Raw genomic sequence first — 55,011 nt, 5'->3', positions numbered from 1 at the left:
ACCGTCTTGCGCCACGGCAGTCGGACGTTCGCCTCGACGGCGGGCCGTCCGCCGCGACCGCCCTCGTTCCGCGCGAGGTAGGAGATGTCGGCGCTGCCCCTCCCGGTGATCTCGTAGGTGACGGCGGCGACCGGCGGCCGGTCCCGCGCGATGTCCTCCGGGCGGGGCCCGTCGCCGGTGCTCGCACCGCTTCCGTCCCCGACCATTCCCCGTACGACGAAGGCCGCGCAGATCAGGAGCAGCACGGCGCCGATGGTCACGACGCGGCGGTCGGGGACCTCTCCCACAAGACCCGCCTTCTCCTCCTCGGTCAGTTCGACGACGGGCTCCGACAACTCGCGCTCCGGCAGCGCGTACTCCGACAGCTCGTGATTCCCCACCCGCGAGCCCCTCCCCTGTCCACCACATGTCCACGACCGGCACGAAGTCCGGCGAGCGCGGCGGTTATACAGCAGGCCGGAGGGCCGTCACCACGCCCGGCGGAAACCGGGCATATCGGGGGCGGACACGGCCGCGAACGGACGGTTCGCGGACGGACGATCAGGATGAAAGGTTGTACTGGCAGGGCCTGTTGAGCGTGTGAGAAGGGACACCGGCGGCACCCGTGACGCCTGGGATCCTGGTTGCGCTTGTTAAGCGGAGAGTGCGTTCGGTGCTCTCGCACACACGGGGGCGGAGCCAAAGGGGTGGGGAAGAGTGGCCGGTGAGGGGAAGAGACAGCCGCGAGCGGACGAGATGCGCGGTTACACGCGCAGATTCGTCGCGCATGTGACGGAGCGCAATCGATTGCCCTTGGACTTCTCCGTGCGGAGCCTGCGCGTCGTGGACTTCGTCCTGGACGGACTGCGCAAGGACGGGCGCGAGCGCGCGGAGGTCGCGGGGACGCTGTTCGGCTTCGGGGCGTACGTCGGTGAGGTCCTCGTACGCCGGGCGGGGGCCGTCTGGATCGACTTCGACGCCAGCCAGCGGGAGTTCTTCGCGCAGACCGTCGGCGTACGGATGCCGGACGGGCGGGTGTGGAGCCCGCTGGGGAAGGTCGTCAACCGCTACGAGGCGGGGGCCGCGGAGTCCCTCCAGACCTTCTATCTGACGCTGCCGGGCCGGCGCACCGCCCCGGCGCCCGATGCGGAGCCGGAACCCGCGCGACGGTAGCGGACCGAGGACGCGAGGGCCGCAGGGCCATGGGGGCACGGGCACGGTGCGCAGTGTCAGCGGGGGTTAAGAGGAACGCGTGGCCGCGGGTGGGGACCAACAGCGTGAGGACCGACAGCCTGAGGACAGGGGGGCCGAGGGCGAGGGCCACAAGGACCGTACGTCGGCGGATTCCGACGGGCGTACGAGGATCGGTGACGCGGCGCTGACGCGCGCCCTCGCCGCCGCCAAGGAGGGGGACGAGGCCGCGTTCGCGACGGTGTACCAGTGGGTGCACCCGGGCCTGCTCGGGTATGTGCGCGGGATCGTCGGGGACGAGTCGGAGGACGTGGCGTCCGAGGCATGGCTGCAGATCGCCCGTGACCTCGGCCGGTTCACCGGCGACGGCGGCGACTTCCGGCGCTGGGCGGCCGTCATCGCCCGCAACCGCGCCCGCGACCACGTCCGCCGCCGCCTCAGCCGCCCCCGCCTCAGCCTCACCGACGGCGACGCGCTCGACGTGCCCGCCGCCCGCGACACCGCGGACGAGGTCCTGGAGGCACTGTCGACCGACGACGCCCTCGATCTGGTCGCCGGGCTGCCACCGGACCAGGGCCGGGCCGTCTACCTCGGCGTGGTGATCGGCATGGACGGCCCGAGCGCGGCCCAGGTACTCGGCAAGCGGCCCGGCGCCGTCCGGATGGCGCTGCACCGCGGACTGCGGCGGCTGCGGGCGCAGTTGACGGGTGAGGTGCGGCGGGGGCGGCGGGGTGGCTCCGGGCGGGGTACGTCGGGCGGCGGGCCGGATCCCGGAAGGGGGCACTGTCCTCGCGGGCCGCACGGAGTGAGCAGCGGTGGCCGCCCCCACGGGTGGGCGGCCACCGCTGTGCCGGTCCTCCCGCTCGCCGCCCCGTGGGCTCGGGTCGTCGGCGGGCGGGTGTCCCGGCGGTGAGGCCGGTGGGCGGGTGCAGCTCCGCCCACCGGCCGAGTCCAGGTCGGATCCGGTCCTGGTCGGCCCGGGTCAGGTCACGGCGTTCACGCCGCCGCCCACCGCCTCCACCAGCTCCAGGTCGTACGTCAACGGCCCGTCGCCGAGCATGATGTGGCGGGCCTTCGAGGCGTATCCGGGGGCCGTCGCCGCGAGCAGGTACACGCCCGGGGCGGGGGCCGCGAGGATGTAGGAGCCGTCGGCCAGGGACGAGACCCGGTCCAGTTGGCTGCCGCCCTTGGACAGCAGCGTGAGGGTCACGCTGTGGATGGGGTCGCCGTCCGGCGTGATGATGAACCCGTGCACGACGGGGCCGTACGGGCCGGGTGCGGCACCTTCCATGGGCGTGTCGCCTGCCATGGGTGCGTCGTCCTCCCTGGGTGCGCCTGGTCCTCGGGCCGCGCGGCGGGCCCCGGGGTTTCCGGGTGTGCGCGGGCCGGGGACGCCGGGTGTCCGGGCGCCGGGGGCAGTCCGGCGCCCGGGGCGGTAGGGGCCGTACGGGGTCGCGGACCCCTGGCCGTCGTACGGGGGCAGCGACTTGGCCGCCTCCCCGGAGTGGTCGCGGGTGGCGTCCTTCGCCTCGTAGGCGTGCGCCGCCCCGTACGGGTTCACGCCGTGTGATCCACCCGCGCCCGCCGGGCCCCGCGGGCCGGGGGTGGCCGGGGAGACCGGCGGGCGCGGGGTGCCGAGGGCCGCCGCCACCAGGACCTCCAGGTCCTCCGGGGCGGGCGGCTCCGCCTCCTTCGGCTCGACGGCCAGGTGCGGCAGGCGGCGGTCGAGGCGGGCCGGGAGCCACCAGTTGGCGCGGCCGATGAGGTGCATCGCGGCGGGCACGAGGGCCGTCCGCAGGATGAAGGCGTCGAGGGCGACGGCCGCGGCCAGACCGATGCCGGCCATCGCGCCCTCCGTGTCGCCGCTGAGCACGAACACCGGGAACACAGTGAACACGCAGATCACAATGAGCGCCGCGCAGTTGATGACACGGCCGGTCTCGGCGAGGCCGACGCGGACCGCGCGGGCGTTGTCGTGGGTGTGCGCCCACTCCTCGTGCATGCGGCTCACCAGGAACACCTGGTAGTCCATCGACAGGCCGAAGAGCAGCGCCAGCATGATGACGGGCAGGAAGGCCGTGATGGGCCCCTCCGCGCCGAGGCCGAGCAGCTCGCCGCCCCAGCCCCACTGGAACACCGCGACGAGCACCCCGAACGAGGCGGCCGCCGCGATCAGGTTCATCAGGGCCGCCGTCAGGGGCACCGCGAGGGAGCGGAAGGCGAGCAGGAGCAGCAGGAAGCCGAGGGCGACGACGGCCCCCACGAAGTACGGGAGCCGGTCGGCCGTCACCGCCGCGAAGTCCTTGAACACGGCGGTCACCCCGCCCACATGGGCGTCCGCCCCGGCCTCGGGCAGGACGTCGCCGCGCAGCCGGTCGATGAGCCTGCCGGTCTCCTCGGACTGGGGCGAGCCGGTCGGCACGACCTCGATGACGGTGGTGTCGGCCGCCGTAGAGAGGGGGGAGAGGGGGGACGGCGGGTCCTGCTGCACCCGGGCGACGCCCTCGGTGGCGCGGATGCGCTCGACGAGCCCGGCGGTGGCGCCGGGGTCCCGCTGGTCCACGACGACCTGGAGGGGCCCGTTGAAGCCGGGGCCGAAGCCCTCCGCGAGCAGGTCGTACGCCTGCCGGGTCGTCGTCGACTCCTGGTGGTTGCCCTGGTCGGTGGCGCCGAGGCGCAGCGAGAGGAGCGGGACGGCGAGCGCGGCCATGACGGCGAGGGCGAGGACGCCGACGGTGCGCGGGCGGCGCTGCACGAAGGCGGACCAGCGCGCGGTGAGGCCGCCGGGCTCCTCGGGCTCGGGCCCGGACGCGGCGAGGGCGCGGCGCCGGCGGCGGCTGAGCACGCGGGCGCCGAGGACGCCGAGCAGCGCGGGGAGCAGCGTGATCGCGGCGAGGACGCCGAGCAGCACCGTCAGGGACGCGGCGATGACCACGCCGTCCAGGAAGCGCAGGTTCATCACGAGCATCCCGGCGAGCGCGACGCACACCGTTCCGCCCGCGAAGAGCACCGCGCGGCCGGAGGTGTTGACGGCCTGCACCGCCGACTCCTGCGGCTCCAGGCCGCGCAGGATGCCCCTGCGGTGCCGGGTGACGATGAACAGGGCGTAGTCGATGCCGACGCCGAGGCCGATCAGCGAGCCGAGCAGCGGCGCCACTTCGGGTACGTCGGTGACGTGGCTGAGCAGCATCGTGGCGAGCACGCCGGTGCCGACGGCGAACACGGCGGTGACGATCGGCAGGAGCATCGCGAAGAGCGAGCCGAAGGCGAGGAAGAGCACGACGGCGGCGGCCGCGACGCCGACGGCCTCGGAGGTGCCCGCGGGCGGCTCCAGGGTGCGGGCGACGGCCTGGCCGCCCGCCTCGACCCGGAGGCCGTCGCGGGCCGCGGCGCGGGCGGTGTCGACGACCCGCTCGATCTGTTCCTTGGGGATCTCGTTGGCCTGGCGGACGAACGTGACCTGCGCGTAGGCGATCCGCCCGTCCGCGCTGACCTGGGCCGCGGCGCGCGGCCCGGTGGCGTAGGGGCTGGCGACCCCGCCCACGCCGTCGAGGGCGGCGATGCGCCGGAGCGCGGGCTCGATCCGGTCGCGGACGGCGGCGTCGCGGACCGAGGAGCCCGCGTCGGTCTTCCACACCACCGTGTCGGTGTCGCCGCTGCGCTCCGGGAACGCCTTCGTCATCAGGTCGTGGGCGCGCTTGGAGTCCGTGTCGGGCAGCGAGAAGACGTTGGTGTAGGAGGTGCCCGCGACGGCGCCCGCGACGCCGAGCCCGAGCAGCGCGCCGAGCCACAGCACGACGACCACAAGGCGGTGCCGGTAGCACCACCGCGCCCATGCCGCCACGACCCGCCCTCCTTCGCTCCGTCCGGCTCTCCGCCGCTGTCCCGGCCCTGGCGCCCAGCATCAGGGGTCCGGTCGGCCAACGGCGCGTCACGGCCGTGATTCTCAAGGAACTCCAAAGGGCGGACCTCGCCCTTCGCGCAACGACCGTGCGGATACTGGGGACATGAGCCACGCCGAAGGTCACCGGGGAACAGATGTCCCAGCCGTGTCGGCCGCCGGGCCCGCCGACGCGCGGGGCCGCGCCACGGTCCTCGTCGTCGAGGACGAGCCGTCCATCGCCGACGTCCTCGCCATCGCCCTGCGCTACCACCACTTCGACGTGATGACCGCGGGCACGGTCCGCGAGGCCCTGGCCGCCGCCGACCGCACGCGCCCCGACTGCGCGCTGCTCGACGTGATGCTGCCGGACGGCGACGGGCGGGCGCTCGGCCGGGAACTGCGGGCGCGGAGGCCCGAGTTGGCGCTGGTGTTCCTCACCGCGCGGGACGCGCCCGCGGAGGTCGTGGGCGCGCTCGGCTTCGGCGACGACTACATCACCAAGCCGTTCAACATCGACGAGGTCGTGGCCCGCATCGGCGCGGTGCTTCGCCGGGTGCGCCCGCACGACGTGCTGCCGCAGCGGCCGCCGCTGCGCTACGGCGACCTGGAGCTGGACGAGACGACGTACGTGGTGCGGCGCGAGGGCGGCTCGGTGCAGCTGACCCCGACGGAGTACGCGCTCCTTCGCTTCCTGGTCCGCAACGGCGGCCGGGTGGTGCCCAAGGAACAGCTGCTGCGCCATGTGTGGAACATCGAGCACGCGGCGGAGTCGACCGTCGTCGAGACCTACATCAGCTATCTGCGGCGCAAGCTCGACCAGGTGGGTCCGCCCCTCATCACGACGCGGCGCGGCGTCGGGTACGGACTGGCATGAGGCCCCGCGCCCCGCGCTCCGGCCGGGTCCCGAGCCGGAGGTTCGGCATGGGCTCGCTGCGCGCCAAGCTCACGCTCGTGAACGTGGCGCTGCTCGCCCTCGGCATCGTGGCGGCGACCGCCGTGAGCCTGATGGGCATGCGGCACTACCTGCTCGACAACATCGACACCGAACTGACCGCGTCCCGCTCGGCGTTGCGTCACAGCAACCTCACCCTCGCGCAGATCCAGGAAGCCACCGCGTTCAGCGCCCTTGAGCATCTGTCGAGGGGTTCCAGCAAGTCCAACGGCCTGCCGCTCGCGGAGTCGGCGTTCCTGGCGGTGGACGCCTCGGGCAAGCCGGTCGACGTCGGCCCGCTGCCGCCGACCGCCCGCCAGTACGAGCTGGCGCGGGCCGTCGACGACCCGCACGTGTTCGCGCGGCACGCCTCGCCGCAGAACGTGACGCTCGGCGGCGACTCCTACCGCGCGATCGGCGTGCGCCTGAAGGACAACTCGGTCCTGCTCATGGCGTCGTCGACGGAGAACGTGCAGTCGGGCGTCGGCAAGGCGCTCAAGCTCGACCTCGCCTTCGGCGCCGTGCTTCTCGGGCTGCTCGCGGTCCTCACGATGGTCTCCGCGCACCAACGGCTGCGCCCTCTTGAGGACATGGTGGAGACGGCGTCCGCGATCGCCGACGGCGACCTGAAGCGGCGGGTGCCCTCAAGCCGCGCCGCCGTGATGGAGACCGAACAGCTGCGGCTCGCGCTGAACTCCATGCTGCAGCAGGTCGAGTCGGCGTTCGCGACCCGCGAGCGCAGCGAGGCCCAGCTGCGCCAGTTCGTCGCGGACGCCTCGCACGAGCTGCGCACCCCGCTGTCCGCGATCCGCGGCTACCTCCAGCTGTACGACAAGGGGATGCTGAGCACCCCCGAGGACCGCGCCCGCGCCTGGGACCGCGTCAACGCCGAGACCGACCGCATGAACCACCTCGTGGAGGAGCTGCTCACCCTGGCCCGCCTGGACCAGCAGCCCGAACTGCGCTTCCGCTCGGTCGACCTGAGCCGCCTGGTCCGGGACGCGGCGGACGACCTGCGGGCCCAGGAGCCTGACCGGCCGCTCACGGTGTCCGCCGACGGCGCGATCCTCGTCCAGGCCGACGAGCAGGGCCTGCGCAAGGTCCTCGCGAACCTGCTGGCCAACGTCCGTACGCACACGCCCCCCGACGCGCCGGTGCGGCTCACCCTGGACCGGTGCGAGGGCGTGGTCCGGCTGACGGTGGCCGACGAGGGGCCGGGGCTCACGGCGGTGGACGCGGCCCGGGTCTTCGACCGCTTCTTCCGGGCGGGCCGGGGCGCGGGCAGCGGGCTCGGCATGGCCATCGTGCGGGGGGTGGTGGGCGCCCACGGCGGCGAGGTGTCGGTGCGCACGGCGCCCGGCGAAGGCCTGACCGTCCTGGTCACGCTCCCCCGCACGCCCGCACCGCCCCGTCCGGCGACGCCGCCCCGGCCGACCAGGCCCCCGCACCGGACACCGCCGCTGCCGGAGCTGCCACCGGCGGCGGCCACGGGCGCCTGGTCGCCCGCCGAGACCTTCGGGCCGGGACCGTTCACGCCCTCGGCGACGCCAGCTCCACGACCGTGATGTCGGACGGGGCGCCCACCCGCACGGGCGGGCCCCACGCTCCGGCGCCGCGCGTCACGTACAGCTGGGTGTCGCCGTAGCGCTCCAGGCCCGCGAGCGTCGGGTTGGCGAGGTCGGCGATGAAGTTGTTGGGCCACAGCTGGCCGCCGTGGGTGTGGCCGGACAGCTGGAGGTCCACGCCGTGCTCGACGGCGTCGTGGATGACGACGGGCTGGTGGGCCATGAGGACGGAGGTGCGGGTGCGGTCGCGGTCGCCGAGCGCCTTGCCGAAGTCGGGGCCTTCGCCCTCGCCCTCGCCCTGGACGTCGTTGACCCCGGCGAGGTCGAAGTACGGCAGCTCGGTGCGGGCGTTCTCCAGGGGGCGCAGGCCCAGCTCACGGACGTGGTCGACCCACTGCTCGGCGCCCGAGAAGTACTCGTGGTTGCCGGTGACGAAGAACGCGCCGTGGCGCGCCCGCAGGTCCGCGAGCGGGCGGGCCGCGCCTGCCAGGTCCGCCACGTCGCCGTCCACCAGGTCGCCGACCACGGCGATCAGGTCCGGCTGGGTGGAGTTGACCGTGTCGACGACCTTGCGTGCGAAGCCCTCGCCCAGGACGGGGCCCAGGTGGATGTCGCTCACCACCGCGATGCGGTAGCCGTGGGCGGCGCGGGGGAGTTTGGCCAGGGGGACCGTCACGCGCTTGATCCGCGGGCCTCTGAGTACGTTGTACGTGCCGTAGCCGACCGTTGCCGCCGCGATGGTCGCTGCGCCGGCTGCGAGTGTGCGGGACACGAAGAGGCGCCGGGTGAGGTCCCCGGGGGTGCCCTCTCGGGGAGTCTGCCGGGGCTTCTCGGTTGCCCCTTCCGGGGCGTTCTCGTCGGGCCCTTCGGGCTGATGGGGCTGCGCCCCTGTCCCCGCTTCATCGGCCCTTCGGGCCTCGTCCTCAAGCGCCGGACGGGCTGGATTCGCCTCCGGCACCGGACGGGCCCGGTGCTCCAGCCGGCGGTTCAGAAGCGGACGTACCGCCTCCGCCACCACCAGGGCCAGCAGCAGATACAGCGCCCACGCCATCCACAGGAAGCCCGGCCAGGCCAGGAGCTGCTGGAGGAGGAAGGGGGCGCCGCCTCGCTCGGCCGCCAGGGCCGTGAACATCAGGAGCGGGCCCGTGAAGAACAGGACCGTGCCCGCTCGGCGCCAGGCCGTGCCGGGGCGGGTCGTGTCGCGCACGACGCGGCGCCACACGTACCAGAGCAGACCGCCGAAAGCGGCGATCACGGCTGCCCCGATGAACACCCCCAGGAGGACACCCATGGCTATGACGTTCGGCGCAGTGCGCGCACGCCACGGAACCCGATGGTCCCTACCACCGTCCCCAAGGCAAAGGAGACAACGGCGAGCGTCAGGTGCACCCAGAAGTACCCCGTCGGCTTGTCCGCGTCGTCGAAGGCGAGCCCGCTGCCGTCCTTCCACAGGTTCTTGACGAAAGTGATCCAGATGAACCAGCTCCACACGCCGAAGGCGAGCAGGAACCAGGAGACGGGGCGGCTGAGCTTCATACGCTCAGTATCACGATCCGGCCTGACGCGTGGCCTTCGGGGTGGGGCGTCCGGAGCGGGCGGCGCGGCGGCGGAGGCCGAGCCGACCTCGGCGGCGAAGGCCCCGGAGCGGCCCCGTACGCTTCCGTCCGTGCCTGTCTCGAAAAAGACCGCCGTGCTGCTCGCCACGGCGACGCTGCTGTCCCTGTCGACCGCCACCACCGCGTTCGCCGACGACAAACCGGGCGGTGGGGCCGATGAGACGGGCAAGCCGAAGCCGCCCGCCTCGATGTCGACGGTCGGCGGCGCCCGCCTCGGCGAGCCGGGTACGCAGGTGGACCTGAAGGGCGGCGCCCCGGTGCTGCCGAAGAAGCTGTCGGCCCGGTCCTGGATGGTGTCGGACGCCGAGTCCGGCGAGGTCCTCGCCGCGCACAACGCGCACTGGCGGCTCGCCCCGGCCAGCACCCTGAAGATGCTGTTCGCGGACACGGTCCTTCCGAAGTTCCCGAAGAACCAGAAGCACAAGGTCGAGCTGACGGACCTCCAGGGCGTCGGCGCGGGCAGCAGCATGGTCGGCGTCAAGGAGAACGAGACGTACTCCGTCCACGACCTGTGGCTCGGCGTCTTCCTGCGCTCCGGCAACGACGCCGTGCACGTCCTCTCGGCGATGAACGGCGGCGTCCCGCAGACCGTCAAGGACATGCAGGCGCACGCCGAGGAGCTGCAGGCCCTGGACACGAACGTCGTCACGCCCGACGGCTACGACGAGAAGGGCCAGGTGTCGTCCGCGTACGACCTGACCCTGTTCGCCCGCTCCGGTCTGCAGAAGAAGGACTTCCGCGAGTACTGCTCGACGGCCACCGCGAAGTTCCCCGGCGCGACGGAGAAGATCAAGAAGGGCAAGAACAAGGGCAAGACGAAGCGTGAGCCCTTCGAGATCCAGAACACCAACCGGCTCCTGACCGGCGCCATGGGCCTCGACCCGTACAAGGGCATCGCGGGCGTCAAGAACGGCTCGACGACCAACGCGGGCAACACCTTCACGGGCGTCGCCGAGCGCGACGGCAAGGTGCTGCTCGTCACCGTCATGAACCCCGACTCGGGCGAGGAGCACGCCGTCTACAAGGAGACGGAGCGGCTCCTCGACTGGGGCTTCGCGGCCAGCGGCAAGGTCAAGCCGGTCGGCGAGCTGGTCGCCCCCAAGGGCGCGAGCACCGGCTCCGGCAAGGGCGCGCCGGGCGAGGCGGGCGGCGCCGACAGCGCCAAGAACGCCGCCGCGGAGTCCGAAGGGAAGTCCGGCGGCATGGGCGTGGCGCTCGGCGTCACCGCCGGTGTGCTCGTGCTGATCGCGGGCGGTCTGTTCCTGCTCAACCGCCGCTGGCCGCTGCCCGACCTGGTGCGTCGCCGCCGCTCGTGACGGGCTCTGTGGGCTCTGTGGGCTCCGCGGGCTCCGCCGTCTTGGCGGAGCTCGTCGCCGTCCACGCCGCGCAGAAGAGCAGCAGCTTCGCGGTGAAGTTGATCCACAGGAGCAGGGCGACGGGCACGCCGAACGCGCCGTACATGCTCTTGGCGGCGACGCCCTTCATATAGCTGCCGAGCAGCACCTTCAGGAGCTCGAACCCGGCCGCGCCGATCAGCGCGGCGACGATCAGCGCGCGCCGGGGCGGCTGCACGCCGGGCAGCAGCGTCAGGACGTACAGCAGGAGCAGGAAGTCCGCGAGGACGGCGATGGCGAACGCGAGGACCTGAAGCAGCACGCCACCGGCGCCGTCCCGGTCGACGCCGAGCTGGTCGGCCGTCCAGCCGACCGCCGTCGAGGCGATGGCGGAGGCGAGCAGCGAGGCGAGGCCCGCGCCGCCGAGCCCGGCGAGCACGCCGAGGTCCTTGAGCTTGCGCAGCACCGGGTTCTCGTCGGTGTCGTCGAGCAACCAGACCGCGCGCAGGCACTCCCTTATCGAGCCGACCCAGCCCACGCCGGTGAAGAGCAGCAGCGCGCCCGCGACGAGGCCGACGGTGCCCGCGTTGGCGATCAGGGCGTCCAGGTCGAGCTGGTCGGAGATCCCGGGGACCTGCTCGGAGATCTTGTCCTCGATGCGCTTCACCTGGCTCTCGCTGAGCGCGGCGGCGGAGATCGCGGCGACCACCGTGATCAGCGGGAAGAGCGCGATGAAGCTGATGAACGTCATCGCGGCCGCGAGCCTGCTCCAGTGGACGCGGTCGAGGCGTTCGTAGGAGTGCCACGCGTGCGTGCGCATGAGCCGCTCCACGAGCGGACCGATGCCGGGGAGCTTCTTCAGCCAGTCCATGTCGTCTGCGTCACCTGTCTCGCCTGCCTCAGCTGTGCGGTTGTTGCGCCCCGGGAACGGAACACCAGGGTCCGGGTACCCCAGAATCGCAGGACAGTGGCCAGTGCCATCCCGATTCCCGCCCCCGACACCGTGTCGGCGCGCCGCGAGGTGAGGCCGAGGCCGTAGTGGGAGACCGCGAGGCACAGCAGCTGGACGAGGGCGCCCGCGATGTTGACGGCGAAGAAGATCCCGTACTGGCGCAGCCGCGAGAGCCCGGCCTCGCCCGCCCGTCGGCGGTAGGTGCCGAGCGCGTTGCCGGTGTACGCCACCGTGCAACCCGCCACGAACGAGAGGGCCTTGGCGGTGAGCGGGTCGAGGCCGACGGGTCCGCGCAGCCAGAGGAAGAGCCCGAGGTCGGCGGCGTACGCGCACAGGCCGACGGCGGCGAAGGCGGCCAGCTCGGGCCCGGCGGCGCGCAGCCGGGCGGCCACGGAACGCGGCCGTCCGCCCCGGCCCCGCGCCTGGACCGCCCTCACCAGTCCGCGACCGCGAACCCGTACATGGCGAGCCACACCAGGCCGATCAGGGCGAGCGCGCGGTCGCGCAGGACGACGTCCTCCGGCTCACCGGCCGTGCCGCGGTCGGCGAAGACGGCGTACCGCAGGATCGCGAGGATGAAGGCGACCATCGACAGCTGCCGCCACGGCAGCAGTCCGGTGCCCTCGATGCCGCCGCTCTCCATGGCCCACAGGCAGTACGCGAGCACCGCGACCCCGGCCGCGAGCTGCCAGACGAACCGCAGATAGCCGGTCGTGTACGAGGTGAGCAACGCGCGCGTCGCACCGAGCCTTTGGGGGCGTCCGGCCGCCGCCGCGGCCTCGGCGGCGCGCTCCATCTGCACCGCCTCGGAGTAGCGCTTGGCGGACACCATGAACAGCGCGCCGAAGCCGGTGGTGATCAGGAACCAGCGCGACAGCGGGATGCCGAGGGCGACCCCGCCGATCATCGCCCGCATCAGGAATCCGGTGGTGACGACGGCGAGGTCGACGACGAGGACGTGCTTGAGGCTGACGCAGTACGCGAGCTGCATCACGACGTACGCGCCGAGCAGGACCGCCGTGAGCGGGGTGCACAGGACGGCCGCGGCGGCGGGCGCGAGGGCGGCGAGCAGCCCGCCGACGGCGTACGCGACGGGCACCGGGACCTGGCCCGCGGCCACGGGGCGGCGGCACTTGGTGGGGTGGGCGCGGTCGGCGTCGGCGTCGCGGGCGTCGTTGATGAGGTAGACGGCGGCCGCGGCGGCCGTGAACAGGGCGAAGACCAGGGCGACCTGGGTCAGGGCGTGGCGCGAGAACAGCTCGCCCGCGGCCGCGGGGGCGGCGATGACCAGGACGTTCTTGACCCATTGGCGGGGCCGGGCGGTCTTCAGGAGGCCCAGTGGGAGCGCGCCGGGGCCCGGCTCGGGGCGGCCGGGGCCGAGGGGGGACGTGTGGTCGAGGACGGCGGCGCGGTCAGGCATGGGTGCGGACTCCCCTCAGGGTCGTGCCGGCGCGGGCGGTGAACGCGCCGAGGGCGGCGCCCGCCGCGACGTCCGACGGGTAGTGCACGCCGACGACCATGCGGGACACGCACATCGCGGCGGCGAGCGGCGGTACGAGGCGGGCTCCGGCCGGGCGCAGCGCGCCGTACGCGACGGCGGCGGCGACGGCCGACGTGGCGTGCGAGCTGGGGAAGGAGTGGCGGCCCGCGGTGCGCACCAGCGGCTCGACGTGGCCGGGCCGCGGGCGCCGCACGATCCGCTTCACGCCCATGCTGGCCAGGTGCGCCGCCGCGGTGAGCGCGGCGCCGCGCAGCCAGTCGGCGCGCCGCTCCCGGTCGAGCGCCGCGCCCGCGAGGCCCGCGGCCAGCCAGAGCGCGCCGTGCTCGCCGCTCCACGACAGGGCCCGGGCGGCGGCGGCCACGCGCGGGTCGCGCCCGCAGTCGCGCAGCGCGGCAAGCAGTCGAAGATCGACGGCACGCAGCAGCCGGAGATCGACGGCACGCGGCACCCCATCCCCTTCCTCCTCCACAATCCGCTTATTAATCACATATCGACTCTTCTACCAAAACCCTCAATAACTACGGCAATCTTTAATGACACTCCCTCAATCACCCATTTCGGTGAGGAGAACGACGGAGGTCAGCAACCCCTCCGATAACGGGCGATACGGTCACTGGCATGCCAGCCACCCAGCCCTCAGCCCCCGCGTCCGCCCCCGTCCCCCTCACCGGCTGGGGCAGGACCGCGCCCTCCGCCGCCCACGTGCTGCGCCCCCGCACGCACGAGGAGGCCGTGGCCGCGCTGCGCGTCTGTGCCGAGCGCGGCGGGATCGCGCGCGGGCTCGGGCGGGCGTACGGGGACGCCGCGCAGAACGCGGGCGGCGCGGTCCTGGACATGACGGGCCTGGATCGCGTGCACGTCATCGACGCGGACGCGGGCACGGTCGTGTGCGACGCGGGCGTCTCGCTGCACCGCCTGATGGAAGTGCTGCTGCCGCTCGGCTGGTTCGTGCCGGTGACCCCCGGCACCCGCTACGTCACCGTCGGCGGCGCGATCGGCGCCGACATCCACGGCAAGAACCACCACGTGTCCGGCTCCTTCGCCCGCCACGTCCGCTCCCTCGAACTCCTCACGGCCGACGGCACGGTACGCACCGTCGAGCCGGGCAGTCCCCTCTTCGACGCGACGGCCGGCGGCATGGGCCTGACCGGCGTCATCCTGTCCGCGACCCTCAAGCTCCACCCCGTCGAGACGTCCCTGATGGCCGTCGACACCGAACGCGCCGCCGACCTAGACGACTTGATGGCCCGCCTCACCGCCACGGACCACCGCTACCGCTACTCCGTCGCCTGGATCGACCTGCTCGCCCGGGGCGCCGCGACCGGCCGCGCGGTCCTCACCCGCGGCGACCACGCCCCCCTCGACGCCCTCCCCGCCCGCGCCCGCTCCGCCCCCCTCGCCTTCCGCCCCCGGCAGCTTCCCGCCGCGCCCCGCTTCGTCCCCGAAGGGCTCCTCGGGCGGCGGTCGGTGGGCCTCTTCAACGAGCTCTGGTACCGCAAGGCTCCCCGCGCCCGGCACGGGCAGCTCCAGAAGCTCTCCGCCTTCTTCCACCCGCTGGACGGCGTCCCGCACTGGAACCGGGTCTACGGCCCCGGCGGCTTCATCCAGTACCAATTCGTCGTCGGTTACGGCGCCGAGGAGGCCCTGCGCCGCATCGTCCACCGGATCTCCGCTCACCGGTGTCCGTCCTTCCTCGCCGTCCTCAAGCGCTTCGGCGACGCCGATCCGGGCTGGCTCTCCTTCCCCATGCCGGGCTGGACCCTGGCCCTCGACATCCCCGCGAACCTGCCCGGCCTCGCGGCCCTCCTGGACGAGCTCGACACGGAGGTCGCGACCGCGGGCGGCCGCATCTACCTCGCCAAGGACTCCCGTCTCCGCCCCGACGCCCTCACCGCGATGTACCCCCGCCTCCCCGACTTCCGCACCCTCCGCCAGTCCCTCGACCCCACGTCCCTCTTCCGCTCCGACCTCTCCCGCCGCCTGACCCTCTGACCCCCTGGGGGCTCCGCCCCCAGACCCCCATTTCCCACCCACCCGCCCGAACCAGGCCGACACCAGGCAGTCGGCACTTCACCCCCGCGAAGGACTTCCAGCCCGTCCAGCACCGTCCCACCCCATCCCGGCGAAGGATTTTCAGCCCGTCCGGCGATTGAGGACGAGGCGCGAAGCGCCGATTCGGCGGAGGACCGTCCCACCCGCCACGGGACACCCACCCCCGGGGCCCAGGGGCGGAGCCCCGGTTTCGGGAAGGGGCGGGACTGGGGAAAGCCCCGCAGGGCCACCGACCCGCACCCGACACCCACCCCCCAAGGACCCCCCATGAAAGACGCCTTCGGCACCCCCCAGTCCCTCCTGATCCTCGGCGGCACGTCCGAAATCGCCCTGGCCACAGCCACCCGCCTGGCAACCCGCAGAACCCGGAAGATCTGGCTGGCAGGCCGCCCCTCCCCCGCCTTGGAGAAGGCGGCCCAACACCTCCGCGACCTGGGCGCGGACACCACGACGATCCCCTTCGACGCCCTGGACGCGGAGTCCCACGCCTCCACCCTCGCCCCCCTCTTCGCAGCGAACGACATCGACATGGTCCTCCTGGCGTTCGGCATCCTGGGCGACCAGGCGAAGGACGAGGACAACCCGCTGGCGGCGGTGAAGGTGGCACAGACGAACTACACGGGGGCGGTCTCGGCGGGCCTGGTCTGCGCCCGCGCCCTCCAGACGCAGGGCCACGGCTCCCTGGTGGTCCTGTCCTCCGTGGCGGGAGAACGCGCCCGCAGGGCCAACTTCATCTACGGCTCCAGCAAGGCGGGCCTGGACGCCTTCGCCCAGGGCCTGGGCGACGCCCTGCACGGCACGGGCGTGCACGTCATGGTCGTACGCCCCGGATTCGTACGGTCGAAGATGACGGCGGGCCTGGAGGAGGCACCGATGGCGACGACGCCGGACGCGGTGGCGGAGGCCATCGAGACGGGCCTGCGCCGCCGCTCGGAGACGGTGTGGGTCCCGGGGGCGCTGCGCGTGGTGATGTCGGCGCTGCGCCACGTACCGCGCCCGGTCTTCCGCCGCCTACCGGTCTGAGACCTCACGCCCGAAGAACGCCCGAAGGGCCGCCCGAGGAACAACCCCGCCTCAGGGCTCGTACACAGCCACCACGGGCAGCACCAACGGATTCCCGCTCCGCATCACGTACACCTTCCCGCCGCCCACGAACCGCTTCGTCCCGGGCACCCGCGCCACCCCCTCGAACCACAACTGCTGCTTGCCGCCGGAGGTGACCGCGCCGGTGGCGGGCAGCCGCTGCCAGGGGACCTTGCGGCAGGAGCCGTCCGCGGTACGGAAGCGGTGGCGTTCGAAGAGGAGGCCGCCCGCGCCGTCGTGCGCGACGGGCGGCCGGGACAGGCAGGGGTCGGTGTCGGCGTCCGGCTCCTGCCGCCAGCGGGCGCCGTCCCAGCGGAGCAGGACGCGCTCGGTGGACGGCCCGGTCGGCGTCTCGCCGTGGTCGAAGGAGTGCGCGCCGTACGCCCACACCTCGTCGCGGGACACGGCGAGCACCCCGTCGAGGGAGGCGCCGGGCCCGGGCGGGACGGGGTCGGGGAAGCGGAAGGCGGGCGTCGGCGTGAGCTTCCAGGCGCGGGCGCGGGCGTCCCAGCGCATGGCGGCGGGCTGCGTCTTCTCGCCCCCGGCGCCGCCCACGCCGGGCCCGCTGTCGCGGTACCCGACGGCCCACACGTGGTCCCCGGAGCTCCCGTCGAGCCGGTTGGCGACGGCGGGCAGCGCGGTGGTGGTCCAGCGGGCGCCGTCCCAGTGCACGGCCCTTCCGCCGGCGAGCGCCCAGACGTCGTCGGGCGCGAACGCCCTGAGGCTGCCGACGGCACCCTCGACGGGCGGCTTCGGGACGGCGCGCCAGCGGGTGCCGTCCCAGCGGGCGATGCGGGAGCCGCCCGCGGGGGCGACGCCGTGGAGCCACACGTTGTCGGGCCCGGACGCGTCGAGCCGGGGCTGGGAGACGCGTCCGCCGAGTGCGGCGGGCAGCGGGGTGCGCCGCCACTTGGTGCCGTCGTGGCGCAGGAGGTAGGGGGCGGGCCGGGCCACGCCCTGGTCGGTGCCCACGGCCCAGATGTCGTCGTCGGCCGCTGCCGCGACGGCCTCCACCGTGCCTGCGGCCCGCTCGTCGATGTGGACGATCTTCCAGGAGCCCTTGCCGGAGCCGGGGCCGCCGGGGGCGCGCGAGCGGTCCGCGTCGCCCGCGGAGCCACCGCCGTCCCCGCCGCATCCGGCCAGGAGCAGCACCCCGGCGATCGCGCTCACCACGGCTCTGTACGCCTTCACCGAAGCCCCCCGTCCGGCACCACTCGGGTCCTTCCGGGTCGCTCCCCGGTGTCCTCCCGAGCCCCGCCCGGTCAGCGGGCGGGCAGCGTACCCCGCTCGGCGGGGGCGCCCGCCTGCGGGGGAACCGTCGTCCCTCCGAAGACGAATTCGCGCAGCTTGCGCCAGACGCCGTCGGCGCCCTGCTCGTACAGCGCGAAGCCGGTGCAGGGCCACTCGGCCTCGTACTCGGCGAGCTCTTCGTACGCCCGGTCCATGGCTTCTTCGGCGATGCCGTGGGCGACGGTGACATGCGGGTGGTACGGGAACTGCAGTTCCCGTACGAGCGGACCCGAGGTGTCGCGGACTCTCTCCTGGAGCCACGAGCAGGCCGAGCCGCCCTCGACGACCTGTACGAACACAACGGGCGACAGCGGCCGGAAGGTTCCCGTCCCGGAGAGCCGCATCGGGAACGGCCGCCCGGCGGCGGCGACCGCCGTCAGGTGGTCCTCGATGGCGGGCAGCGCCCCGGACTCCACCTCGGTCGGCGGCACCAGCGTGACGTGCGTGGGGATGCCGTGGGCTGCGGGGTCCCCGAAGCCGGCGCGCAGCTCCTGGAGCAGGCTGCCGTGTGGCTCCGGGACCGCGATCGACACACCGATCGTTACGGTCCCCACGTCGTACTCCTGTCGTCGTGTGGTGGGCAGGGGTCGCCGCCGTGCCGGACGGCGGGGTCGTGCTCGGTCGGGTCGCTCCGGGTGGAGCTCAGTGCTTGGCGGGCAGGAAGCCCACCCTGTCGTACGCCTGGGCCAGGGTCTCCGCCGCGACGGCACGAGCCTTCTCCGCGCCCTTGGCCAGGATCGAGTCGAGCGTCTCCGGGTCGTCCAGGTACTCCTGGGTGCGGTCCCGGAAGGGGGTCACGAACTCGACCATGACCTCGGCGAGGTCGGTCTTCAGCGCACCGTAGCCCTTGCCGGTGTACTTCTGCTCAAGTTCCGCGATACCGGTGCCCGTGAGCGTGGAGTAAATGGTCAGGAGGTTGCTGACGCCCGGCTTGTCCACGGGGTCGTACTTGATCACCGTGTCGGTGTCGGTGACCGCGCTCTTGACCTTCTTCGCGGTGGCCTTGGGCTCGTCGAGCAGGTTGACGAGGCCCTTCGGCGTGGACGCCGACTTGCTCATCTTGATCGCCGGGTCCTGCAGGTCGTAGATCTTCGCCGTCTCCTTGAGGATGTACGGCGAGGGGACCTTGAACGTCTGTCCGAAGCGGCCGTTGAAGCGCTCGGCGAGGTCCCGGGTCAGCTCGATGTGCTGGCGCTGGTCCTCGCCGACCGGCACCTCGTTGGCCTGGTAGAGCAGGATGTCCGCGACCTGGAGGACCGGGTACGTGAACAGGCCCACCGAAGCGCGATCGGCGCCCTGCTTGGCCGACTTGTCCTTGAACTGCGTCATGCGGCTGGCCTCGCCGAAGCCGGTGAGGCAGTTCATGACCCAGGCGAGCTGGGCGTGCTCGGGGACGTGGCTCTGGACGAACAGCGTGCAGCGCTCGGGGTCGAGCCCGGCGGCGAGGAGCTGGGCGGCGGCGAGGCGGGTGTTCGCGCGCAGCTCGGCCGGGTCCTGCGGGACCGTGATCGCGTGCAGGTCCACGACCATGTAGAAGGCGTCGTGGGACTCCTGGAGGGCCACCCACTGGCGGACCGCGCCCAGGTAGTTGCCGAGGTGGAACGAGCCTGCGGTGGGCTGGATTCCGGAGAGCACACGGGGACGTTCGCCGGAGGTCGAGCGGGGACGTTCAGAGGCCATGCTCAGCATTCTCTCAGGTGTCGCCCGTTGGTCGGGAACTGGTGCGTGACGGGTGGGAACCGATTCGGTCCGGGCGGTGTACCAAGAGTGTGGGTGCACGGGGGAAGGCTCTTCGGGAGGCTCCGGGGAGCCCTGGGAGACCGGAGGGGCGGGCGCTGGAGGGGGACGGCATCGGCGTCGACGAGGCGGCGGTCATCGCACGGGTGCGCGCCGGCGAGCCGGAGGCGTACGCCGAGCTGGTGCGCGCCTTCACGGGCGTGGCGCTGCGCGCGGCGGCGGCCCTCGGCGCGGGCCCGGACGCCGAGGACGTGGTGCAGCAGTCCTTCTTCAAGGCCTATTGCGCGCTGGGGCGGTTCCGGGACGGCTCGGCGTTCAAGCCGTGGCTGCTCGCGATCGTCGCCAATGAGACGAGGAACACAGTGCGTTCGGCGGCGCGACAGCGCTCGGTGGCGGGCCGCGAGGCCGCGCTGACGGAGCCCGAGCCACTGATAGCGGAGTCGGCGGACCCGGCCGTGGCGGCCCTGGAGCGGGAGCGCAGGGCGGCACTCCTGACCGCCCTCGACCGCCTGGGCGAGGTCCACCGCCTGGTCGTGACGTACCGCTATCTCCTGGAGATGGACGAGACGGAGACGGCCCAGGCCCTGGGCTGGCCGAGGGGCACGGTGAAGTCCCGGCTGAACCGGGCCCTGCGCAAGCTGGAGCGACTCCTTCCGGAAGGGGGTGAGGGGAGGTGAGGGGTGTGGATGACGCGGGCGAGGCGGAGGGCGCGGGCAGCGCGGGTGACGGCATGAGCGGCGAGGGTGGCATGGCTGGTGCGGGCGGCGCGGAGGACGCGGAGGGCGCGGACGGCGCGGGCAGCGCGAGTGACGGCATGAGCGGCGAGGGTGGCAAGGACGGCATGGCTGGTGCGGGCGGCGCGGAGGGCGCGGGGCGTTCCGGGGGCGCGGGGCTGCCTGCGGAGCTGCGGGCGCTGGGGCGTTCGCTGGACCGGCACGCGGGCGAGGAGACGATGGTCGAGCGGGTCCTCGCGCAGATATGGGCGGAGGGCGCCGGGGTGCCCGCGCCCGAGCCGCCGGGCCGGGGCGAGCGGATCCGTGAGGGCCTGCGGCGCGCGCGGCGGGGGCTGCGGGCCCGGTGGCGGGCGGTCGTCGCGTCCGTGTGCGGCCTGCTGACCGTGCTCGCGCTGACGCCTCCCGTGCGGGCGGCGGTCTTCGACTGGTTCGACTTCGGCGGGGTCGAGGTGCGGTACGACCCGTCGCCGCCGCCGTCCGGCGCGCCCGTGCCGGGGTGCGGCACGCCGTCGGTCTCGCTTGCGCGGGCCGAGCGGGAGGCCGGGTTCCGGCCGGTCGTGCCGGGGGCGCTCGGGGAGCCGGACGCCGTGGTGGTGACGCGGGAGCCCGCGGGGCGTTCCCTGATCACGCTGTGCTGGCGCGCGGACGGCGGGACGGTCCGGCTCGATCAGTTCCCGGCCCCGCTGGACCCGGGCTTCACGAAGCTGGTGCCGGGCATGCCCGAGTGGATCGACCTCGGCCGCGGCACGGCCCTGTGGTTCGCCCGCCCGCACCGCCTTGAGCTGTGGCTCCTGGACCCGGACGGCGGCAGTTGGAAGCGGGCGGTGCGGCCCGCGGGCCCGACGCTGCTGTGGACGGACGACCGGCGGCTGACGCTGCGGCTCGAAGGGGTGGCGTCGAAGGCGCGGGCGGTGCAGATCGCGAAGTCCGTGCCGGAGAGCGGTGCGGGAACGGGGCCCGGGGAGGGGTCGGGTTCCGGGGCAGGGACGGGTTCCGGGAATTAGTTCGGATCGGGTGGCCGTGGAGTGGAACCCGCGGGGGCCGGGCGGTGTACCAGAAGTGAGGCGGCACGGAGGGGCCGTGCCGGGGAGCCGCAGGGGGTCGGACATGCGAACGGCAAGGGGACTGACCGGGCTGGCCGCGGCGCTGGCCGTGGTGCTGCTGTGCGCGCCGTGGGCGGCGGCGGGCGGGCCGACGAGCGTGCTGCTCACATCGCCGGAGAGCGCCGAGACGGCGTCGTTGTACAGAGAGGGGAAGAGGTATGCCGAGCTGGAGACCCTGCTCGGCCCCACGGCCAAGGGCGAGCGCGAGCAGCCCCCGGGCCTGAGCCTCGGCGCCACCCGCCAGATCAACGTGACCTGGCTGGTGCACGACGTGCGGCCGTGGCGCGTGGACCGGGTGTATCCGGAGCCGTCGGCGGCGAAGGACGCGGCGATATGGATCCACACGTCGACGGACCCGCGGACGATGAACGGATACTGGCACAGGTCCCCGGACCCGTCGGCCCTGCGTTCCCTCCTGAAGGACCTGGGCCTGATGGGCAGGCTGTCGGAGCGCGATCACGCGGGGATCCGCCCGAGCGAGGCGGCGCCGGCGGTGCCCGAGAGCCCGGCACCGGCCCGGGCGGCGGCCCCGGACGCAGACGGCGCGGGCGGCCGGGCCTCCGGCGCCGGGGACGACTCGGGCTGGCACTGGGCGATACCGAGCGCGGCGGCGGGGGCGGCGGCGGGAGCCGCCGTGATGTACCGCCTCCGCCGCCGCGACCACGGGGAGGAGCCCCCGCGCCAGGAACTGCTCGACGCCTGAGCCGTCCGCGCCCAGAGCCGTCCCCCGCCAGGAGCCGTCCCCCGCCCGGAGCCGTCCGCGCCGGACCGGTCAGGCCGTGGGCAGGCCCGGGGCCGGGAAGGCGGCCATCAGCTCGGCGACCTCGCCGCGGATCTTCAGGAGGGCGTCCTCGTCGCCGGTCCCGGCGGCGCGGACCCCGCGGTCGATCCAGTCGGCGACGGCGGCCATGTGCTCGGTGCCGAGTCCGCGGGACGTCAGGGAGGGGGTGCCGATGCGGACGCCGGAGGGGTCGAACGGCTTCCGGGGGTCGTAGGGGACGGTGTTGTAGTTGACCACGATCCCGGCGCGGTCGAGGGCCTTCGCGGCGACCTTGCCGGGGACGTCCTTGGGGGTGAGGTCCATCAGGACGAGGTGGTTGTCGGTGCCGCCGGAGACGAGGTCGAAGCCGCGGGCGAGGAGGGCTTCGGCGAGGGCCTTGGCGTTGGCGACGACGGCGTGGGCGTAGCCGCGGAAGGAGGGTTGGGCGGCTTCGTGGAGGGCGACGGCGATGGCGGCGGTGGTCTGGTTGTGGGGGCCGCCCTGGAGGCCGGGGAAGACGGCCTTGTCGATGGCCTTGGCGTGTTCCTCGCGGGCCAGGAGCATGGCGCCGCGGGGGCCGCGCAGGGTCTTGTGGGTGGTCGTGGAGATCACGTCGGCGTGCGGCACGGGTGAGGGGTGGGCGCCGCCGGCGACGAGTCCGGCGATGTGGGCGATGTCGGCGACGAGGACGGCCCCGGACTCGCGGGCGATCTCGGCGAAGGCGGCGAAGTCGATGGTGCGGGGCAGGGCGGTGCCGCCGCAGAAGATCAGCTTGGGCCGTTCCTTGAGGGCGAGTTCGCGGACGGCGTCGAAGTCGACGAGGCCGGTGTCCTGCCGCACGGCGTACTGCACGCCGCGGAACCACTTGCCGGTGGCGGAGACGCCCCAGCCGTGGGTGAGGTGGCCGCCCATCGGCAGGGCCATGCCCATGACGGTGTCGCCGGGCTCGGCGAAGGCGAGGTAGACGGCGAGGTTGGCCGGGGAGCCGGAGTAGGGCTGGACGTTGGCGTGGTCGGTGCCGAAGAGGGCCTTGGCGCGGGCGACGGCGAGGCGCTCGACCTGGTCGATGTTCTGCTGGCCCTCGTAGTAGCGGCGGCCCGGGTAGCCCTCGCTGTACTTGTTCTGCAGGACGGTGCCGGAGGCTTCGAGGACGGCGGTGGAGACGTAGTTCTCGCTGGGGATCAGGCGGAGGGTGTCGGCCTGGAGGCGTTCCTCGGCGGTGACGAGGGCGGCGAGTTCGGGGTCGGTGGCGGTGAGGGCGGGGTGCTGGCGGGCAGCGGTCCGGTGGGCTGCGGTCTCTTGGGCAGGGGGCTGCGTCATGGCGTCCTCCGGGGCGAGCGGTGAGTGTCCGGTCGTGGTCCCGGGGTGCCCAGGCGGACGGCACCTCGAAGGCTTGCCTCGCACGGCTCCCTCAGGGTCGTTTCCCTGCGCGCCAGTCGCCGTGCTGTGAAAAACCAGCCTATCGGGCACTCCACTGTGTCGTGGTCCTTCGGCCGTGCCCTTCGTTGAGGATGCGAGCGACGATAGGACAGGACACGTACCTGTCCTGTCAGGTCCTGTCCCGTACCGGAAGAACGCGCACCGCGCCGTGAACAGCCGGAAGAAAGCGCACAACGACGTGCGCACGCGAGAAACGGAGCCCCCCGTGACTGCTACGGAAGACCTCATCGCCTCGGCCGAAGCGCACAGTGCGCACAACTACCACCCGCTGCCCCTCGTGGTCGCCTCGGCGGAGGGCGCGTGGATGACGGACGTGGAGGGCCGTCGCTATCTGGACATGCTCGCCGGGTACTCGGCGCTGAACTTCGGGCACGGCAACCGCCGTCTGATCGAGGCGGCCAAGGAGCAGCTGGAGCGGGTGACGCTGACGTCGCGGGCGTTCCACCACGACCGGTTCGCGGAGTTCTGCACGCGCCTGGCCGAGCTGTGCGGCAAGGAGATGGTGCTGCCGATGAACACGGGCGCGGAGGCCGTGGAGACGGCGGTGAAGACGGCCCGGAAGTGGGGGTACCGGATCAAGGGGGTGCCGGACGGCCGGGCCAGGATCGTGGTGGCGAGCGACAACTTCCACGGCCGTACGACGACGATCGTCAGCTTCTCCACGGACCCGGAGGCCCACGCGGACTACGGCCCGTACACGCCGGGTTTCGACATCGTGCCGTACGGCGATCTGGACGCCCTGCGCGAGGCGGTCACGGACGACACGGTGGCGGTGCTCATCGAGCCGATCCAGGGCGAGGCGGGGGTCCTTGTGCCGCCGCCCGGCTATCTCCCCGGGGTCAGGGAGCTGACCAGCGACTACAACATCCTGTTCATCGCGGACGAGATCCAGTCGGGGCTCGGCAGGACGGGCCGGACGTTCGCGTGCGACCACGAGGGCGTGGTGCCGGACATGTACGTCCTCGGCAAGGCGCTCGGCGGCGGGGTGGTGCCGGTGTCGGCGGTGGTGGCGGACGCGGACGTGCTCGGGGTGTTCCGGCCGGGTGAGCACGGGTCGACGTTCGGCGGGAACCCGCTGGCGTGCGCGGTGGCCCTGGAGGTCGTCGCGATGCTGAACACCGGCGAGTTCCAGCAGCGGGCGACGGAGCTGGGCGACCATCTGCACGCCGAGCTGCGCCTCCTCGTGGGCTCCGGCAAGGTCACGCAGGTGCGCGGGCGCGGCCTGTGGGCGGGCGTCGACATCGACCCGGCGCACGGCACGGGCCGGGAGATCTCCGAGAGGCTGATGGACCTCGGGGTCCTGGTGAAGGACACGCACGGTTCGACGATCCGGATCGCGCCGCCGCTGGTGATCAGCAAGGAGGACCTGGACTGGGGGCTCGACCAGCTGCGGGCGGTGCTCGGCTAGTCGCGGCGCGGGTCGGCGGGTGGGGGCTCGCGGTCCGGGCGGCCCCCACCTCACCCCTCGGGGCGCCCGGGGACGGGGCTACCCGGCGGGCTCCGCGGTGGCCTTCTCGTACGCGGCCTCGTAGGCGGACTCGTACGCGGTCTCGAAGGCGGCCGGGCCGAGGGCCGTGCGGGAGCGGGTGGTGGCGCGGTCGACGTCGGTGCGTTCGGCCGGGGGCAGCGGGGAGTCCTCGGCGGCGCGCAGGGCGGCGGCCTCGCCGAGGAGGGCGGCGGCGTGGAGGTGGTCGCCGGCCAGGGAGCGGGCGCCCGCGAGGCCTTCGAGGGCGAGGGCCACGGCCCGGTCGTCGCCGGTGCCGCCGGCCACGTCCAGGCCCTCGCGGTGCAGGGCCTCGGCGCGCGGGGCGTCGCCGCGCTGCTCGGCGACGTAGCCGAGCTGGGCGAGGATCAGCGCGTTGCCGGAGTCGACGCCGAAGCGGCGGTTGAAGTCGAGCCAGCGCAGCAGGTGGTGTTCGGCGGTGTCGAGGTCGCCGCGGCGGCGGGCGCCGAGGGCGAGGCCCACCTCGGCGAACTGCTGCGCGGGCCGGTGGGACTGGCGGACGGCGATGCGGGCGGCCCGTTCGTGGTACGCGGTGGCGCGGGTGTCGTCGCCGGTGAGGAGGGCGAGGCGGCCGAGGCGGGACAGGCGGAAGGAGACGTCGATCCAGAGTTCGAGCTCTTCGGCGATGGCCATGCCCTCGTGCTGGAGGCGGGCGGCCTCGTCGTAGTCGGCGGCGATCTCGGCGAGGATGCCGAGCTGTTCGGAGGACTGCAACTGGCCCCAGCGGTCGCCGAGTTCCGCGAAGAGGGCGGCGCTGCGGGTGGCGTCGGCGCGGAGGGCGGGGAGGTCGCCCGAGTACATGGCGCGGGTGGCGCGGACGCTGAGGGTCGCGGCCTCGCCCCAGTGGTCGCCCGCGGCGCGGAACTCGTCGAGGAGCGCGTCGACGCGGGCCGCCTCCCGCTCGGTGCGTTCGAAGCCGCAGCGGGCGAAGGCGAGCAGCCAGCGGGAGCGGGGGTCGGCGGGGCCTTCCTCGGGGGTGCAGTCCGCGCCGTACGCGCAGGTGTCCTCGCCGGTGAGGAGGCTGAAGGCGCCGAGGGCGGCGGAGGCGGTGGCTCGGGCGCCGTGTGGGGTGCGGCCTCCGTGCGGAGTGCTGTCGCCGTGTGGGGTGCGGCCTCCGTGCGGAGTGCTGTCGCCGTGTGGGGTGCCGTCTCCGCGCCGGATGCCCTCTCCGTGCCCGGTGTCCTCCGGGTGCGGGCGCAGGGCGAGGCGGAGCCAGCGTTGGGCCTCGCTGAGGCGGCCGCGCAGGAACCAGTACCAGGTCAGGGAGTTGACCAGGCGGAAGGTGAGGGCCGGGTCGGGGCGGCTGGTGGACCAGTCGAGGGCGGCGCGGAGGTTGACCGTCTCGGCGTCCAGGCGGCGCAGCCGGCGGTGCTGGTCGGGGCCCGTGAGGGCGGGGGCGGCGCGTTCGGCGAGGTCGGCGTAGTGGAGGGCGTGGCGGTGGCGCAGGTCGGCCGACTCGCCTGCCTCCGCGAGGCGTTCGAGGCTGTAGGCGGTGACGGACTCCAGCATGCGGTGGCGGAGGGTGCCGTCGGGGGCGGGGGCCGCGGGGGTGAGCAGGGAGCGGTCGGCCAGGCGGGTCACCAGGTCGAGGACGGAGGTGTCCGTGGCGTCGGGCGGGGTGGTGGCGCGCTTGCCCCCGGCGTCCACCTCTTCGCCGAGGACGGCTTCCGCCTCGTCGCCGAGCACCGCCTCCGCTTCGCCGAGGACCGCCTCCGCGCTCTCCAGGGTGAAGCCGCCCGAGAACACGGCGAGTCGGCGCAGGGCCCGGCGTTCCGGGGGCGTGAGGAGTTCCCAGCTCCAGTCGATCATCGCGCGCAGGGTGCGCTGGCGGGCCGGGGCGTCGCGGCGGACCTGGTTGAGGAGGCGGAAGCGGTCGTGCAGGCGGTCGGCGAGGGCGTGCACGCCGAGGGTGCGGACGCGGGTCGCGGCCAGTTCGACGGCCAGGGGGATGCCGTCCAGGCGGCGGCAGATGAGGGCTGCCGCCTCGCGGTTGTCGTCGGTCAGGGTGAAGTCGGGGGTGGTGGCCCGGGCTCGTTCCGCGAAGAGGTGGAGGGCCTCGTCCTCGGGGAGGGGGGCCACGGGTTCCAGGGTTTCGGCGGTCAGGGCCAGGGGTTCTTGGCTGGTGGTGAGGATGTGGAGGTGGGGGGCGGTGCGGAGGAGGTGGGTCACCAGGTCGGCCACGGGGTCGAGCAGGTGCTCGCAGTTGTCGAGGACGAGCAGGGCGTGGCGTTGCGCCAGCGCTTGAGCCAGAGAGTCACCTTTCGGTGGGACGGCTTGCGTCGGCCGTCCTTCGGCCTCGTCCTCGAACGCCGGACGGGCTGAAACGTCCTCGGACGTCGGGTGGGCCGACATGGCCTGCTGGGCCGAGATGTCCTCGCGGATGCCCAGCGCCGCCGCCACCGTCTCCGCCACGCCGTCCTTCGTTCCCGCGAGTTCCACCAGCCAGGCGCCGTCCGGGAGTTCGTCGGCGTGGTCGGCGAGGAGGGTGCGGGCCGCCTCCAGGGCCAGGCGGGTCTTGCCGACGCCGCCGGGGCCTGTCAGGGTCACCAGGCGCGTGGAGCGGACCAGGTCGCGTACGCGGGCCACCTCGGCGTCGCGGCCGATGAGGTCCGTGACGCGGGCGGGGAGGTTCGTGCGCGGCTGGGCCGGGGGTGCGGGGGGCCGAGGGCCAGGTGCGGGTGCGGACGCGCGTGCTGGTGCGGACGCGCGTGCGGGTGCGGGCGGCGGTGGGGGTGCCAGGCTCGGGTCCTGGCGGAGGATCGCCTCGTGCAGGGCCGTGATGTCCGGGCCCGGGTCGATGCCCAGGTCGTCGGCCAGGCGGTGGCGCAGGTCGTGGTACGCGTCCAGGGCCTCGGTGGGGCGTCCGGCGCGGTAGAGGGCGCGCATGTGGGTCGCGCGGAGGCGTTCGCGCAGGGGCTCTCGGGTGACCAGGTCGGCCAGTTCGTCGGCCAGGAGGGTGTGTTCGCCCAGGGTCAGGCGGAGTTCGGCCAGGGTCTCCGTCGCGGTGAGGCGTTGTTCCTCCAGGCGGGCGGCTGCGGCCTGGGCGAAGTCCGCGTCGCGGAAGTCGGCGTAGGCGGGGCCTCGCCAGAGGGACAGGGCTGTGGTCAGGAGTGACGCTTTGGTACGGGGGTCCGTGCTGTTGGCGTCCGGCTCGCCGGCCCCCGGCCCGGTCCCGCCTCCGGTCCGGGCCCCGGTCCCGCCTCCAGTCCCGGCCCCGGTCCCGTACGCCTGCGTGGTCAGGGACACGAAGCGGTCCGCGTCCGTCGCGTCGCCGGTCACCGCGAGGCGGTAGCCCGCCGGGCCGTGGGTCACCAGGTCGCGGCCTCCCGGGGCGCCTGCGGCCAGGGCTCGGCGGAGTTGGGAGATCTTGGTCTGGAGGGAGTTGGTGGGGTTGGACGGGGGGCGGGTGCCCCACAGGGCGTCCACGAGGGTGTCCACGGGGGTGGGGTGGCCGCCGCGTACGAGCAGGGCGGCCAGGAGGGTGCGGACCTTCGCCTCCGGGACGGGGACGGCCGTCCCGTCCTCCGTGCGCACCGCCAGGGGGCCCAGCACCTCGAATCGCATGGGGTAACCGTATGTGGGCCTCGCGGGGCGCCCCAGGCCCGCCCCTTTCCCGAAACCGGGGGCCGCCGCCCCCGGGCCCCCGCCCGTTCTCATGGGGCTTCGCCCCTCTCCCCCCTGTCGGCCTTCGGCCTCGTCCTCAAACGCCGGACGGGCTGACATGGTCGCGCCCTCCGACACCGGGCTAGACGGCTGATCCGCCCCCGTGCGTGAACCATCAGCGTTCCGTGCGCGCCCCCAGCCACTCTCTTCCTTGTCACCGCAACACAGCGGAGACACCAAGCCACCACAGGCCAACACCTCAGGAGCCCGCCATGCCGCAGTCCCGCGAAATTCGTCTCGCCGCCCGCCCCAGCGGTGAGCCCGTTCTCTCCGACTTCCAGCTCGCCACCGCCGAGCTGCCGGACGCTCCGGGGGCGGGGCGGATCCTGGTCCGGAACACGTGGATGTCGGTCGACCCGTACATGCGGGGGCGGATGGACGACGTGCCCTCGTACATCCCGCCGTTCGAGCTGGGGGCGCCGCTGGAGGGCGGGGCGATCGGTGAGGTCGTCGCTTCGGGTGCCCCGGAGGTGCCGGTCGGGGCGACGGTCTCGCACTTCGCCGGGTGGCGTGAGTACGCCGTGCTGGACGCCGCCGCCGTGACGGTGGTGGACACGGGGATCGCCCCGGCGTCCGCCTACCTCGGGCCGCTCGGCACGACCGGGCTCACGGCGTACGCGGCGCTGACCCGGACCGCGCCCGTCAAGAAGGGGGACGTCGTGTTCGTGTCGGCCGCCGCCGGCGCGGTGGGCAGTGTCGCCGGGCAGGTGGCCCGTGCGCTCGGCGCCTCCCGGGTGATCGGCTCCGCGGGCGGTCCGGCGAAGACGAAGAAGCTGCTCGACACCTTCGGGTACGACGCGGCGATCGACTACCGCCAGGGCGGCCTGGCCGAGCAGCTCGCCGAGGCCGCGCCCGAAGGCATCGACGTCTACCTCGACAACGTAGGCGGCGACCACCTCCAGGCCGCGATCGGCGCCCTGCGCCCGCAGGCCCGGGTCGCCATGGTCGGCGCCATCAGCACGTACAACGCGACCACCCCCGTCCCCGGACCCGACAACCTCTTCCACGCCGCGAAGCAGGAGGCGAGCCTGCGCGGCATGCTGGTCACCAGCCACCTGGACCTGTTCCCGGAGTGGATCGGCGAGGCCGTGCGGCTGCGCGGCGAAGGGCTGCTGCGCACGGAGGAGACCGTCGTCGACGGCATCGAGCAGGCGCCGGAGGCCTTCCTCGGGGTGCTGCGCGGCGCCAACACCGGCAAGATGCTGGTCCGTCTCGACGGAGAGGCCAAGTAGTCATGACGACGCCCCAGGCCGGGACCCCGCAGGCCGACCCCGCGTCCAAGGCCACCCGCTCCAAGGCCGACCGCTCCAAGGCCCCCCGCTCCAAGGTCCTCCTCGTCACCGGCCACCCCCGCCCCGACTCCCTCACCGCCCAGCTCGTCCGCCACGCCCGCGAACGCCTCACCGCCGAGGGCCACACCGTCGACCTCCTCGACCTCGACGCCGAGGGCTTCGACCCCCGGATGACCCCCGCCGACGAGCCGGACTGGGCCGACCCGCAGAAGGAGTACACGCCCGAGGTCCGCGCCCACATGCGGCGCATCGAGGAGGCGGACGCGATCGTGGTCGTCTTCCCGCTCTGGTGGTTCGGTCTGCCCGCGCTGCTCAAGGGCTGGATCGACCGGGTGTGGAACCACGGCTTCGCGTACGGCAGCCGGAAGAAGCTCCTCGCCCGCAAGCGGATGCTGTGGCTCGGCCTGGTCAGCTACGACCAAGCGCGGTTCGCGGAGCTCGGCTTCGAGGACTCGGTCAGGCTGACGCTCGGCAAGGGCATCTCCCAGTTCTGCGGGATGGCGCCGGAGCGGGTCGCGGTCCGGTACGTGTACGAGTCGCTGAGCGCGGGCGAGGGGGCGTTCAAGACGCTGGACGGGGCGCTCGACGAGCTGCTCCCCTGAAGGAAGCGCGGCGGGGGCGTGCGAGGCGCGGCACCGGCGCGACACGCCCCCGTGCTCCCTGGTGCCACCCGCCCCCGTCAGGAACCGTTGATGTTCATGACGACCACGCACGCCTCGAAAACCGCCCGCGCGGCCCTGGCCCTCGGTGCCGCCCTCGCCCTCTTCGCCGCACTGCCCACCAGCACCGCGCACGCGGCCACCGGCACGTTCTTCTACCACTCGGTCCAGGCGGGCGACCTGGAGATGGAGAACCCGGCCGACGGAGAGTGCCGCCTGCTCATCCAGGGCGGCGCGACCTCGGCCAAGAACGGCACGAACGCCAGGGCCACGGTGTACAACGACCACGGCTGCGAGGAGGTCCGGACCGTCCTGAACCCCGGGCAGGCGACGACCTTCAGCGGGGCGCTCCCGCACAGCGTGCAGTTCGGCTAGCGGGCCCGGGGCCCTGAGGATCAGCCCGGGGCCCCTGAGGATCGGCTCGGAAACCGCTCGGGGCTACTGCCCCACCCTCCCGTCCACGCACTCCCGCAGCAGGTCCGCGTGGCCGCAGTGCCGGGCGTACTCCTCGATCCGGTGGACCATCAGTTCCCGGATCGAGGTGCCGTTCTTCAGGCGCTCCCCCAGGTCCGGGCGGGCGGCGAGCGCGGCGTCCGTCGCGGCCTGTTCGCGCTCCAGGTCGGCGTACGCGGCGTCCACCATTGCCTGGTCGGCGACGGCGCCCTCGAAGTCGGCGTCCTTCTTGCCGTACAGCTTCGGGATCGACTCGCCCTCGATCCAGCCGCGCCAGTCCAGCTCGACCTCGGCGAGGTGCCGGACCAGGCCGAGGAGGGACATCGTCGAGGGCGGGACGGAACGGCGGGCCAGCTGCTCGGGGGCCAGGCCCTCGCACTTCATGCGCAGGGTGATGCGATAGCCCGACAGGAAGTCGAGGAGCGTGGGCAGTTCGCCGTCCGGGCTGGGGCCGTCACTCTCACGGGGGTCATTGTCCGGATCCGTCCACATGTCGGGGTAGACGGTCGCCTCGGTCCATCGCGCGGGTTGGTCGCTCATGCGCCTCATGGTCGTGCGCGGGGCGCGGGCACGCCACTGCTTTACGCCCGGCGCCCGGTTCGGCAAGGAGCCGTCCCCGTGGGCCCCCGGATGGCAGCATGGCGCTGGTGGAGGTGGGCGCATGGCCGGGGCGGGGCGGCGGGGGCGGTCGCGGGGCGAGCTGATCCGGGAGCGCACGCGGGCGCGGTTCGTGGGGCGGCGGGCGCAGGTGTCGCTGTTCACGGAGAACCTGACGAAGGACCCGGCGTCGGCGGGAGACCCGGCGGACTTCCTGTTCCATGTGCGCGGCGTCGGGGGCGTGGGCAAGTCGACGCTGCTCCGGCAGTGGCAGGAGGCGGCCCGGCGGGCGGGCGCGGTCACCGCCGTGGTGGACGAGAACGACGTGCACGGGGTGCCGCAGGCACTGGCGGAACTGGCCCGGCACCTCGCCGAACAGGCGGGCCCGCTCAAGGAGTTCGACAAGGCTGCGGAGCAGTACCGCAAGGAGCAGGAGGCGGCGGCCGCGGAGTCGCTGCTGCTCGCCGAGGGGACCGTGGGGGCCGCCGCCGACGCGTCCACGTCGAGCCGTGTGGTCACGCAGGCCGCGCTCGGGGCTGCGGCCCTGATCCCCGGGGTCGGTGCGGCGGCGGCGATGGCGGACTCGGGCGCGACGGCCCAGGCTCTGGACAGGCTGCGTGCGGGGGTACGGGACCGGGGGCGCCGGGGCCGCGGGGCGGACGCGAGCGGGCTCGCGCGGGCGTTCGTCGGCGAGTTGGACCGGCTGTCCGGCAAGTACCCGTGGGTGGTGCTGTTCTTCGACACCTGGGAGCAGACGGGGCGTTTCCTGGACGGGTGGCTGCTCGACCTGCTCCAGGACGCGTTCGGGCCGCTGCCGACGAACGTGATCGTGGTCCTCGCCGGACGGGACGAGCTGGCCGAACGCCCGTGGGCGCCGCTGCGCTCCCACGTGACGGACGTACCCCTTGAGGTCTTCACGGAGACGGAGACCCGGGCGCTCCTGGCCGCACGCGGCGTGACCGAGCCGGACGTCGTGGACGCCGTCCTGCACCTGTCCCTCGGCCTGCCGCTCCTCGTCGAACTCCTCGCCCTGGCCCGGCCGCAGAGCGCGGCCGACGTGAGCGCGGACGCGGACGTCGTGGACGCCGCCGTCGAGCGCTTCGTCCAGTGGATCCACGACCCGGCCGAACGGGACGCCGTCCTGGCCTGCGCCCTCGCGCCCCGCCTGAACGAGGACGTGTTCACGGCGGCGGTGCCGCAGGAGGCGCGGGGGCTGTGGGGCTGGCTGTGCGGGCAGCCGTTCGTGAGCGGGCACGGGGACTTCAAGCAGTTCCACGCGGTGGTGCGGGCGAGCATGGTGCGGCAGCAGCGGGTGCATTCGCCGCAGCGGTGGGTCCAGGCTCATATGGGGCTGGCCGCGGCGCACGCCGCTTGGCGCGGGGCCATCGAGGAGAGCCTGCCGGACGCGAACAGGTGGGACGACGCCCGATGGCTCCGGCATGTCCTCGACCAGATGTACCACGAGCTGTGTGCCAAGCCCTCGGCCACACTGACGGTCGCGCTGTCGGTGGCCGTGCACTTCGCCGACGAAGAACTGGCGGTGCTGCGGCAGTGGGCCGACGCCTTCCGGCAGGCGGCCCGGGACACGGCCGACCCCGACCTGCTGACCTGGTCCGACACGCTCCACGCCGCGCTCTCCGGGCAGGAACCCGTGCCGGACTTCCTCACCGCCGTGCTGGCCCACAAGCCCCTGAGTGCCCGGACCCGAAGCCTGGCGCACGGCTACCGGGGCTGGATCCTCATGGTCGCCGAGCGCGACGAGGAGGCGCTCCCCGACCTCGATCGCGCCCTCGCGCTCGACCCGCACAGCATTCTCGGCCGGCTGCTCCGCGCCGAGGTCAGGCGCAGGCTCCGCCGCTACGACGAAGCCGTCGAGGACTTCAGCGCGGTCATCGACCACGGGGCCGCCAGGCCCTTCGCCTGGGCCCTGCGCGGTGCGGCCCATCGCGCCGCCGGTCGGTACGAGGACGCCATCCGCGACTACACCGCCTCCCTCGAGTTCGACCCCCCTTATTCCGGCGCCCTCTACTTCCGAGGCAGCGCCCACCGGCAGACTTGTCAGTACGACGAGGCCATCCGCGACCTCACGGCCGCGCTCGCGGCCAACGCCGACCACGCCCAGTCCCTCGCCGTGCGCGGCGTCGCCCACCGGCAGGCCGGGAACCTGCCGAAGGCGCGGGAGGATCTGTCCAGGGCCGCCGGCCGCGCCGATGCCGAGAGCAAGGTCGGCGGCGTCTACCTCCCCTTCGAACTGGCCATGTTGGACACGGTCGAGTCAGGCCTCGAATCCTGCCGCCACCAGTGGGTGGACCTGCTCGCCCCGGAGGCGCCGGAGCCGACCGCGATCAAGTTCCGCGACATCTTCCGGGCACTGGTCCTCGAACCCGTCACCGAGCTGACCCCCGTGACCGAGGCCTTCCTCGCCACCGACCCGGACCAGCCCACCCGCACCAACCTCCTCCTCTACCTCACCGAACTCTTCGCCGTGGGCGGCGACCTCGCCGACCGCGCCCGCCGCTGCCACCACCTCCTCACCACCACCGAGCCGCCCACCCCCGTGGCCGACTAGAGCGGGTCCGGCGGCCCATGCGCAGGCGGGCCGCGTTGCGGTGCCCGGACGGTGCGGGCATCCGGAGTGCGGCGTAGATCACTCACGGCTTGGCTCCGTTCCGGGCCGTTCCCGCCCCGGCTCTGCTTGGCTGGTGGCTCTGACGATCACAGGAGGTCGATACGCATGGCGCTCACACACTGGGGGTTCATCTACACGGCGGACGGCAGCGCGGCGGGTGGCGATGTCAGCGTCGTGGACACGGGTGCGTGCCGCAGTGTGTTCGTCGGGGTGGAGAAGCCCGAGGAGGGCATCGAGGCCGCGCGCCGCCTGGTGGACGAGGGCGTGCAGCTGATTGAACTGTGCGGGGGATTCGGGCCGGTATGGGCCGGGCGTGTGATCGAGGCGATCAACGGCGCAGTCCCCGTGGGCACGGTCGGCTACGGACCCGAAGCGGTCGATCAGGTGCACGCGATCTTCTCGTGAATCCCGTCGAGCAGGCTTGAACCCGGGACAGGCCACCCGATCCGTCGGGCAGGACCTGGGCACTCTTGATCAACTCCAGCAGGAGCGCCCACGCTTGCAGCAGCAGCCGCCACCGCAGCGGCCCGGCGAGATCCGAGGAGAGAGCGCGCATGCCCGAGAACCACAGCGACGACACCACCCTGGCCGACAACGAGACCGCCACCCGCACCTATTACGAATCCACCGACGTGGACCGCTTCTACGACATCGTCTGGGGCGGCGAGGACATCCACACCGGCATCTACGACCACGACACGGAGCCCGTCGCCGACGCCTCGCGCCGGACCGTCGAGCGGCTGGCCGACCGGCTCGCGGACCGCCTCTCCCCCGGCCGGAAGGTCCTCGACCTGGGCTCCGGCTACGGCGGCACCGCCCGCTACCTGGCCGACCGCTTCGGGTGCGACGTCGTCGCGCTCAATCTCAGCGAGGCTCAGAACGACCGCCATCGCGCGGCCAACGCGAAGCGGGGCCTGGACGGTCTGATCGAGGTGGTGACGGGGTCGTTCCACGAAGTGCCGTACGGGGACGGGCACTTCGACGCCGTGTGCTCCCTGGAGGCGTTCTGCCACAGCGGCGACCGCTCCCGCGTCCTCGGCGAAGCCGCGCGCGTGCTCAAGCCCGGCGGCGCCCTCGCGTTCACCGACATCATGGCCGCCGAGGGCACCCCCGCCGAGACCCTGCACCCGGTGGTCTCGCGCCTCGGCGTGGACGCCCTCGCCACGCCCGCGTTCTACCTGGACACCCTCGCCGAACTGGGCCTGGACCCCGTCGAGTTCGCCGACCACACGCCCCACATCGCCCGGCACTACGTCCGCCTGACCGCCGACACCCGGGCCCGCGAGGCCGACCTGCGTGCCGCCATCAGCCCCGCGTACGTCGACGGCCTGCTCGCCAACCTCCCCCTGTGGGTCGACGCCACCCGCGCCGACCGCCTGCGCTGGGGCATCTTCCACGGCCGCCGGGTTTGAGAGGCCCCGGGCCTGGCGACTGCCGGGCCTGACCGCTGCCCCCGCCTGACCACCGCCGGGCCGCCCCCGTCACCGCTCAACGGCCCACCGCCGTCTCCCGGTCCATGCGCGACAGCTTCTCCGGGTTGCGGACGGCGTAGAGCCCGGTGATGAGACCGTCCTCGACGCGGACCGCGAGGACGGTCTCGGGCTCGTCGCCCGTGCGCAGGATGAGGGCCGGTTGGCCGTTGACCTGGGCAGGCCGGAAGGTCGCGGACGTGAGCCTGCTCAGGACGTCGGCGACCGCTTCGGCTCCCACGACGGGCTCAAGGGCGGCTCGTACGACGCCGCCGCCGTCGGTCAGGAGCACGACGTCCGGGGCGATCATGTCGAGCAGGCGCCGCAGGTCACCCGTTTCGACGGCCTGCTGGAAAGCCGCGAGCGCGTTGCGGGTCTGGGCCGGGGAGACGGCCTCGCGGGGTCGGCGGGCCGCGACGTGGGCGCGTGCGCGGTGGGCGATCTGCCGGACGGCGGCGGGGTTCTTGTCGACGGCCCGCGCGATCTCGTCGTACCCGAGGTCGAAGACGTCGCGCAGGACGAACACGGCCCGTTCGGTCGGGGAGAGCGTCTCCAGGACGAGCAGCATCGCCATGGAGACGCTGTCGGCCAGTTCGACGTCCTCGGCGACGTCGGGCGCGGTGAGGAGGGGTTCGGGCAGCCAGGGTCCGACGTAGGACTCCTTGCGGCGGCGCAGCGTGCGCAGCCGGGTCAGCGCCTGGCGTGTGGTGACGCGGACCAGGAAGGCGCGCGCGTCCCGCACCGTGGTGTGGTCGACGTCCGCCCAGCGCAGCCAGGTCTCCTGGAGGACGTCCTCGGCGTCGGCGGCGGAGCCGAGCATTTCGTAGGCGACGGTGAACAGCAGGTTCCGGTGGGAGACGAACGCCTCGGTGGCGGCGTCCGTCTCCCCGGGGCGAGGCCTGTGCCCGGAGCGAGGGCCCCGCCCCGTCGTGCCGGTGACCTGCTCGCTGTGCTCGCCCATCGTGGCTCCCGCCTGTCGCGTCGTTCGACCGTGTCGCGCACAAGACGCCGCTCCCCACGTTCTTGTGACAGGGAAACCCGGCTTGTGACAGGGACACCCCCGTGGCCCTCGTCACACCACCGGCCTGTCACAGCTCCACGGCGACCGGCGCCTTATGGGCGTCAGGACGCTGGATGAGCGTCAGGACGCCGTGCGGACGACGATCCGCGCGGCACCCGATTCCACGAGCGAGGACGTTGCCATGGAACCCCGTACGACCACGGAACCCCGTATGAACCTGTTCGCCCACGAGATCGGCGCCAAGATCGGCAAGCGGATCTACGCCGTCAGCCAGGTGATCCAGGAGTCGCCGCTGCCCAAGCCGACCCAGGAGCTGGTGCAGCTGCGGGCCAGCCAGATCAACGGCTGCGGATTCTGCGTCGACATCCACAGCAAGGATGCGGCGGCCGCCGGTGAGGCCCAGGCCCGGCTGCACCTGGTCGCCGCGTGGCGCCACGCCAGCGTGTTCACCGAGGCCGAGCGGGCCGCCCTGGCCCTCACCGAGGAGGGCACGCGCATCATCGACGGCCACGGAGGCGTCTCCGACGCCACCTGGGCCCAGGTGCGCGAGCACTACGACGACGACCAGGCCGTCGCGCTGGTCTCCCTGATCGCGATGATCAACGCGACCAACCGGCTCGGCGTGATCCTCGACAACCGGGGTGGCGCGTACGAGCCCGGCAGTCTGGCCACAGTCGCCGTCTGAGCGTCACGCGACGGCGGTCCCCTCCAGCTCGACGAGCAGCGTGGGGATCGCCAGTCGCGTCACGCCGAGCATCGTGGTGGTCGGGGCGACGCGGGCCGCGCCGAGGCGTGCCGCGAGGACGCCGTAGTGCTGGAAGAGCAGGTCGACGTCGGTGGTGTGGACGTTGAGCCGGACCAGGTTCGCGAGAGACATCTCCGCCTCGGCGAGCACGGCCTCCAAGTTGTCGAGGCTGAGCGCCAGTTGGGCCGCCATGTCGCCGTCGTGCTGCGGCTTGCCGTCGTCGCTCATCGCCGTCTGCCCGGATATGTAGAGGGTGCGGGTCTCTCCGGTGACGACCTCCCCTTGGTTGAATCCCATGTCCACCGACCACGTGACCGGGTTGATCGCGGTTCGCTCCATCGCCTCATCAGCTCCATTCGACGCGTACGACTCGTTCGATGCGTACGACTCGTTCGTTGTCCGAAGTCGTGCTGATGAGCCTGCCAACCTAATGACGACACCCTTGGTCACGTATTCCGACGCGTGATCGGACACGTGATCCGTTAGGGTCCCCGCATGCGCGCCGACCGGCTGGTTTCCCTGGTGCTGCTGCTGCGCCAGCGCGGCCGCCTGTCCGCCGCGACGCTGGCCCGCGAGCTGGAGGTGTCGACGCGCACCGTCCTGCGGGACATCGAGGCGCTGTCGGCGGCGGGCGTCCCCGTCTACGCCGAGCGCGGCCGGCACGGCGGCTTCGCGCTCCTTCCCGGGTTCCAGACGGAGCTGACCGGGCTGAACCACGACGAGGCGCTCGCCCTCCTCGTCGCCGGTTCGCGGCGCGGCGCGCAGGTCTTCGGCCTCGGCTCGGCGCTGGCCGCCGCCATGCTCAAGGTCGTCGACGCGCTGCCCGAGAGCCAGCGCGACACGGCCGCCGACGTGGCCGAGCGCCTGCTCGTCGACCCGGAGACCGACCTCCTCTCGCGCCGCGTGACCGCCGACGAGATCCCCGACGCCGTCCTGGCCCCGATCCGCCGCGCGGTGCTCTCCGGGCACAAGCTGCGCATCCGTTACGCGGCCACGGACCAGCCGCCCCGCCTGCGCACCGTGGACCCGATCGGCCTGGTCACCGTCCGCGACCAGGGCTATCTCCTGGCCACGAGGTCCGGCGAGGACCGCACCTACCGGCTGTCCCGGATCCGCGCCGCCGAGGAGCTGTCCGAGCCCGCCGAGCGGGCCGACCGCGTGGACCTGGAGCGCGCCTGGCAGGAGCGCGGCACACGCTTCCGCACGGGTGGCGACGACCAGGTCACCGTCCTCGTAGGGCTGGCCCCGGGGCTCCGGGAGACGCTGGTCGGCACGGCGCTCGCCGTCCACTCCGAGGAGGCCGACGCGGACGGGTGGCTGCGGCTCGAAGTGACCTTCCAGGACGCGCGGCACGCCGAGTGGGCCCTGTGGCAGCTCGGCACGGGCGCGGAGGCGCTGGCTCCGGCGTGGTTGCGGGCCTCCCTGCGCGAGCGTGCCGCAGCCGTCGCCGCCCGCTACGGAACCGACGACGAGTACGGCATCAGCCCTCCGTGACCTGCGCGTTCACGTGGCGCGATCGTCGGTGACTCCTTCACTCATCGCACCGTCGGGCCCACTGGGCCGGGCAAGGAGGGCTCCGGCGCCGCCGCCCTCACCCCGGCCCGCTGCTCCTCTCGAGCGGCAACGGACCACCGCCCCGCCACACGCGCGTGGGGTACTTTGACCTTCGATCAGGTGCGGTGGACGGCGGGGGACAGCATGAAGGCACTTGGCCATGGCGATCCAGCACGCATAGGGGCGTACCGGCTCCTGGGTCTGCTCGGCGAGGGCGGCATGGGCCGTGTGTACATGGGGCGTTCGGAGGGCGGGCGCACGGTCGCGCTCAAGGTCGTGCAGAGCGAGATCGCCCAAGTCCCCGACTTCCGGAGGCGGTTCGCGCGCGAAGTGGATGCCGCGCGGCGTGTGGCCGGGCCGTGGACCGCCGCGGTTCTCGACGCCGACGTCGAAGCGGCCGTGCCTTGGGTGGCCACTCAGTACATCCCGGGCCCGGATCTGCATACCGCCGTCGCCCAGGACTTCGCCCCGCTCCCCGAGCGTTCCGTACGCTTCCTCGCCAACCGCCTCGCCCTCGCGCTCCAGGCGGTGCACGGCGGCGGATTGATCCACCGTGATCTCAAACCGTCGAACATCCTGATCACGGTCGACGGGCCGCGTGTCATCGACTTCGGGATCGCGCGGGCCCTGGACGGCCTGGACACGATGGCTGCGGAATCGGCGTTGACCCGCACCGGACTGGTCATCGGCTCACCCGGGTTCATGTCCCCCGAGCAGGCCCGCGGACGCGAACTCACCCCGGCCAGCGATGTGTTCTGTCTCGGCTCTGTCCTCGTGTACGCGGCCACGGGGCGTCAGCCGTTCGGCGCGGGTGGGAACGGCGGGGTCGCCGCCCAGCTGTTCAGTGTGGCGGAGGACGAGCCGGACCTGAGCGGAGTGCCGTCCTCACTGGTGGATCTGGTGCGGGACTGTCTGGCCAAGGACCCGCAGCAGCGCCCCACACCCGGCCAGATCGCCGAGCGCACCGAGGACGGGTCGACCGAGCCCTGGCTGCCCGGTGAGATGCTCGCTCAACTGGCCCGCCGTACCGCCGAACTGCTGGACTACGACCCGGAGCCGGCTTCGGCCTCCTCCTCATCGCAAGACCACCCGGCCACGGTTCGCACCCCCGGGTTGCCGTCGCCCCCCTTCCCGACCATGCCCGCGCGGCCCCCCGCGGCCCCGCTTCCCTCAGCAGCCCCTGCACGGCGCCGCCGTACGGCCGTCGTGGCAGGGGCAGCCGCCGTGGCGATCGCCACCGTCGGCGGGCTGGTCGCGCTTGCCCCGTGGGAGGGCGACAACAGCGGCGGTGGCGGAAAAGCCGGAAAGGGGAATTCAGGCGGTCTCACCATGGCCACCGTCCCGGGCAAGTTCACGGGGACATGGGAGGGTCAGCTCGCCAAGAACGGCTCGATGAAGAGCGCTCGCGTCGTACGCGTCGAGATCCAGCCCGGCGACGACAAGATCTATGTGGAGACCGTCGACTCCGAGCGGTTCTGCGTCGTGGAGTCCGCCCCTGTCAAGGTGAAGAAGGAGTTCTACGACCGGCTGGTACTCGGCACACCGAAGCTCCGGACCGGCGCACCCGCATCGGAGAAGAACGCGTGCGCGGGGCAGCGGGTCGGCAGCCTCGTCGCGGAGAGCAGCGAGCCGACCACCCTCAAGTGGGAGTTCGGCGACCAGGCGGTCACGCTGTTCAAGAAGCCGAAGAGCGCCGTCCAGCAGCAGGTGCCGACAAAGTTCACGGGCCACTGGAAACTCAGAAGAGACGACGGCGGCTTCTCGCGAGACCGGCAGCTCCAGCTCCAGACGGTCACCATCGATCCGGGAAACGTGCGCCTCACCAGCAAGGTCTCGGTCTACGTCAAGGCCGGCAAGCCCGGGAAGGCCACCTCGTGCTACTACCAAGGCGGCGTGTTCTCGATATCGGGCGAGAAGAAGGACATCCTCTTCACCACGAACCTGGAGCCGGGGCCGTCCTCGGACGACTCCGCCGACTCCGCCGACTCCGCCTGTCCCGCCTCCCTGCCTGCCCAGACGTACATGCCGGGGGTGGAGGAGAAGCACCTGTGGATGATCACCATGGGTTCCGAAGGAGTCGCCGCCACCGGTTCCTACGGTCTTGAGCGCGCCAACCCCTGACCCCGACCGCGAGATGTCCGCGCCGGACCGGGTGATCTCCACGACAGGCGGCCCCGACAACCGGTGGCGGCCGATCTCAGACGTCCAGCTCCGCCCACACCGTCTTCAGCGGCTCCGGTCCCAGCTCCACACCCCACCGGTCCGCCAGCGCCGCCACGATCAACAACCCTCGGCCCGACTCGTCCTCCGCGTCCGGCTCCCGTACGACCGGCAACCGGTCACCGCGCGTGTCCGACACCTCGATCCGCAGCACGCCGCACTCCGTCGCCGTCAGCTCGATCCTGAAGTCCCGCGCGGGCACGCGCCCGTACACCGCCGCGTTCGTCGCCAGCTCCGCGAGGATGTGCGCCGCCGCCTCGAACGGGAGTCCCCATGCTTGCAGTTGCTCTGTCCCGAGCAGCCTTGCCCTGCGGGCGCCGCGCCACGTGGCGGGCAGCTGAGCGCGGAAGCGGTGCACTGGCCGTGCGGCGGAACGCACGGTTCGGGTGATTTCTGAGTTCACGTGACTCAGCGTGGCGGCCGACACCTAGCCTGAACAGTGACGATTCCTGTACGTCCGGTGGCTGTACGAGGGTGTCCCCACCCGTACCGAACGTACCCGTGACCCCACCGGGAGGTGGCCTTGGACGACAACGAGGGCATGGACGAGGTCGGTTGGGAGGTCGACTCCGACGACGAGTCGAGCGTGGTCGCTGAGATCATCGGGCGCCAGATCAAGTTCTGGCGGGAGGCTGCCGGGCTGCGGGTGGTGCAGTTCGGGGAGTTGATGGGGTACGGGGAGAACCTGATCCACAAGGTGGAGCGGGGGGCGCGGATTCCCAGGCCGGAGTTCCTGGACCGGGCGGACGAGGTCCTGAACGCGGGCGGTCACATCAAGGCGATGAAGCCCGACGCGGAGAAGGTCCGATACCCGAAGAAGGTGCGGGACCTGGCGAAGCTTGAGGCCCAGGCTCTGGAGCTGTGCACGTACAACAACTCGGTGATCCATGGGCTGTTGCAGACGGAGGAGTACGCACAGGCCGAGGTCCGGAATCGGCAACCGCCCTTCCCGGAGGAGGAAGTGGAGCGGCGTGTGGCTGGCCGCATGTCCCGGCAGAAGATCGTGGACAGCACATCGGGGCTGCCTGTTTTCAGCTTTGTGCAGTGCGAGTCGACGTTGCGACGGTCCAACGGGGGAACAATGGTGATGCGCGGACAGCTCGAACACCTGTTGGAGGTAGGGCAGTTGCGGAACGTGACCATTCAGGTCCTACCGTTGGACCGCGAGGAGAACGCCGGGCTCGGCGGGCCGCTCACCCTGTTCAAACTCAAGAGCGGGACCACGTTCGGACACCTTGAAGTCCAGCTCATCAGCCGAGTCATCTCGGACCCGCGCGAGCTCCAAATCCTCGAAATGCGCCATGGCATGATCCGGGCACAGGCTCTCGGCCCCCGGGAGTCACTGGACTTCATCGAGAAAGTGCGGGGAAAGACATGACGCTGGAGTGGTTCAAGAGCAGCTACAGCACGGATGACGGTCCGGCCTGCGTCGAAGTGGCCTGGCGCAAGAGCAGCCACAGCACCGCCGACGGGCCGGAGTGCGTCGAGGTTGCCGCCACCCCCACCACCATCCTCATCCGAGACTCCAAGAACCCCGACGGCCCCCGCCTCACCCTCACGCCCGCCGCCTGGGCGGAGTTCATACACGGCGCCGCGAAGTGAGACCCGAGCTTCTTCACCTGACGGTTCTGGGCAGCGCGACGCCTCATCCGAGCGTGGACAATCCGTGCTCCGGCTATCTGGTGTCGAGCGGCGGCACCCGCATCTGGGTGGATGCGGGCAGTGGGACGCTCGGCCCGCTCCAGCGTCATGTGCGGCTGGATGAGCTCGGTGCGATCTGGATCTCGCATCTGCACGCCGATCACAGCGCGGACCTGCTCACCGCGTACTACGGCGCCCTGTACGCGGACGTCCGCCTCGCAGCGCCGATCCCTCTCTACGGTCCGCCTGGAATCGCCGACCGGCTGGCCGGCTTTCTCACCAACACTTCGGCTCGCAGCCCGATCGAAGCCGCTTTCGCAGTCACCGAGTTGCACGACGGGCATCAGGCGGCCGTTGGCTCGCTCCGACTGACCAGCCGGGCGGTGTCGCACGGCATTCCGGCCTTCGCCGTGCGCATCGAGACGGCAGGCAAGTCGCTGGTGTACTCCGGGGACACGGCACCGTGCCCGAGTCTCACGGAGCTGGCCGAGGGATGCGACGTACTGCTGTGCGAAGCCGAGAGCGAAGAGGCACCAGTCGAGGGCGAACAGGTGCACCACACACCCGAGGACACCGGCGACACAGCCGGCTCGGCCGGGGCGGGCCGACTGATCGTCACACACGTCGGCCGCGCTCTCACGCCGCAGCAAGCGGTGGCGCGTGCCTCGGCGCGGTTCGACGGTCCCGTCGACTACGCCGCCCCAGGTGCCACCTTCTCCATCGGCTAGGTCGCCCGGTTGCGGCGGCAGATGAGACGCGCGCCCGCCCCGCCCGGGCCGGGGGGGGAGGACCGAGGTGATGGCGCACGAGTTTCCGGTGTGCACGCTGTCAGGCCCGGCACCGGAGCCGCTGCGCACGAGGCCTCAATCAGTGCCGAGGGTGTGTTGTGTCACCGTGGAAGGCTGGGCGGCGACGTTGGTGTAGGCGGTCTCGGCCCTGCGTCCCTGTGAGGTGTCATTCGGCGCGTGGGCGAGGAAGTCACTGGTGCTGCCGGTGAACATGATGCGCCCATCGGTGAGCACCGTGACGTGTGTGGCCTCTTCGGCGAGGTCGCCGACGTCGTGCGTGGACATCAGCACCCGGACGTCCGCGGTGGCCAGGGTGAGGATCAGATCGCGGAAGACCCGGCGTTGGGTGGGGTCCATTCCGGCGGTGGGCTCGTCCAGCAGGAGCACGGTGGCGTCGTGGACGAGGGCGGAGGCGACGCCGACGCGGCGGAGCTGGCCGCCGGAGAGCTGCTTGGTCTTCACATCCTCGCGGTCGGCGAGTTCGACGCGGGTGAGGGCTGTGTGGGCGGCGGTCCAGGCGTCGGTGCGGTTCATGCCCTTGAGCCAGCCGGAGTAGGCGACTTGCTCACGGGCGGTGAGGCCGGTCATGGCGGTGATGGCCTGCGGCATCCACGCGACGCGCTGCCGGTACTCACGGGTGTGTGAGGCAAGACGTCCCAGGCTCACGCGGCCCGCTGTGGGACGGGTGACTCCGGCGGCCAGTTTGAGCAGAGTCGATTTCCCGGCGCCGTTGGGGCCCAGGAGGACGGTGAAGCCGTCCGGGACGGTGTAGGTCAGCTGACTGAGGACCGTCGGCTTCTTGCGCCCGTAGGCGAAGGTGCACTCTTGAAGCTGGATCGGCATGGCGGAGAGTTCCCTTACGTACGGGGCCGGTGGCGGGCATGCGCGGCCAGCCCAGCGGCGAAGGTGACGAGTGCGGCGGTGAAGGCCCATGGATCCGTCGATGGCTGAGGCAGAACCGTCCAGGGATAGGGATGGTGGAAGCGGTCGAACCCGATGAGGACGACCATGAAGATCCAGCCGACCGGGACCGCCACCGCGCCCTGGGGAGCGACGGTATGGACCAGGAGCATCAGGCCGGTCAGGAACAAGGTGTTGCGACCGGTCGACCAGGCGTCGTCGCTGCCGGAGGCCTGACCGGCCGCACAGCCCACCACGGTGGCGAAGGCGCCGGTAGCCAGGACAAGAAGAGTGTCGTAGCGGAAAACTGGCCGCCACGCGGCCGCCTCACCTTCCTCCAGGCGAGAGGTGAGACTCAGGAGCAGGCCTGACGTGACCGGCACCGGGGCGAGCAGCATGACCAGGAAGTCGTTGGAGCCTCCGACCAGCAGCGAGGGGAACTCCACCGCGACACCGTTGAACCCGGCGACAACGGCGGCGAAAACCGCCAGGCACGGCACCAGTACGGTCCAGACTCGCCGGGCTTTGAACCACCAGATCACGGGCGGGTGTCCTTACCCGCGTTCTTGCACGACTTGACCAATTCCCGCTTGTACCAAGCGGCTTGCCCTTCCGGAGTCAGAGTGCGCGCCTTGGAGACACGGCGCTTTATCACAGCCATCACATCGTCCGGATTCTGGAACTGCTGCAGCTCCTGCCGCTGCCAGGCCAGGTAGCGCTTGTCCGCGTCAGCCACCGTGGCCGCCCACAACGTGGCCGAACGCGAGTTGACCTGATCGACGCGCGAACAGGGAAACCGGATGGATTTCAGCACGACACTGAGGCGTACCGTCTCGGGGTGAGCCGCCTTTGACATGGGCAGCCACCACTCGCGGTCTGTGGAGCCCTGGCTGGATCGGCCGGCCGCCAGAGTGTCGTTGACCGTGTCCGGCATGGTTGCCGCGACCCCGGCGTCCTGCAGTGCTTTGACGGTGCCCGTGACGTCCCGCCGAAGGCCCACTACGTCGGCTTGGACAGCCTTCGGTACGCAGACCCGCGGATGGCTGCCCGTACAGTCCAGCGGTGCGTTGTTCGCCGAGAGCGGGCTGACGGCTCCCCAGGAGTGGACGTGGGCGATACATGCCGCCATGACGGCCAGGGCCGCACCGCACGCCGTGCCGCGCAGCGCGACGCGAGCTCTTCTGGCCGCCAACGGGACCCATGCCAGGGCGCCGAGAGCGGCGAGGGAGCCGGCGAACAGCAGGTGCGGCCACAAGCTGGTGAGAGGGACGAGTTCGCCGAACAGAAGCCCTTCGGTGTACTGACCGGAGATGTGTCGCGGCCACAATCGCCCACCGTCGGACGCCGACCAGCCGACGAGATAGAGCACCGCCGCGCCCAGCAGCGGGGCGGAGATCGCCCGGTGCACCCACTGGCCCACAGCAAAGCCGATCGTGTTGTGCGCACAGACCAGGAACAGACCCATGCCCAGAAGGGGGAGCGCGTTCAGCGTGGGCCACGTCTCTGCCTCCACCAGAGCCATGACGACGGGCAGCAGAAGCATCACCCAACCGACCAGCACGCCAGGCAACAGGGCTTCGGCTGCGACGCGGTACCGCGACCTGGCCGGGGCCAGTAGCCACACCTGGTCCTTCTTGAGCCGCCCTGCCTCCCAGGCTCCCAGCGCGGCAGCGACGGCGTAAGCGAACCAGTAGTAGGCGTCCAGCGCCCGGGCCACGACGGAGGGCGCCCATCGCGGGCCGTCCAGCAGGTCGGTGTAACCGGGGTCCTCATGCATGTTCTTGAAGTACAGAAGGACGATGGCCAAGCACACGGGTGCCAGCCACAGGGCACCGCTGGTACGCCATCGGGCGAGAGGTCTCACGAATCCAGCTCCGGAAGGTGAACGGGCCACGCCACCCCCACACGAGGGGTGGCGTGGCGATGACGCGTGCTCAGTGGACGGCGATCAGTCGGCCTTGGAGGTGTCCACGTACACCTTTCTCACGTCCAGCTGGATGTACGGGCTGTCGTCGAACCCGCCGATCTCCTTGATCTGGAAGAAGTGATTGCCGTTGGACAGGTTGCTCCACTGGCCATTGCTCGTCTTGTTGTCGCCCTTGAAGCAGTTCGTGTACTTCTTCAGCCCCCAGGACCTGTCCGGCTGCCCCGAGATGTCGTGCCGCAGATCGACGAGCGTTGAATAGTGGCGGCCTCCCGGGCTGCCCGTACCGGCCCAGCAGCCGGTGAACAGCACCTGCGAGTACGACTCGTCCTTCCATCTGCGCGACTGGAAGCCTGCCTTGGCCCCACCGATGTGGCTGTTGAAGTTGGCCGCCTCGATCGGGGCCGCCGACGGGTCGTCCACCGGAAGCGACGCCGCCTCCTCGGCAGGCGTTGCCGGGGCCGTGTCGTTCTCGTCCACGACGGGCGCGGACGGAGTGGTGCTGTCGGTCGGCAGCTCTTCAGCGGATACAGCCTGGGCGCCCCCCACCAGAGATGCCGCAACTACCGCTGCGAGAACACCACTGCGGGCCTTGCCTGTGTACCTACGCATGAATCCTCCCCATTGCTGGACTCTATTCGAACGCCAAGGAGAGCGGCCGAGACCGCAGATGAGGAGGCGCGCACTCCTCAAACCGACGACACCTGACGCCGGGCGAGCCCCTCTCACTTGGCAGACACGTCCGATGACCGCGCGAGGTCCTGCGTGGTGCGATGAGTACTCGCGACCCCCTTGGACCTCGCGCCGCCCATTCAGTTCACATATGCCATTGGTATGAACCTGCGAACGCGAACGCAACCGTAGGCATGCGTGATCTAGCCAGAACAGCACCTATCGCTTGAGTGGCCGGGAGGTGCTCATTGGCCGGAAGCTCGCCCGCTCGCCAGAGATGTGACTACTTCGTGGTCGCGTGTGCCCTACTTGTGAAAGTGGAAGGGGAGTTGGGTGCTCCGGTGCAACAGCGAATGGCCTGTTCTGCCCCCTGCGGCAACGAATCACAGACCGTGAGACGCGTCATAGCCCAAGGTCAGCACGCCAACTCAGCAGTCAGTCCGGCAAACGCACCGTTTGCGCTCGCCCTCTCAGCGAGCAGGTTCTGTTCGGTCAGCTTGGCTGCGGCTGGATCGGTCCCGCCCCGGTGAGCCTCGTCAGCTGTTGACGGTGGGGTGTACTCCACAGCGACCCTGGTCCTCCACACCCCACCGGTCCGCGAGCGCCGCCACGGTCAACAACCCCCGGCCCGACTCGTCCTCCGCATCCGGCTCCCGTACGACCGGCAGCTGGTCACCGCGCGTGTCCGACACCTCGATCCGCAGGAACCTCCTCCGCCGCCGTCAGCTCGGCGAGGATGTGTGCCGCCGCCTCGAAGCTGTACCGCGACGCCGACGGCATCTCCTGTTCCAGCAGCGTGTCGACAGGTCACCGACATGCGAGTGACCGTCATCGGCGACCACGTGTTCACCGTACGCATCGACTCCGGCCTGCTCGACTGGCGCACCGACTACGGCCGACTCACCTACGCCCCCGCCCAGCCACCGGCCGGCGTCACCGCCGCGATGTACCGCTACCTGAACCGCTTCGGGTTGGTCTTCGGGTGTTTCGACTTCGCCGTCGACCGCGCGGGGCAATGGTGGTTCCTGGAATGCAACCCCTCCGGGCAGTGGGCGTGGCTGGAGCCGGAGACCGGTCTGCCGATGGTCGCGGCCATGGCTGATCTACTGGAGAGGAACACCACGGCATGACCGACACCGACAAGGCCCTTCGGCTGGCCCTCGCCGAACAGCTCGCCGAGGGCGGGCACTTGCGCACCGCGCCGTGGCGGGACGCGGTCGAGGCCGTGGCGCGGCACGAGTTCCTGCGCGGCGGCTTCTTCGAGCGCGTCGACGCGGCCGGGCCGACCGCGTGGCGGTCGCTCCTGCCGGATGATCCTCGTTGGCTTGCCGCCTGCTACCAGGACGAATCCCTGGTGACCCAGATCGCCGGGACCGTCGTCCCCGCCGACATCCGGGGGGAGATCCTGCGCGCACCCACGTCGTCGAGCACGATGCCCGGCCTCGTCGTGCGGATGCTCGAAGACCTCCATGTCGCGGACGGACACCGGGTGTTGGAGATCGGGACCGGCACCGGCTACTCGACGGCGCTGCTGTGCCACCGGCTCGGTGAGGACCTGGTGACCTCCGTGGAGGTCGACGAGGGCGTCGCCGCGCGGGCCCGGGCCGCCATCGGACGGGCCGGATACGTCCCCGACCTGGTGGTCGGCGACGGCTTGGCCGGTCATGGGGACGGCGCCCCGTACGACCGCGTGATCGCCACCTGCGGCCTGACGACCGTGCCCTACGCGTGGGTGGAGCAGACCCGGCCCGGCGGGACGATCCTCGCCACCGTGGGCGGATGGCTGTACTCCTCCGACCTCGCCCGCCTCACCGTCCGCGACGACGGCACCGCCCACGGCCCCTTCCTCGGGGGACACATCTCGTTCATGCTCGCCCGCCCCCAACTCCCCCCGCAGCTCGGCCTGCTCCCGGACCTGGACGCCGGGGACGAGAGGGCCACCGGCCTGGGGGCGGCCGACGCGCTGGACGACTGGACCACACGGTTCGTCGCACAGCTCGCTGTCCGGGGCGCTCAGCGCATCACCCTGGACCGCGACGGGCGCACCGAACACGTCCTCCTGGACGTCCGTACGGCCGCGTGGGCGGCGCTGTCCCTCGACGGTGCCGCCTGGACCGTCCGGCAGGGCGGACCGACGCGCCTGTGGGACGCGGTGGAGGAGCACGTGGCGCGCTGGCGGTCCGACGGCGCGCCCGGGCTCGAACACTTCGAGATCACCGTCACCCCCGAGGGGCAGGCCGTCACCTGGCCCGGCGGCCGGGGTCTGTTGTGAAAGTGCGGGTCACAACCACTCGTTGTCGGCCTACGCGGTGGTGGCGATGCCGCCGTCGACGGGGATCACGGCGCCTGTCAGATAGGCGCCTGCCCGGCCGGCGAGGAACACGGCGACACCCGCCATGTCGTCGTCGCGGCCGATCCGGCGCAGGGGGGCCGACGCCGCGATCTCCTCGCCGAACTCGTCGAGGGTCGCAGCCATCATCGTCGACGGGAACGGTCCCGGCGCCACGGCGTTCACGGTGACGTGCTGCGGTCCCAGTTCCCTGGCGAGCACTCTGGTGAGCTGATGCAGTGCGGCCTTGCTGCTGGAGTACGAGTAGTTGGGCCGATGGGGGATGTGGATGGCGGCGATGCTGCCGATGTTGATGATCCGCGCGGGATCGTCGGCCGTGCCCGCCTTGCGAAGTGCGGCGAGCAGCGCCTGGACCAGCCAGAACGGCGACTTCAGGTTGAGGTCGACGACCGTGTCCCAGGCCGCGTCGGGGAACGTCTCCAGTGGCTCGTCCCACATGGCGCCCGCGTTGTTGACGAGGATGTCGAGGCGCTCCGAGTCGGCGGTGACGAGGTCGGACAGGCGCCGGCACTCGTCGTGGCGGGACAGGTCGGCGGGGATGGCCCGCACCTCACCGAAACGGGACAGCTGTTCCTGCGCCTGAGCACACGCTTCCGCATTGCGTGAGCTGATGACCACGTGGGCGCCCGCCTGGAGCAGGCCACGCGCGATCATCATTCCGATGCCTCGGGTGCCACCGGTGACGAGCGCGCGCTTTCCACTCAGATCGAAGAGTTCTGCATGCGTTGCGAATTGGTTGTCCACCACTTGCCGCCTTGCCAGTTGGTCGTGCGCGATGACGCGCCGCCGCGTCGGGTGTTCGGTTCAGCTGCCTCGACGCTATGACCGTGGAGCGCACTTCAAGCAAGCGGATCGCGAGGCGGACGGCCGCCAGGAACCCTCAGCGGGGCCCGGCCAGAAACGCGGCGGCCTCGGCGGCGAACTGCTCCGGAGCGTCGTGATGGACCACGTGACCGGCGGCCAGCTCGACCAGACGTGCCCGACCGGCACGGCGGGTGACCATCTCCCTGGCGTGCTCGCCCGCCAACTCCTCGCTGCGTGTGCCACGGATCAGCAGGGTGGGGCACGACACCGCCGTCCAGTCCTCCCAGTGATCACCGTTGAGCGCCTTCTGGGACAGCACGGTGTCATCGACGCCGAACGAGAAGCCCCAACCCTGGCCCGCCTGCCGGAAGGAGCACTCCAGGTAGGGCGCCACCGCCCCCAGAGCCTCGACCAGCGCCTCGCGCGACGGCGCGGGAGCAGGAAGGCGCGTGGTGAACGACCAGTCGCAATCGACGACCGCGCCGATGTCCTCCACGATCAGCGAGCTGACCTTGCCCGGATGCCGGGCGGCGAACTGGTAGGCGTTCACGCCACCCAGGGAATGCCCCAGCAACGGCACGGGGCCGACTCCCAGATGCCGGTGGAAGGCGACGAGATCGGCTACGTAGTCGTCCCGCTCGTAGCCGGGGGCACCGTCGGACTCCCCATGACCGCGCTGATCGAGCGCGACCACCCGCCACCGCGGCGCCAGCACCTCCGCGAGCCCCCCGAACGCCGACGCTTCGTTGTAGTGCCCATGCAGAGCCAGTAGCGGCCTCCCCGGACCACCGAAGTCCAGATACGACAGCTTCCGCCCACCCGCCTCGAAGAACTCACGCATGTCGCGGAGCTTAGGGGGCGGCAGTGACAACTCATTGCTGAGCAGAGGCCGATGCACAGGCCGTCCGCGAAGTGACGTTCCGTACACGTGAGTTGATGTACCGTAACCACAGCTAAACGGCCCCCGTGCTGGCTGCAACCAGCGGCGAGGGCCTTCACTTCCAGTGCCTGCTATCGGAGCACCGAAAATGCATCGCCATGTTATCGCCCCCGTGCGTTTCTTCTCTCAGACGCCGAACGAGATCATTCGTCATCCTCGGCTCGACTCGGACGCGGTCCGGCTTCTGACCTGGCAGCTCTCCCTCCCCGAAGGGGCGGACGAACCCCTCTCCGACACCGCGCGCAGCGCACGCATCGGGCGGACCGGGTTCAAGACGGCCAAGGCGCAACTGAAGGCCGAGGGCTACCTCCACGAGTGGCGCGAGCAGCGCGAGCGGGGGCGCTGGGCCACCTACCAGCTCCTCTCGAACGTACCGCTGGACGCGGAGCAGGCCGCCGCCTTACGGGACTCCGCTCCGAGTGACCGGTTTCCGGCGGTCGGCCAGCCGACCGACCGGGCCGTCGGTCGTCATCCAGACGCGACACCCCCGGAGAACACCCCCCAACCTCCCCCGCCGGCCGCTGACTTGCCGCAGGCCGACCTGATCGTGCGGGGCCTTCCCGACCTGGACCCGCGCCTGCGCGTGCCGCGCGGCATGCTGGCCCAGCTCACCGAACTTGCGGGGCAGTGGCTGGCGCTGGGCCACCGGCCAGAAGACGTACGGGACGAGATCCGGCGGGGCCTCCCCGGCAGGCATCAGGTGATCCACAAGCCGGGCGGCCTGGTCCGGTCCCTGCTCAGGGACCCCGCACCGCCGCGTCCGGCGCAGCCGCAGGTCGCCGCGCTGCGGGAGTGCGCGGGGCCGCACGGGAGGCCGACGCTGTTCCGGCCCGTCGCCGGGGAGGACCGGTGCGGGGAGTGCCGCAGGGACCGGGCCGAGGCGGGCCGGACGGAATCCGGGTCCGGGCGGGCCAGGGCAGGCGACGGGGCCGACTGGGCCGGGGCGGGCGCTGCGGCTCGGGGCGCACCGGGCGTGCGGGCGGCGCTGCGGGCGGGGCGCTCGGCGGTCACCCCATGACGTAACACCCCCAGCTCACCCAATCAGGGCGTTTGTCGGCCAAAGCCGCAAGCGGGGCCCGGGTGCGGCCGATTCTGATCTCTGGGCGCGGGCCCTCCCGCCTGCGCTCACCGATCCGAACCGCCACGCACACCCTGGGGAAACCATGAAGTCATCGACGTACCGTTCCGTTCCGCTGGCCGCAGGGCTCGCCCTCGCCGCGTTCGCCGTCGCCGTCGTACCGGCCACCGCGCAGGCCGAGGCGCGGGCGGCGGCCGGACGGGCCGTCCTCACGAACGCGGACGACGGCCGGACCGTGACCGTGGCCACCGGGGACACCGTCGAGGTCAGGCTCGCCCCCGTCCGCGAGGGCCACGTCAGGTGGACGTGGAGCGTCCCGGACACCGACACCCCCGACGTGCTCCGCAAGACCGGGGGCAGCACCACGCCGGACGGCGGCGCCCGCGCCGTCCTGAGCGCGGACGGCGTCGGCACCGCCACGGTCACCGCGGGAGGCAGCTGCGTCCCCGACCCCGGCTACGCCTGCCCCGCCGTCATCCGGCAGTGGAAGGTCACCGTAGAGGTGCAGTGAACCGTAGAGGTGCAGTGAGGGGCGTACACGCGGGCGTGGAAGGAGACTTGCGGTGACCGTTTGACCCTCACACCAGTGTGAACGTTTGAGGATGTCTGTCGTGGGCGGGACACCCCCGCACACGACGACACCAGACACAGCGGGCAGAAGACCACAGTCCGCCGCGAGCGTTCCCGAGGTGAGTGTGATGGACAACCAGCTCTACGACTACAGCCCCATCGTCGAGCGCGAGCCGATCCAGTGGCCGGGCGGCGCCAAGGTCGCCTTCTACGTCGGGCTCAACATCGAGCACTACGAGGTCGACAAGCCGTCGACGTCGACGTTCCCCGGCACCGCGCACCTCACCCCGGACCCGCTGAACTACGGCTGGCGTGACTACGGGCCGCGCGTCGGCTTCTGGCGCACCCTGGAGACCCTCGACCGGCACCGGGTGCGGGCCAGCGTGCTGCTCAACTCCGATGTGGGCGACCGCTATCCGCAGATCATCCGGGCGGGGCGCGAGCGCGACTGGGTCTGGCTCGCGCACGGCAAGAACAACTCGATCTTCCAGGCGGAGATGGGGGAGGACGAGGAGCGGAAGTATCTGACCGACGTCGTGGAGACGATCGAGCGGACCACGGGGACCCGGCCGCGCGGCTGGATGGGGCCCGCCCTGACGGAGACCTTCCGCACCCCGCACCTCATCAAGGAACTCGGCCTCGACTACGTCCTGGACTGGACGAACGACGACCAGCCCTTCGACCTGAACGTCCCCGGCATGTTCGGGGTCCCCTACTCCGTCGAACTCAACGACATCAACCTCTTCGTCGGCCACAGCACGACCGGCCCCGACTTCGTCCAGATCGTCAAGGACCAGCTCGACCAGCTCCACGCCGACGCGGACGCGGCGGACAGCGGCCGCGTCATGGCCCTCGCCCTGCACCCCTTCGTCATCGGCCAGGCCTTCCGCGCCAAGTACCTCGACCAGGCCCTGGAGTACGTGGTGAACCACCCGGGGGTGTGGGTGACGACTTCGGACGAGATCGCGGAGCACTACCGGAGCACCCGCGCCTAGGGGCGCGGGCGGGACGGGCGGGGGGCGTGCGCTGCGGTGAATCACTCCCACGGACAGGCAGGTGCGGGTCGCGCCTTCTTGTCGGGCCCGCGCCGGTTCGGGACCGTTGCGTTCATGATGAAGCGAACCAAGAGGACGGCCGCCCTGGCGGTGGCGGGCGCCGCACTGCTCATGGCCCCGTTCACCGCCGGGCATGCGGCTGCGGCTGCACCCACCGCCCCGGCCGCAGGCCAGGCCCGCGCCGCCTGCGAGCACGGCGGACCCCACAGCGACTTCAAGGGCACGAGCATCCACATGCGCAACAAGCCCGGCGGCAGCCACGTCGGCTGGGCCAACCAGGGCGACTGCGCCTACTGGTACCAGGCCGACTCGGGCCCGCGCGTCCACTGTCCGGACGGCAGCAGCACCGTCGCCTGGCAGCTCGTCCAGAACAAGCGCACCGGCGTCGTCGGCTACGTCTCGGCGTGCTTCCTGGGCTGACGCCCCGGCACGCCCCTCACCTCGCCCACGCCGGCCGCCACGTGTCCGTGCCGTCGTGGGCGAGCCCTGCGGCGGCGAGGTGGTCGCGGAGCACCGCGAGGCCGGGGTGCGGATTCGTGCCGTACCAGAGCAGCGAGTGCGGGTAGACCGGCGTCGGGTCGCGCAGCGGGATCAGGCGCAGGTCGTGCCCGGCGGGCCACACCAGCGGCGTCCGCTCGCTGAGGAACGTCGCGAGGGTCGTCGACTCCGCGATCGTGTCCAGGAGGTACTCGACGCCGAAGTTCGGGCGGCCCACCGTCTCGATCACACAGCCGAACGTCGCCGCCAGCGCGTCGTAGTACGCCGCCCACTCCGTGCCCGCCGCGTTGCCCGGCATCCAGATCCGCCGCCCCGCGAGCCGCTCCGGCGCGATCACGCTCTCGGCGGCGAACTCGTGCGCGGGCCCCGTGAACAGGTGCATCGGCTCGTCGAGTACAGGCATCGCCTCGATGCCGTCCGGAAGCCGCCGCCCCGGCATGCTCACCGCCCGGAACGTCGCGTCGATCTCCCCCGACTCCAGCGCCGCCACGGCCGCGTCCACGCCGTACAACGTCACGATGTCCAGCTCGACCTCCGGGTGCGCCCGGTGGAAGTCCCGCACCAGGCCCGCCGTCGCCACCCTGCGCCCCACCACGTCCACGCGCAGCGCCCGCTTCCCCGGCCGCACCGACGCCGCCGCCCGCTCCGCCGCGAGCGCGAGCGCCCGGGCGTGCGGCAGGAACGCCTGCCCGTCGATGGTGAGCCGCGCGCCCTTGGGCGTCCGTTCGAACAGCCGCACCCCCAGCTCCTTCTCCAGCGCGGCCACCCGCTTGGACACCGCCTGCTGCGTGATCCCGAGATCGACGGCGGCCTCCTGGAACTGCCCGGACTCGG

At 72.3% G+C, this 55,011-nt stretch carries 52 protein-coding genes, 1 pseudogene and 1 riboswitch (2 of these 54 running past the window's edge); of the genes and pseudogenes, 29 read left to right on the top strand and 24 right to left on the bottom strand.

The genetic code is table 11. The annotated features are described in order from the left end of the window. On the bottom strand, positions 1-380 hold the 5' portion of the coding sequence (locus AB6L24_RS29710) for a hypothetical protein (protein ID WP_405660311.1). Its footprint begins 157 nt before the window's first position; 380 of the gene's 537 nt are visible here — the first part of the coding sequence; its start codon is at positions 378-380; its stop codon lies beyond the left edge, outside the window. 355 nt (positions 381-735) lie between these two features. On the opposite strand from AB6L24_RS29710, the gene AB6L24_RS29705 reads away from it, so the two are divergent. Both AB6L24_RS29705 and AB6L24_RS29700 read left to right on the top strand, forming a co-directional pair. Then, positions 736-1,152, top strand: coding sequence for a hypothetical protein (locus AB6L24_RS29705; RefSeq protein WP_405660309.1), 417 nt, complete (start codon positions 736-738; stop codon positions 1,150-1,152). A gap of 79 nt (positions 1,153-1,231) precedes the next feature. Further along, positions 1,232-2,083 carry an RNA polymerase sigma factor gene (locus AB6L24_RS29700; protein ID WP_405660307.1) on the top strand — a complete coding sequence of 284 codons (852 nt, stop codon included), beginning with the start codon at positions 1,232-1,234 and terminating at the stop codon, positions 2,081-2,083. 69 nt (positions 2,084-2,152) lie between these two features. Here AB6L24_RS29700 and AB6L24_RS29695 read toward each other — a convergent pair whose 3' ends face one another. Beyond that, the gene (locus AB6L24_RS29695) at positions 2,153-5,014 is read right to left on the bottom strand and encodes an MMPL family transporter (RefSeq protein WP_405660304.1); all 2,862 of its coding nucleotides are present in this window, start codon (positions 5,012-5,014) and stop codon (positions 2,153-2,155) included. A 163-nt stretch (positions 5,015-5,177) separates the two neighbouring features. Here AB6L24_RS29695 and AB6L24_RS29690 point away from each other — a divergent pair, with 163 nt between their 5' ends. After that, the gene (locus tag AB6L24_RS29690; protein ID WP_405660302.1) at positions 5,178-5,927 is read left to right on the top strand and encodes a response regulator transcription factor; all 750 of its coding nucleotides are present in this window, start codon (positions 5,178-5,180) and stop codon (positions 5,925-5,927) included. Beyond that, entirely contained in the window at positions 5,924-7,549 is a 1,626-nt protein-coding gene (locus AB6L24_RS29685; protein WP_405660300.1) for a sensor histidine kinase, read from the top strand. The genes AB6L24_RS29690 and AB6L24_RS29685 overlap by 4 nt, the downstream gene beginning before the upstream one ends. Here AB6L24_RS29685 and AB6L24_RS29680 read toward each other — a convergent pair. Both AB6L24_RS29680 and AB6L24_RS29675 read right to left on the bottom strand, forming a co-directional pair. Then, on the bottom strand, positions 7,515-8,840 hold the full coding sequence (locus tag AB6L24_RS29680) for a metallophosphoesterase (RefSeq protein ID WP_405660298.1): 1,326 nt from the start codon (positions 8,838-8,840) through the stop codon (positions 7,515-7,517). The two genes, AB6L24_RS29685 and AB6L24_RS29680, sit on opposite strands and share 35 nt — an antisense overlap. Positions 8,841-8,842: 2 nt before the next feature. Further along, positions 8,843-9,085, bottom strand: coding sequence for an SCO4848 family membrane protein (locus tag AB6L24_RS29675; RefSeq protein ID WP_380844518.1), 243 nt, complete (start codon positions 9,083-9,085; stop codon positions 8,843-8,845). A gap of 130 nt (positions 9,086-9,215) precedes the next feature. Between AB6L24_RS29675 and AB6L24_RS29670 the strand changes: the two genes are divergently transcribed. Continuing rightward, positions 9,216-10,481 (top strand): D-alanyl-D-alanine carboxypeptidase family protein, encoded by a 1,266-nt coding sequence (locus AB6L24_RS29670; protein WP_405660296.1) that lies wholly within the window; start codon positions 9,216-9,218, stop codon positions 10,479-10,481. Here AB6L24_RS29670 and AB6L24_RS29665 read toward each other — a convergent pair. The 4 genes from AB6L24_RS29665 to AB6L24_RS29650 are packed head-to-tail and all read right to left on the bottom strand — an operon-like array spanning position 10,432 to position 13,400. Beyond that, a complete protein-coding gene (locus AB6L24_RS29665) occupies positions 10,432-11,370 on the bottom strand; it encodes a YihY/virulence factor BrkB family protein (RefSeq protein WP_405660294.1) in 939 nt (312 codons plus the stop codon). The genes AB6L24_RS29670 and AB6L24_RS29665 overlap by 50 nt on opposite strands. Then, a complete protein-coding gene (locus tag AB6L24_RS29660; RefSeq protein ID WP_405660292.1) occupies positions 11,358-11,843 on the bottom strand; it encodes a GtrA family protein in 486 nt (161 codons plus the stop codon). Before AB6L24_RS29660 ends, AB6L24_RS29665 begins: the two co-directional genes overlap by 13 nt. Before the next feature lie 41 nt (positions 11,844-11,884). Beyond that, a complete protein-coding gene (locus AB6L24_RS29655; protein ID WP_405660290.1) occupies positions 11,885-12,871 on the bottom strand; it encodes a decaprenyl-phosphate phosphoribosyltransferase in 987 nt (328 codons plus the stop codon). Next, complete coding sequence (locus AB6L24_RS29650) at positions 12,864-13,400, bottom strand: phosphatase PAP2 family protein (protein ID WP_405660288.1); 537 nt, start codon at positions 13,398-13,400, stop codon at positions 12,864-12,866. The genes AB6L24_RS29655 and AB6L24_RS29650 overlap by 8 nt, the downstream gene beginning before the upstream one ends. 170 nt (positions 13,401-13,570) lie before the next feature. Here AB6L24_RS29650 and AB6L24_RS29645 point away from each other — a divergent pair, with 170 nt between their 5' ends. Beyond that, a complete protein-coding gene (locus AB6L24_RS29645) occupies positions 13,571-14,944 on the top strand; it encodes an FAD-binding protein (RefSeq protein WP_405660285.1) in 1,374 nt (457 codons plus the stop codon). 327 nt (positions 14,945-15,271) lie between these two features. Further along, positions 15,272-16,027: a decaprenylphospho-beta-D-erythro-pentofuranosid-2-ulose 2-reductase gene (locus AB6L24_RS29640; protein WP_405660283.1), complete on the top strand. Its 756-nt coding sequence runs from the start codon at positions 15,272-15,274 to the stop codon at positions 16,025-16,027. 51 nt (positions 16,028-16,078) lie between these two features. On the opposite strand, the gene AB6L24_RS29635 is transcribed toward AB6L24_RS29640, so the two are convergent. The 3 genes from AB6L24_RS29635 to trpS all read right to left on the bottom strand — a co-directional run bounded on the left by AB6L24_RS29635 (position 16,079) and on the right by trpS (position 19,057). Continuing rightward, complete coding sequence (locus AB6L24_RS29635; protein ID WP_405660281.1) at positions 16,079-17,257, bottom strand: hypothetical protein; 1,179 nt, start codon at positions 17,255-17,257, stop codon at positions 16,079-16,081. 92 nt (positions 17,258-17,349) lie between these two features. Then, entirely contained in the window at positions 17,350-17,931 is a 582-nt protein-coding gene (locus AB6L24_RS29630) for a 2'-5' RNA ligase family protein (RefSeq protein ID WP_405660279.1), read from the bottom strand. Between the two features lie 88 nt (positions 17,932-18,019). After that, positions 18,020-19,057 carry a tryptophan--tRNA ligase gene (gene trpS, locus AB6L24_RS29625; protein WP_405660278.1) on the bottom strand — a complete coding sequence of 346 codons (1,038 nt, stop codon included), beginning with the start codon at positions 19,055-19,057 and terminating at the stop codon, positions 18,020-18,022. Positions 19,058-19,212: 155 nt separating this feature from the next. On the opposite strand from trpS, the gene AB6L24_RS29620 reads away from it, so the two are divergent. The 3 genes from AB6L24_RS29620 to AB6L24_RS29610 all read left to right on the top strand — a co-directional run bounded on the left by AB6L24_RS29620 (position 19,213) and on the right by AB6L24_RS29610 (position 21,654). Further along, positions 19,213-19,791, top strand: coding sequence for an RNA polymerase sigma factor (locus AB6L24_RS29620; RefSeq protein ID WP_405663414.1), 579 nt, complete (start codon positions 19,213-19,215; stop codon positions 19,789-19,791). A gap of 137 nt (positions 19,792-19,928) precedes the next feature. Then, positions 19,929-20,852: a hypothetical protein gene (locus AB6L24_RS29615; protein WP_405663411.1), complete on the top strand. Its 924-nt coding sequence runs from the start codon at positions 19,929-19,931 to the stop codon at positions 20,850-20,852. A 103-nt stretch (positions 20,853-20,955) separates the two neighbouring features. Beyond that, entirely contained in the window at positions 20,956-21,654 is a 699-nt protein-coding gene (locus AB6L24_RS29610) for a hypothetical protein (RefSeq protein WP_405660275.1), read from the top strand. A 69-nt stretch (positions 21,655-21,723) separates the two neighbouring features. Here AB6L24_RS29610 and glyA read toward each other — a convergent pair whose 3' ends face one another. Further along, positions 21,724-23,031: a serine hydroxymethyltransferase gene (gene glyA / locus AB6L24_RS29605; protein WP_405660273.1), complete on the bottom strand. Its 1,308-nt coding sequence runs from the start codon at positions 23,029-23,031 to the stop codon at positions 21,724-21,726. Positions 23,032-23,071: 40 nt separating this feature from the next. After that, a riboswitch (ZMP/ZTP riboswitch) is annotated at positions 23,072-23,161 on the bottom strand. A gap of 195 nt (positions 23,162-23,356) precedes the next feature. Here glyA and rocD point away from each other — a divergent pair. Then, positions 23,357-24,559 carry an ornithine--oxo-acid transaminase gene (gene rocD, locus AB6L24_RS29600; RefSeq protein WP_405660270.1) on the top strand — a complete coding sequence of 401 codons (1,203 nt, stop codon included), beginning with the start codon at positions 23,357-23,359 and terminating at the stop codon, positions 24,557-24,559. Positions 24,560-24,637: 78 nt separating this feature from the next. Here the strand turns inward: rocD and AB6L24_RS29595 are convergent, their stop codons facing one another. Continuing rightward, on the bottom strand, positions 24,638-28,219 hold the full coding sequence (locus tag AB6L24_RS29595; RefSeq protein ID WP_405660268.1) for an AfsR/SARP family transcriptional regulator: 3,582 nt from the start codon (positions 28,217-28,219) through the stop codon (positions 24,638-24,640). Between the two features lie 311 nt (positions 28,220-28,530). On the opposite strand from AB6L24_RS29595, the gene AB6L24_RS29590 reads away from it, so the two are divergent. From AB6L24_RS29590 to AB6L24_RS29580, 3 genes are all read left to right on the top strand, one after another. Further along, the gene (locus AB6L24_RS29590) at positions 28,531-29,550 is read left to right on the top strand and encodes an NADP-dependent oxidoreductase (protein WP_405660266.1); all 1,020 of its coding nucleotides are present in this window, start codon (positions 28,531-28,533) and stop codon (positions 29,548-29,550) included. A 2-nt stretch (positions 29,551-29,552) separates the two neighbouring features. After that, positions 29,553-30,212: an NAD(P)H oxidoreductase gene (locus AB6L24_RS29585; protein WP_405660263.1), complete on the top strand. Its 660-nt coding sequence runs from the start codon at positions 29,553-29,555 to the stop codon at positions 30,210-30,212. Positions 30,213-30,308: 96 nt separating this feature from the next. Further along, positions 30,309-30,644, top strand: coding sequence for a hypothetical protein (locus AB6L24_RS29580; protein ID WP_405660262.1), 336 nt, complete (start codon positions 30,309-30,311; stop codon positions 30,642-30,644). Between the two features lie 63 nt (positions 30,645-30,707). Here the strand turns inward: AB6L24_RS29580 and AB6L24_RS29575 are convergent, their stop codons facing one another. Next, positions 30,708-31,271 carry a DUF664 domain-containing protein gene (locus AB6L24_RS29575; protein ID WP_405660260.1) on the bottom strand — a complete coding sequence of 188 codons (564 nt, stop codon included), beginning with the start codon at positions 31,269-31,271 and terminating at the stop codon, positions 30,708-30,710. Between the two features lie 112 nt (positions 31,272-31,383). Here AB6L24_RS29575 and AB6L24_RS29570 point away from each other — a divergent pair, with 112 nt between their 5' ends. The 3 genes from AB6L24_RS29570 to AB6L24_RS29560 all read left to right on the top strand — a co-directional run bounded on the left by AB6L24_RS29570 (position 31,384) and on the right by AB6L24_RS29560 (position 35,360). Continuing rightward, entirely contained in the window at positions 31,384-33,888 is a 2,505-nt protein-coding gene (locus tag AB6L24_RS29570; protein ID WP_405660258.1) for a tetratricopeptide repeat protein, read from the top strand. 165 nt (positions 33,889-34,053) lie between these two features. Further along, positions 34,054-34,353, top strand: a complete 300-nt coding sequence (locus AB6L24_RS29565; RefSeq protein ID WP_405660256.1) for a DUF6506 family protein — start codon at positions 34,054-34,056, stop codon at positions 34,351-34,353. Positions 34,354-34,502: 149 nt separating this feature from the next. Further along, positions 34,503-35,360, top strand: a complete 858-nt coding sequence (locus AB6L24_RS29560) for an SAM-dependent methyltransferase (protein WP_405660254.1) — start codon at positions 34,503-34,505, stop codon at positions 35,358-35,360. 76 nt (positions 35,361-35,436) lie between these two features. On the opposite strand, the gene AB6L24_RS29555 is transcribed toward AB6L24_RS29560, so the two are convergent. Then, positions 35,437-36,378, bottom strand: a complete 942-nt coding sequence (locus AB6L24_RS29555; protein ID WP_405660252.1) for an RNA polymerase sigma-70 factor — start codon at positions 36,376-36,378, stop codon at positions 35,437-35,439. Between the two features lie 241 nt (positions 36,379-36,619). On the opposite strand from AB6L24_RS29555, the gene AB6L24_RS29550 reads away from it, so the two are divergent. Continuing rightward, positions 36,620-37,123 carry a carboxymuconolactone decarboxylase family protein gene (locus AB6L24_RS29550; RefSeq protein WP_405660250.1) on the top strand — a complete coding sequence of 168 codons (504 nt, stop codon included), beginning with the start codon at positions 36,620-36,622 and terminating at the stop codon, positions 37,121-37,123. Between the two features lie 3 nt (positions 37,124-37,126). Here the strand turns inward: AB6L24_RS29550 and AB6L24_RS29545 are convergent, their stop codons facing one another. Beyond that, positions 37,127-37,522: a RidA family protein gene (locus AB6L24_RS29545; protein ID WP_405660248.1), complete on the bottom strand. Its 396-nt coding sequence runs from the start codon at positions 37,520-37,522 to the stop codon at positions 37,127-37,129. A 156-nt stretch (positions 37,523-37,678) separates the two neighbouring features. Between AB6L24_RS29545 and AB6L24_RS29540 the strand changes: the two genes are divergently transcribed. Together AB6L24_RS29540 and AB6L24_RS29535 are read left to right on the top strand one after the other, a co-directional pair. After that, a complete protein-coding gene (locus tag AB6L24_RS29540) occupies positions 37,679-38,677 on the top strand; it encodes a helix-turn-helix transcriptional regulator (RefSeq protein ID WP_405660245.1) in 999 nt (332 codons plus the stop codon). 204 nt (positions 38,678-38,881) lie between these two features. Then, positions 38,882-40,858 carry a serine/threonine-protein kinase gene (locus AB6L24_RS29535; RefSeq protein ID WP_405660242.1) on the top strand — a complete coding sequence of 659 codons (1,977 nt, stop codon included), beginning with the start codon at positions 38,882-38,884 and terminating at the stop codon, positions 40,856-40,858. A 76-nt stretch (positions 40,859-40,934) separates the two neighbouring features. On the opposite strand, the gene AB6L24_RS29530 is transcribed toward AB6L24_RS29535, so the two are convergent. Beyond that, entirely contained in the window at positions 40,935-41,360 is a 426-nt protein-coding gene (locus AB6L24_RS29530) for an ATP-binding protein (protein WP_405660239.1), read from the bottom strand. 138 nt (positions 41,361-41,498) lie between these two features. On the opposite strand from AB6L24_RS29530, the gene AB6L24_RS29525 reads away from it, so the two are divergent. From AB6L24_RS29525 to AB6L24_RS29515, 3 genes are read left to right on the top strand one after another with little or no spacing between them, the layout of a single operon-like run. Beyond that, positions 41,499-42,335 carry a helix-turn-helix domain-containing protein gene (locus AB6L24_RS29525; RefSeq protein WP_405663409.1) on the top strand — a complete coding sequence of 279 codons (837 nt, stop codon included), beginning with the start codon at positions 41,499-41,501 and terminating at the stop codon, positions 42,333-42,335. After that, positions 42,332-42,559 carry a DUF397 domain-containing protein gene (locus AB6L24_RS29520; protein WP_405660236.1) on the top strand — a complete coding sequence of 76 codons (228 nt, stop codon included), beginning with the start codon at positions 42,332-42,334 and terminating at the stop codon, positions 42,557-42,559. The genes AB6L24_RS29525 and AB6L24_RS29520 overlap by 4 nt, the downstream gene beginning before the upstream one ends. Beyond that, positions 42,556-43,326: an MBL fold metallo-hydrolase gene (locus AB6L24_RS29515; RefSeq protein WP_405660233.1), complete on the top strand. Its 771-nt coding sequence runs from the start codon at positions 42,556-42,558 to the stop codon at positions 43,324-43,326. Before AB6L24_RS29520 ends, AB6L24_RS29515 begins: the two co-directional genes overlap by 4 nt. A gap of 135 nt (positions 43,327-43,461) precedes the next feature. Here the strand turns inward: AB6L24_RS29515 and AB6L24_RS29510 are convergent, their stop codons facing one another. The 4 genes from AB6L24_RS29510 to AB6L24_RS29495 form a co-directional block, all read right to left on the bottom strand. Further along, entirely contained in the window at positions 43,462-44,229 is a 768-nt protein-coding gene (locus AB6L24_RS29510; protein ID WP_405660230.1) for an ABC transporter ATP-binding protein, read from the bottom strand. 14 nt (positions 44,230-44,243) lie between these two features. Next, entirely contained in the window at positions 44,244-44,828 is a 585-nt protein-coding gene (locus AB6L24_RS29505; protein ID WP_405660227.1) for a hypothetical protein, read from the bottom strand. Continuing rightward, positions 44,825-46,093, bottom strand: coding sequence for a hypothetical protein (locus AB6L24_RS29500; RefSeq protein ID WP_405660225.1), 1,269 nt, complete (start codon positions 46,091-46,093; stop codon positions 44,825-44,827). Before AB6L24_RS29500 ends, AB6L24_RS29505 begins: the two co-directional genes overlap by 4 nt. Before the next feature lie 141 nt (positions 46,094-46,234). After that, entirely contained in the window at positions 46,235-46,690 is a 456-nt protein-coding gene (locus tag AB6L24_RS29495; protein WP_405660222.1) for a hypothetical protein, read from the bottom strand. Positions 46,691-47,665: 975 nt separating this feature from the next. Here AB6L24_RS29495 and AB6L24_RS29490 point away from each other — a divergent pair. Together AB6L24_RS29490 and tgmC are read left to right on the top strand one after the other, a co-directional pair. Then, positions 47,666-48,012 (top strand): annotated as a pseudogene (locus AB6L24_RS29490) (ATP-grasp ribosomal peptide maturase); the annotation flags it as partial. Continuing rightward, a complete protein-coding gene (tgmC, locus tag AB6L24_RS29485) occupies positions 48,009-49,154 on the top strand; it encodes an ATP-grasp peptide maturase system methyltransferase (RefSeq protein ID WP_405660220.1) in 1,146 nt (381 codons plus the stop codon). The pseudogene AB6L24_RS29490 and the gene tgmC, both read left to right, overlap by 4 nt. Positions 49,155-49,184: 30 nt before the next feature. Here the strand turns inward: tgmC and AB6L24_RS29480 are convergent, their stop codons facing one another. Both AB6L24_RS29480 and AB6L24_RS29475 read right to left on the bottom strand, forming a co-directional pair. Further along, complete coding sequence (locus tag AB6L24_RS29480) at positions 49,185-49,979, bottom strand: SDR family oxidoreductase (RefSeq protein ID WP_405660218.1); 795 nt, start codon at positions 49,977-49,979, stop codon at positions 49,185-49,187. 133 nt (positions 49,980-50,112) lie between these two features. Next, the gene (locus AB6L24_RS29475; RefSeq protein WP_405660216.1) at positions 50,113-50,877 is read right to left on the bottom strand and encodes an alpha/beta fold hydrolase; all 765 of its coding nucleotides are present in this window, start codon (positions 50,875-50,877) and stop codon (positions 50,113-50,115) included. A 211-nt stretch (positions 50,878-51,088) separates the two neighbouring features. Between AB6L24_RS29475 and AB6L24_RS29470 the strand changes: the two genes are divergently transcribed. From AB6L24_RS29470 to AB6L24_RS29455, 4 genes are all read left to right on the top strand, one after another. Next, on the top strand, positions 51,089-51,994 hold the full coding sequence (locus AB6L24_RS29470; protein ID WP_405660214.1) for a hypothetical protein: 906 nt from the start codon (positions 51,089-51,091) through the stop codon (positions 51,992-51,994). 145 nt (positions 51,995-52,139) lie between these two features. Next, positions 52,140-52,565, top strand: a complete 426-nt coding sequence (locus AB6L24_RS29465; RefSeq protein ID WP_405660211.1) for a hypothetical protein — start codon at positions 52,140-52,142, stop codon at positions 52,563-52,565. Positions 52,566-52,752: 187 nt separating this feature from the next. Then, a complete protein-coding gene (locus tag AB6L24_RS29460) occupies positions 52,753-53,619 on the top strand; it encodes a polysaccharide deacetylase family protein (protein ID WP_405660210.1) in 867 nt (288 codons plus the stop codon). 114 nt (positions 53,620-53,733) lie between these two features. Further along, on the top strand, positions 53,734-54,099 hold the full coding sequence (locus AB6L24_RS29455) for a hypothetical protein (protein WP_405660207.1): 366 nt from the start codon (positions 53,734-53,736) through the stop codon (positions 54,097-54,099). Positions 54,100-54,115: 16 nt separating this feature from the next. On the opposite strand, the gene AB6L24_RS29450 is transcribed toward AB6L24_RS29455, so the two are convergent. Next, positions 54,116-55,011, bottom strand: the 3' portion of a protein-coding gene (locus AB6L24_RS29450; protein WP_405660205.1) for a LysR family transcriptional regulator. It continues 37 nt past the right edge of the window; 896 of the gene's 933 nt are visible here — the last part of the coding sequence; the start codon falls outside the window, past its right edge; its stop codon occupies positions 54,116-54,118.

Origin of the sequence: Streptomyces sp. RK9 (assembly GCF_045070545.1) — a bacterium.
Classification (GTDB): Bacteria; Actinomycetota; Actinomycetes; order Streptomycetales; family Streptomycetaceae; genus Streptomyces; species Streptomyces alboflavus.
This window is presented reverse-complemented; position numbering and strand designations above follow the sequence as displayed.

What these genes read in the sequence shown, in the direction of transcription:
- AB6L24_RS29680 (WP_405660298.1), bottom strand. Translation starts at nt 8,840, where the DNA reads ATGGGTGTCCTCCTGGGGGTGTTCATCGGGGCAGCCGTGATCGCCGCT.
- AB6L24_RS29595 (WP_405660268.1), bottom strand. Translation starts at nt 28,219, where the DNA reads ATGCGATTCGAGGTGCTGGGCCCCCTGGCGGTGCGCACGGAGGACGGG.
- tgmC (WP_405660220.1), top strand. Translation starts at nt 48,009, where the DNA reads ATGACCGACACCGACAAGGCCCTTCGGCTGGCCCTCGCCGAACAGCTC.
- AB6L24_RS29540 (WP_405660245.1), top strand. Translation starts at nt 37,679, where the DNA reads ATGCGCGCCGACCGGCTGGTTTCCCTGGTGCTGCTGCTGCGCCAGCGC.
- AB6L24_RS29555 (WP_405660252.1), bottom strand. Translation starts at nt 36,378, where the DNA reads ATGGGCGAGCACAGCGAGCAGGTCACCGGCACGACGGGGCGGGGCCCT.
- AB6L24_RS29590 (WP_405660266.1), top strand. Translation starts at nt 28,531, where the DNA reads ATGCCGCAGTCCCGCGAAATTCGTCTCGCCGCCCGCCCCAGCGGTGAG.
- AB6L24_RS29550 (WP_405660250.1), top strand. Translation starts at nt 36,620, where the DNA reads ATGGAACCCCGTACGACCACGGAACCCCGTATGAACCTGTTCGCCCAC.
- AB6L24_RS29570 (WP_405660258.1), top strand. Translation starts at nt 31,384, where the DNA reads ATGGCCGGGGCGGGGCGGCGGGGGCGGTCGCGGGGCGAGCTGATCCGG.
- AB6L24_RS29655 (WP_405660290.1), bottom strand. Translation starts at nt 12,871, where the DNA reads ATGCCTGACCGCGCCGCCGTCCTCGACCACACGTCCCCCCTCGGCCCC.
- AB6L24_RS29675 (WP_380844518.1), bottom strand. Translation starts at nt 9,085, where the DNA reads ATGAAGCTCAGCCGCCCCGTCTCCTGGTTCCTGCTCGCCTTCGGCGTG.
- glyA (WP_405660273.1), bottom strand. Translation starts at nt 23,031, where the DNA reads ATGACGCAGCCCCCTGCCCAAGAGACCGCAGCCCACCGGACCGCTGCC.
- AB6L24_RS29560 (WP_405660254.1), top strand. Translation starts at nt 34,503, where the DNA reads ATGCCCGAGAACCACAGCGACGACACCACCCTGGCCGACAACGAGACC.
- AB6L24_RS29575 (WP_405660260.1), bottom strand. Translation starts at nt 31,271, where the DNA reads ATGAGGCGCATGAGCGACCAACCCGCGCGATGGACCGAGGCGACCGTC.
- AB6L24_RS29525 (WP_405663409.1), top strand. Translation starts at nt 41,499, where the DNA reads ATGGACGAGGTCGGTTGGGAGGTCGACTCCGACGACGAGTCGAGCGTG.
- AB6L24_RS29565 (WP_405660256.1), top strand. Translation starts at nt 34,054, where the DNA reads ATGGCGCTCACACACTGGGGGTTCATCTACACGGCGGACGGCAGCGCG.
- AB6L24_RS29610 (WP_405660275.1), top strand. Translation starts at nt 20,956, where the DNA reads ATGCGAACGGCAAGGGGACTGACCGGGCTGGCCGCGGCGCTGGCCGTG.
- AB6L24_RS29685 (WP_405660300.1), top strand. Translation starts at nt 5,924, where the DNA reads ATGAGGCCCCGCGCCCCGCGCTCCGGCCGGGTCCCGAGCCGGAGGTTC.
- AB6L24_RS29535 (WP_405660242.1), top strand. Translation starts at nt 38,882, where the DNA reads ATGAAGGCACTTGGCCATGGCGATCCAGCACGCATAGGGGCGTACCGG.
- AB6L24_RS29585 (WP_405660263.1), top strand. Translation starts at nt 29,553, where the DNA reads ATGACGACGCCCCAGGCCGGGACCCCGCAGGCCGACCCCGCGTCCAAG.
- AB6L24_RS29705 (WP_405660309.1), top strand. Translation starts at nt 736, where the DNA reads ATGCGCGGTTACACGCGCAGATTCGTCGCGCATGTGACGGAGCGCAAT.
- AB6L24_RS29460 (WP_405660210.1), top strand. Translation starts at nt 52,753, where the DNA reads ATGGACAACCAGCTCTACGACTACAGCCCCATCGTCGAGCGCGAGCCG.
- AB6L24_RS29455 (WP_405660207.1), top strand. Translation starts at nt 53,734, where the DNA reads ATGATGAAGCGAACCAAGAGGACGGCCGCCCTGGCGGTGGCGGGCGCC.
- AB6L24_RS29520 (WP_405660236.1), top strand. Translation starts at nt 42,332, where the DNA reads ATGACGCTGGAGTGGTTCAAGAGCAGCTACAGCACGGATGACGGTCCG.
- AB6L24_RS29665 (WP_405660294.1), bottom strand. Translation starts at nt 11,370, where the DNA reads ATGGACTGGCTGAAGAAGCTCCCCGGCATCGGTCCGCTCGTGGAGCGG.
- AB6L24_RS29645 (WP_405660285.1), top strand. Translation starts at nt 13,571, where the DNA reads ATGCCAGCCACCCAGCCCTCAGCCCCCGCGTCCGCCCCCGTCCCCCTC.
- AB6L24_RS29580 (WP_405660262.1), top strand. Translation starts at nt 30,309, where the DNA reads ATGACGACCACGCACGCCTCGAAAACCGCCCGCGCGGCCCTGGCCCTC.
- AB6L24_RS29465 (WP_405660211.1), top strand. Translation starts at nt 52,140, where the DNA reads ATGAAGTCATCGACGTACCGTTCCGTTCCGCTGGCCGCAGGGCTCGCC.
- trpS (WP_405660278.1), bottom strand. Translation starts at nt 19,057, where the DNA reads ATGGCCTCTGAACGTCCCCGCTCGACCTCCGGCGAACGTCCCCGTGTG.
- AB6L24_RS29640 (WP_405660283.1), top strand. Translation starts at nt 15,272, where the DNA reads ATGAAAGACGCCTTCGGCACCCCCCAGTCCCTCCTGATCCTCGGCGGC.
- AB6L24_RS29545 (WP_405660248.1), bottom strand. Translation starts at nt 37,522, where the DNA reads ATGGAGCGAACCGCGATCAACCCGGTCACGTGGTCGGTGGACATGGGA.
- AB6L24_RS29690 (WP_405660302.1), top strand. Translation starts at nt 5,178, where the DNA reads ATGAGCCACGCCGAAGGTCACCGGGGAACAGATGTCCCAGCCGTGTCG.
- AB6L24_RS29615 (WP_405663411.1), top strand. Translation starts at nt 19,929, where the DNA reads ATGAGCGGCGAGGGTGGCAAGGACGGCATGGCTGGTGCGGGCGGCGCG.
- AB6L24_RS29475 (WP_405660216.1), bottom strand. Translation starts at nt 50,877, where the DNA reads ATGCGTGAGTTCTTCGAGGCGGGTGGGCGGAAGCTGTCGTATCTGGAC.
- AB6L24_RS29510 (WP_405660230.1), bottom strand. Translation starts at nt 44,229, where the DNA reads ATGCCGATCCAGCTTCAAGAGTGCACCTTCGCCTACGGGCGCAAGAAG.